Here is a 44,759-nt window from a genome sequence, read left to right as displayed (position 1 = left end):
CCGACAACTATCTCATAAATTATTAATATTTTTGTCTAATAAAACCTGTAACGGTTTTTTAGGACTAGTCATGATAAGGTCTGATTACAAACCTAACATATTTTTAACGTCCGGATTTGACAAGAAACGTGCAAATTCGAGGTCGTTAAGGATTTCAGTTTTAGATGCTCCTTTGTCGATAGCTGATTTGAGGCTGCTTGCAACACCCGAAGTGTTGTTTGTGCGAGCCGCAACGATAGCTGACAAATAGTTTGTTGTAGCATCTTTAGCTGTAATGCCGTTCAACGTTTGTTGAGCTTTGTTGTAGTTCTTAGAAAGGATTTGAGCAAGTGCTGCATTGTTCGATTTAGTATCGCCGAATGCTTGTACTGCTTTCGTGTAGTCACCTTTCTTGATGTAAAGAACTCCAAGAGCTTCGTTCAAAGTGTTAGCACCCGATGCGCTACCCAACAATTGTTCAGCTTTAGCGTTGTCGCCGTCGATCATAGCAAGCAATGCCTGGTTCATCTTAGGCTCGGCTGCACGCGAAGAGATAGATGATGCTTTGGCATAAGCTTGCGATGCTTTGCTGTAATCACCTTTGGCGAAGTATACATCACCTAAGTTGTTCCATCCGCGGTAGTCGTTAGCATATTTCTGAGTTACAAGAGAATATACTTTTTCTTTTGAAACACCATTCAGAGTAGCTGCATAAAGCAATTCTTCTACTGATAGTTCGTTGATAGCGCTTGAATTAGTAGCAGCTACCAATTCTTCGTCAGTTTTACCGATGATTTCAACGTTAGCGATTAAGCGTGAACGACGAAGTCTTGGAAGGATTGTTTCAGCCAATTCAGAATATACAGAAGAGATGTTTTTGATTTCTCTTTCTCTTCTTGCAGGATCGTTGTACATAGAAAGAACACGCAATACCAGTTCTTTATCTTGCAGGTTAGATGCTTGTACGAGTTTTTGGAAACCTTCCCAGTCTTGTGCTGTGTATTTAGCATTAACATCAGTATCGACTTTAGATTTCTTCAATTCTTTCTTCAAGTAGTTTGAAGTGTTTTTCTCGCGTTGAGCAGCTAATTTGTCATTCAGGCTGTAACCTCCATCAGGAGAAGCATAAGCTGATACTTCAACATTGAGGTTTTTGCGGTCGTCGTTGTAAACTTCCTGAACAAGTTCTTTCCATGCTTTTACGTCGCCTGAATTCAATTCAGAAGAACGAAGTTCGGCACGTTGAATCAAGAACATGATATCGGCATCGTGTGCTTCTTTGATAATGCGTTGGAATGCATCCGGAGCAAGAGCCGGAGTTACAGTTTTAGCATCTGCCAAAGCAGCTGTAGAAACGATTCCGTCAGCAACTTTCACATCGAAGTCGATAAGGTGGTTTCCTTTGCGCGAAACGGAGAAACGAAGGAAAAGCTCCGATTTCTTCATGGCAGGAACGTAGTCGAAGTTAGAGTTTACAGTGAATGCACCACCTTCGGCCTGATAGATAGTAATAGCATTACCTGATACTTTTTCGCCCTGATAAGAATGTGGGCTGCCGAGTGTTTCAGTTCCCTGATATTTGAGTACAGGGGTAACTACTACTTCAGCTTTTTTGTCAAACCATTTGGCAGGATAGCGTCCGTTTACTGTAACCGGAACTTTAGATCCTACAAGTTCGAGCGGCGAAGGGTTTGCCGTAAACAACGAACTGTCAAGTGGCTCCATCTTTTTGCTACATGATGTTGCCAACAGGCCAACAGCTATAACAAATGTTAAGATAAAATTTAGTTTTCTCATAGCTCTGTTTCTAAATATAAATGTAAAATTATTAATTATTATTTGGTATTATTTTCTTTAAGATTCCCTAACTTTATGGTATAGGCATAACAACACAAATACAAATCTAAGTTATTTTCTTTGCTTGTAAAAAAAAATGACTGCTTTTTTTGCATTTTCTGTTAAAAAATAAGACAAAATGTTTTATAGGGCATCTGTTTATGGATATATTTCATTTTACATTAATTTTTTTGTTTCTTTATCGGGTTAAATTATCTATATTTATTTATGAGTTGACAAGTTTATTAGTTACAAGTTACTTCGCCCTACGGGCAGTTACAAGTTACGAGAAAAAGTAACCCGATAAAAACATCGAAAATAAGTAGAGGTCTGTTACTTTTTTTGTCACTTCGAACGAATGTGAGAAGTCTTTTCCCAATTGTGCGGTGAGATGCTTCACTTCGTTCAGCATGACAGGGACGAATAAGCCTCCCCTTGGGGGAGGTTGGAGGGGCTAAAAGTAACCCGATAAAAACATCGAAAATAAGTAGAGGTCTGTTACTTTTTTTGTCACTTCGAACGGAGGTGAGAAGTCTCTTTCCGATTATGCGATGAGATACTTGAGTCGCCTGCGCTCCTCGATTGTTAATTCGCTTCGTTCAGCATGACAGGGACGAATAAGCCTCCCCTGCGGAGAGGTTGGAGGGACTAAAAGTAACCCGATAAAGAAAATGTCGTTTCTTTGTACCGGTTTTTGAAATGCAATACATTGATAATTATGCGTGTAGATATAAAAAGATACTGAAAAAGGTAACAAAAAGTAATACAAAAAGTAACACATTTGTGTATTTTTAGTGTAGTATATAAATCAACTATCGATTCGCATAAAAACAAGATACAAAAATGAAGATATTGATAATAGAAGACGAGCCTGAATTGATAAAGGTTTTGGAAAGTTTTTTGGTTTCGGAGAATTTTCTTGTAGAGAAAGCTATGGATTATGCTTCGGGGGTAGAGAAAGTGTCTCTGTATGAATATGATTGTATCTTATTGGATATTAACCTGCCGGGAGGAACAGGGCTGAAGATATTAGAGAAAATGAAGGAAAACGGGGTGGTAGGAAATACGATTATAATATCTGCCCGCGATTCTGTCGATGATAAGATTGCAGGTCTGGATTTGGGTGCGGATGATTATCTGACGAAGCCTTTTCATCTGGCGGAACTTCATGCAAGGATTAAAGCACTGTTGAGGAGGAAGATGTTGGGCGGAACAGAGCATTTAGAGATAGGCAATATGTATATCGATTATAGGCAGCGCTCGGTGTCTGTTGGTGGTAATCTGTTGAAATTGAACAGGAAAGAATATGATATCCTTGTGTTCTTTTCTACCAATATGAACCGTTTGATAACAAAAGAAACTCTTGCCGAGCACGTTTGGGGTGATAATATCGACTCGGCCGATAGCTTCGATTTCATCTATGCACAGGTAAAGAATCTTCGTAAGAAGCTGAAAGACAACGGTGCGGATGTGAATCTTGAGAATGTGTATGGTATCGGATATAAAATGACATTATGAGGTTAGTTAATTATCTTACATCGCGATTGCTGATTTTTTTCCTGCTTATATTGACGGTCTGGTCTGTGATTTATTTCAGCTTGCAGATGCGGGAAATATATGAGGACATAGACGAAGGGCTCGAAAATCTTCGTCAGGAGTTTGTTATGAAAGCCAATCTGTCATCTCAATTCACAGAAGACCTGATGAAGCATGCTCCGTTGAACATGATTATCGAGGAGATACCGGCCAGTGAGGCGAAAGAGATAAAGGATACGTATATAACGACGACTGTCTACTTTGCAACCGAGGAGGAAGAAGAGGAGGTACGCATGTTGGTGACAGCCTTCTATTCCGAACCGAACCAGACATATTATAAGCTTAAGATATTCACCTCGAATGTAGAAACGGAGGATTTGAGAAAGAATATGTTCTATCTGCTCATTGCGTTGTGGTGCGCCCTTATCCTGACCTTGTTCCTGTTAAGCTGGATTATATTGAAAAGGACGAATAAGCCTCTGTTCGAGTTGATTGGGCAGCTCCGCAGCTTCCATTTGGATAAGACGCAGATGATAACTTTGTCAAAGACGAATATTTCGGAATTCGAAGAATTGAATAATTCCGTCAAGGTCTTGCTAGAGGAGAATATTAAGGTTTATACCGAACAGAAGAACTTCATAGAGAATGCTTCGCATGAGTTGCAAACCCCTTTGTCAGTCGCTATCAATAAGTTGGAGATGCTGATAGGAGAGGAGGGGCTAAGTAAGGTGCAAGTAGAAGAAGTGGGTGCCGTTTTGTCGGAATTAAACAGGATGCGGCGCCTGAATACAAACCTCTTATTACTTTCCAAGATACGGAATAAGCAGTATGCTGATAATGAGATGGTTGATTTCTCCGAGTTGACGGAAAGGATAGCCTCTTATTTCTCGGATATGATTGAGCATAAGGGTTTAACGCTTTCCATTAAGCAGGAAACAGCTCCTGTTGTCGATATGAATAAAGACCTTGCAGCAATAATGGTAACCAACCTCTTGAAGAATGCGGTAGCTTATAACCTCAAAGACGGTACTATCGAGATAGTGATGACCGACCGCTACATCGCCTTCTCGAATGATGGTACTCCGATTGATAAGGATGTGAATATCTTCGAGCGGTATATCTCGAATTCTGATAATAAGCAATCTTCGGGTTTAGGGCTGTCTATCGTAAAGTCAATCACGGACTTCTATAGTTTCAGGATAACACACACTTATGACACAAGGCATACGATAACTATTTATTTTAGTTAAACATCGGTTTTTTAACTCAAAAAAGCCAAATTTTCCCAAATCTTTTCAGAATTGGGGCTACATCTTTGTTGTATCATTTAACTATAAACTGAAAACAATAAATGATTATGAAAAAGATGATTTTGTTTCTATCTGCCGTTCTGTTGCTTGCCTCCTGCCAGAAGACAATGGCCCAGCCATCTCCTGCCATTTCGACGAAATACTCGGATACGGAGATCGAAAAGATGATACGGCTCTATCATAGCAAGTATGCACAGGATGTGGCTCCTTCGGGCGAACTATCAGCCAGGTTTGTGGCGGACTTCCCTAATGCTAGAGACGTAGAATGGGAGATGGCTCAGAATATCTATGAGGTCGATTTTGAGATCGGCCATGTCGATTACGAAGCCTATTATGATAAGGAAGGTAATCTACTGTCATATTCTTTCGAGATCTACGAGTCGGATTTGCCTGCTGTAGTGAAGAATGCGACCATCGCCAAATATCCCGACTATGTCTTTGAGGATATGACGCGGATTTATAAGGGAACTAAAATCTTATATAAAGTTGAAATCGAAAGGGAGAAGAACGTGGAGCTATTAGTGCTCGACAATGGCACTATAATTAAAGAAAAGAATGATTGATAACTTAATATTATTATTAACCTGATAAAGAGAATAAAAAATGAAAAAAGTATTTTTTGCACTTGGTTTACTATCGTTGGCTTTGGTATTTAGTTCTTGTAGCGACGATGATGATGACAAAAAGATTGCTTACGCCGAATTGCCTAATACTGCCAAAGACTTTGCTGTGGCACACTTCACAGGTGAAAGCGGCGTTTCGGAAGTGAAGAAGGATAACGACAGCTACGATATTTATTATGCTGACTATAAGGTCGAATTCTATATCGATGGCGAGTGGGAAGGCATAGACGGTAACTACAAGCGCCAGAACAATCCTGTTCCCGCATCAGTATTGAATCTCCTTCCGGTGAGGATAATCGAATATGTAACAACTCATTATCCGCAGTATGTGATAGTGGAAGTGGACAAAGAGAGGAAGCATTCTACCTTAGTCGGGTATGAGGTGCAACTGAACGATCCGAAGGGTACTGAGCTCGATTTTGATGCCGACGGGAACATTATCTCAGGTGGAAACAACGGAGACGAAGTCATTCAATACTCGGCTTTGCCGGATGACGCCAAGACGTTCTTGACTCAACACTTCGGAGGTAATACAGGAGTTGTCAGCGTGATGAAGGATAACGATAGTTATGATGTATACTACAATAATTATAAGGTTGAGTTCTATATTTCAGGCGAGTGGGAAGGCGTAGACGGTAACTACAAAGGCCAGAACAATGCTGTTCCTTCTTCTGTGATAGACCTTATACCTGCCGCTATCAAAACGTATGTTACTACTCAATATCCGGGTAATGACATCGTAGAGGTTGATAAGGAGAAAACGAACAATACCTTGGTTGGCTACGAAGTTCAGATAGATGATGTCGCTAAGACTGAACTGGATTTCGATGCTAATGGGAACTTCTTGAGAGTCGATTAAGCTAAAGGGAATCAGACGAGAGTTAATCCCTGTTGTCCGTCAAGGATGGTAGGGGTTTTCTGTATCTGGCTCCAGCAAAGCAAACCTCACGGATATCGCATCCATGAGGTGCCAAAAGATCAACTAAAAAAATATCAATAGAATAAATTTTATGAGATACGAATGCCTTGCCTCTGCTTTTTGCAGAAGCGGGTACACTGTTCTTTTATACTGTATCCCAGTAAGATACCGAGTATGAAATCTTCCTCGGGAGTCAGCTTATTTAAGGGTTTATCTTTACAGATGCTGTTTATGACCTTGAGGCATTCCTCTTTACCGAAGAAGATGTTGATATTGCCATTAGGTTGCTTCTGTACGATATAGCCGATAGCGTTTCTTTCGAGCCTTTTGCGGGCTTCATCTTCCATATGCCCCGGTAAGGTGCAGAGGATCATATCCCGTACGCCTTTCCTGTATTCATATATCAGGTGATGAAATACACTCATAGGGCTTATACAATGAGATTATATAGCGGCTTTGAGGATATTTACCCAATTGGCAATACGTTCCGAGGTCATGCTCGATTCGTTGTCGTTGTCGATAGGTAGTCCAACGAATCTGCCGCCTACAACAGCTTCCGAATCGTCGTATGTATATCCGTCTGTCGGAACCTCTCCGATAAGCTGGCAACCTTTTCCTTCCAACGCATGGTATATCTTGCCCATGGCATCGCAGAAGGTATCGCTGTATGAAGACGAGTCGCCGCATCCGAACAGAGCTACCTTTTTACCGCTGACGTCAGCATTCTTCAACCTGTCGATGTAATCTTCCCAGTCGTCCTGCAAGTCGCCTAATCCGAGCGTTGAAGAACCGAAAAGGAGTACGTCGTAATTGGAGAAGTCGGTTTCCCCTTTCGATACATCATGCAAATCGCTTTTAGCTACACCTAATTTATCTGCAATTTCTTCTGCTACTTCTTGCGTGTTTCCGGTTGTAGAACCATAATATATACCTATATTAGCCATCTCTTTTTATTTAGAACGTTTATAAATAATAATTCTCTATGCAAAGTAAAGGCTAATCTCTACCATAGGCAATACCAAGAAATGGTGAATTTAGCTCCGGTGACTACCAAGATATAGTGAATCGTATTTATTGACAGTCGATAGGTGACTTATATCCCTCTTAAAAAGTAACAAACCTCTACTCATTTTCGGTATTTTTATTGAGTTACTTTTTCTCAGTGTACCTCAATATCTCCTCAGTGAAACTCAGTGTTACCTTTTTCTTCCTCACGCTATTGGGAAGAGACTTCTCCCCTCCATTCGAAGTGACAAAAAAGTAACAAACCTCTACTCATTTTCGGTATTTTTATTGAGTTACTTTTTCTCAATGTACCTCAGTGTCTCCTCAGTGAAACTCAGTGTCACCTTTTCTTTTCCCACATTACAGGCAAGAGATCCCTCGCCTCTGCTCGGGATGACAGAAAAAGTAACAAACCTCTACTCATTTTCGATGTTTTTTGCCGAGTTACTTTTAGCCCCACCAACCTCCCCCAAGGGGAGGCTTATTCGTTCTTGTCATGCTGAACGAAGTGAAGCATCTCACCTCGCACTTGAGAAAAGACTTCTCACCTCCGTTCGAAGTGACAATAAAAAGTAACAGACCTCTACTTATTTTCGATGTTTTTATCGGGTTACTTTTTCTCGTAACTTGTAACTGCCCGTAGGGCGAAGAAATAAAATTCGCCGAAGCGAAGGCGAGGCAAACTTGTAACTAATAAACTTGTCAACTAAAAAATATATAGATAAACTTAGAATGATAGTTTCACAACTTATTCACATAAGTTTTTTATTATTACAGCTTCATCGATAAAGCTACCCGTTTGCGGGCTAAGTCGATGGACAAGACTTTGACTTCGACATGCTGGTGCAATGAGACTACCTCGTTCGGATCGGAAACATATTTGTCCGCTAATTCGGAGATATGTACCAGCCCGTTTTCCTTGATACCGACATCCACAAAGCATCCGAAATTGGTAATATTCGTCACAATACCCGGAAGTATCATACCTTCGCGCAAATCGTTTATGGTACGTATGTTCGGATCGAATTGAAAAACTTTTATAGCCTTTCGCGGATCCCGCCCCGGTTTGTCCAGCTCTTCCATAATATCCGTAAGGGTAGGGAGGCCGACCGAAGAAGTGACATATTTATTCAGATCGAGGCTCTTTTTTAGTTCCTTGTTTTCTATCAATTCTTTGACAGTACATTTCAGATCTTTAGCCATTTGCTCCACGATGTGGTAACTCTCGGGATGTACCGCCGAGTTGTCGAGCGGATTGGCAGCATCGGGTATGCGGAGGAATCCGGCACTCTGTTCGAATGCTTTCTCGCCCATACGCGGCACTTTCATCAGTTCTCTGCGCGATGCGAAAGCACCGTGTTCAGCCCGATAGTCGACGATATTTTGCGCGAGAGTGGCTCCCAATCCCGAAACATACGTCAGGAGGTGTTTGCTTGCCGTATTCACATTCACACCTACCTGATTGACACAACTTTCTACTGTGAGGTCAAGCGACTTCTTTAGTTTGCTCTGATCCACATCGTGCTGGTATTGTCCCACCCCGATGGATTTAGGATCTATCTTTACTAATTCCGCCAATGGATCCATCAACCGGCGGCCTATCGATACAGCTCCGCGTACGGTGACGTCGTAGTCGGGAAATTCCTCGCGGGCTATTTTGGATGCCGAGTAAATAGACGCTCCGTTTTCGCTCACTACGAATACCTTTACCTCTTTCTCGTAGCGGAGGTTCGTAATGAAATTCTCTGTTTCGCGGCTTGCCGTCCCGTTTCCGATGGCAATCGCATCTATATTGTAGGTGGTGACTAATTTCACGACTTTAGAAGCAGCTTTCGTATACTCATTCTGCGGAGGGTGGGGGTAGATGGTTTCGTTATGCAATAGATTTCCCTGCGCATCCAGGCATACTACCTTGCAACCCGTGCGGTATCCCGGGTCTATGCCCAATACCCTTTTTTGTCCCAAAGGTGGCGACAGGAGCAACTGCCGCAGATTTTCCACGAAAACATGTATCGCATCCTCATCGGCTTTCTCTTTCGATAGTGAAGCAAATTCCGTTTCGATAGATGGTTTCAGTAGCCGTTTGTAGGCATCTTTGATGGCATCGGCTACACAACCCGTGGCTTCGTTGTCGCCTTTCAGGAATTGCTTATCCAAACGTTCCAATGCTGCATCCTCATCGGGCGCGATGTTGACACGAAGAAAACCTTCCGATTCGCCCCGCCGTATGGCCAGCAGGCGATGCGACGAGCAGCGGCTCAACTTTTCACTGAAATCGAAATAGTCGCGGTATTTGTCGCCCTCTTCCTCTTTTCCTTTGACCACTTTGGACGTTATCACAGCGTCGCGCTGAAACAGGTTGCGGATTGAGTTACGGGCATATTCGTTCTCGTTTATCCATTCGGCAATGATGTCGCATGCCCCGTTGATAGCTTCTTCGGCATCTTTTACATCCCCTTTGACAAAAACCGATGCTTTGGCCTCTACATCGAAGTTTTGCTGCGACATAATCAATTTGGCCAATCCTTCCAAACCCTTTTTGCGGGCAATCTCGGCACGCGTCTGGCGTTTCGGTTTGTAGGGGAGGTATATATCTTCCAGTTCGGTTGAGTTCCAGCAATTCGCGATGCGCGATTTTAGATCGTCGGTCAATTTGCCTTGCTCCTCAATGGTTTTCACTATCGTCTCTTTCCGCTTGATGAGCTCGTTATATTTGTCATGCTGTTCTTTGATGGCTGCTACCTGCACTTCGTCCAGCGCGCCGGTCATTTCTTTCCGGTAACGGCTGATAAAAGGGATGGTCGCCCCGCCGTCGAGCAGCGATATTGTTTTTTCTACCTGCGATTCTTTGAGGTTCAGGGCGGTAGCTATTAGTTTGTTGGTTGTCATAAGCTATTATTGATAATTATCATACAAAAATAATGATCAACCGTATAGATACACCACAGGTTGATCATTTATTTATGGGGAAATAATCTTTTAGTCTTGTTTGGTCAGATGTACATCCACCTGAGGGAAAGGGAAACTGAGCCCGCTATTTCCGAATTCGTTATAGATTTTTTCGTTCAAATCGAATTGTACAGGGAATACATTCGGCGAATCCGTCCAGAAACGCACAAGGATATTCACCGAGCTATCGGCTAATGCCGTTAAATATACCACCGGAGCCGGATCTTTGTGTACCCGTTCGTCATTGTTCAGCATGTTCAATACAACCTCTCTGGCTTTAGCTACATTGTCTCCATACGAAATACCGTATACACAATCTACACGCCGTATTCCTTCCTGGTTGCAGTTGACAATGACGCCGTTGGATAGGCTGCCGTTCGGCAAGTAAATGATTTTGTTGTCGGAAGTCTTCATCTTGGTCGTGAAGATAAAGATATCCAATACAGTCCCTGTATATCCGCTCTGCGTTTCGATAAAATCACCGACTTTGAAAGGTTTGAATAAAAGGATAACAATTCCTCCGGCAAAATTCTGCAACGTCCCCGACAATGCCATACCTATAGCCAGCGATGCAGCTCCCAGAATGGCGATAATAGAAGTCATCTCCACGCCGACAGTGGCAAGGACTATGATGACAACCAATACCTTCAGTACGATATTGATGAATGATGCGAGGAAACTCGACAGAGAAGCTTCTACCTCTCTCTTTTTCATTATTTTGCGGAATCCGTTGGTCACTTTTTTTACAATCCATAGCCCGATGATAAGGATAAGGACAGCGATAAGCAGTTTTATTCCGAAATTGATAGAAGAATCGATCAGCCCGTCGAAACGGCTGGTTAATTGGTTTAAGTCTAACGTGTTGTCCATAAAGTTGTTTTGAAATAAATTAATATATTGGATTTACTATTTTATTGCCTGCATTTTTAACACAGCCATGTTGTCGGCATAATAAACTTTGATTGTGTCATTGGTATTGTATACGCGGTTTCCGCCGATATACCACGATTTAGCCACAAGATATACTTTGGCTACGTAGGCTGTATCGCCCTCATTCACTTCGTCGTATGATATTACTTTTACGAGCTCTATCTGGCTCTGCATGCCTTCTTCTTCGTTTTGCCATTTGATGTGCCGTTCGAGCGCCTCATTCATATGTTCAAGTTTCTGAGCCTCGAACAAACTGCATGACGAAAAGAGTATGACGGTGATTGTCAATGCGATAAATCTTGTAATTGCTTTCATATCATTTAGAACTATATAGATTTCCGTACCCAAAAATAGATAATTTAGGGGATATAGTCAACCTGTGGCATATTTTTTCTTACATTCGTAAAAGAATTTAAGAACATTGCCTACTATGTCCGACGATAAGAAGCCATTTTCGGTGAAAGCCCGCCTGCAATCATTCAAATATGCATTCAACGGGTTGAAGATACTACTCGGTGCCGAGCATAACGCCCGTATTCATTTAGTGGTGGCGGTTATTGCCTGCCTGATGGGTTGGTTCTTGGATATTTCGGCAATGGAATGGCTGGTTATCCTCATCCTGATAGGCCTTGTCATAGCCATGGAGATTGTCAATTCCTGCATCGAATATATTTGTAATTTCATTTCCCCTGCGATAGACGATAGAATAAAGATAATAAAGGATTTAGCATCCGCAGCCGTCCTGATAGTAGCTATTATAGCCGTTATCTGCGGATTCATTATTTTCCTTCCCAAGTTGCTGTTGCTTATATAATTTTTCTCTCCCTTTGTTAAAAAATGGGTAAAATTTGCCGTAAGATGTGAAATTTTGTTTATTTTCGTCTCTATGTAATCGAACCTAAATTTTATATCTATGAAAAAACTTTTTCTCCTGTTGATTATGACCTGTTGTGTCGCTTCTCTTTATTCTCAATCGAAATATGGGAAAATTACGATGGAAGAGTTGGAGATGGATTCCTATCCTGCCGACAGTACTGCATCTGCCGTGATTCTATCTAAAGTCGGAAAAACCGAATTCCGCATGGACCGTATTATGGGCTTCGTTTATGAGTATACTTTGGAAATGAAGATCAAGATTTTGAAGCACGATGGCTTGGAATACTGTACAAAAGAAATATTCTATAACGAATATAGCCGGAAGGAACAAGAGTCTATCAAAGCGCTGTCGGGTACTACGTATAATCTGGTGAACGGGAAAATAGAAAAGACGAAACTCTCTAAAGAATTTATTTTCGACGAGGAGCATGACGAAACGACTAAAATAAAGAAGTTTACAATGCCTGCCGCGAAAGTGGGATCGGTGATCGAATACAAGTACACGTTTGTCTCGCCTTTCGACTACAATCTGCCTACATTTGAGTTTCAGAGCGAGATACCAATCAAATATGTTTATTATGAGGTGCTTATCCCCGAATATTATACCTATAATATCTCTATGCAGGGATATGAGCGTGTCGAAACTTCGGACAAAAATAAAAACATACGTTTCCACCTCGAATTTGAAGACACTGACGGACGCTATGCTTCATTTCAGGACGACTGTATGGCGCGTGAGCTGATATTCAAGAAAACGGATATGCCGGCATTGAGGCACGAACCATACATGTGGTCGCGCAAGGATTATGTATCGAAAGTCGGATTCGAATTAAGAAATTTCCAGTTTAAATACGGTAAGATGACACAATATTCCTCCTCGTGGGAAAAAGTGGACGAGCGTATTCTGGCTCAAAAGAGCTTTGGCGGTAACCTGAACAAAGAGTCTCTGTTTAAGAAAGAGGTGAAAGAAGGCGATTTGACCATAAGCAACGCTACTGCTATCCTTGGCATGATACGCGAACGGGTGAAGTGGAATAAGGAATCGGGAGTATCGACCAAAAATATGAATAATGCACTCAAAACAGGATTGGGTAGCAGTGCTGATATGAACTTCCTGTTGATAAATGCTTTATCGGCAGCCGGATTCGATGCTTTCCCTGTTGTGTTGAGTACGAGGCGGAATGGTCTCATCCCGATGGTTCACCCTACAATCTCGTCGTATAACTATATGATTTCGGGCGTAATGATAGACGGTAAACTCTGCTTTGTAGATGCTTCTGATGTTTTCAGTATCTGGAACGTCTTGCCTGAGAAAGCTATGGTTTTCCAAGGGCGAATCATTAAAAAAGGAGCATCGAAGTGGGTCGATCTTTCGGGTCTTACCAAAGGGACTTCCTATTGGTCTTCTACTCTCAAGTTTGAAGATGGGAAGCTGAAAGCGGATGTAAACAACAGCGAACGGGCTACGGGAGCTTACCGTTTCAGAAGTTTCTATTACAATAATCATTCGGATCAGGATGACTTTGTCGAAACACTTTCGAAGAATTTCGGCTTGGAAATAAAAGACTTTAAAATATCGAACGAGCAAAATCTGGGTGAGGATGTGAAGGTGTCTTTTTCTACCGAAATGGATGTAGAGTTAGGCGATGAGTATCTGTATATCACCCCGATGTTTATAAAACACCGCACGGCCAATCCTTTTACCGACGAAACGCGCCTTTATCCGGTAAATTTCGATTATCTGACGACTTACGTTCAAAATGTGATCCTCTATATACCCGAGGGGTATGTTGTAGAGGAATTGCCTAAATCCGAGAAAATTATTTTCGACGAAGAGCAAAATATTTCCTTGTCGTATAGAACTACGCAGGAAGAGAACAAAATTCAATTGCTGTATCAATATCAACTGAAAACTTTATTTGTCGGACAAGACCAATATCCGGTTTTACGGGAGTTTTTTGCAAAGCTTGTCGCTAAAAATTCGGAGCAAATAGTGTTGAAAAAGGTTGAATAAACGTATAAATCCTTGTTCTTATGAAGAAATATCTGCTGTTGCTTATCATCTGTGTGCCTTCGTTGGTTTTTTCCCAGCGAAAGTACGCAGCTGGGGATATACCCGATAGCCTGAAAGTGAACGCTGTTTCCGTAGTGAGGGATTATTCCTTATCATTTGTGCAGACGAATGCGAATACCGGGACTTACAAGTTAAAGAGGGTATTGACAATTCTGAATAAGCAGGGTGACAGGCGCGCTCATTTCAATATCACATGCGACCGTTTTCGCGAGTTGCTCAAATTCTCGGGGACGTTGAGGGATGCAGAGGGTAACATAATCAAGAAAATAAAACGGGGAGACCTGAAACATTCGAGTTTCGACTCTCAATCGTTAGCTTCCGACGACTTTGCACTCTATTACGAATGCCAATCGCCCAGCTATCCTTTTACGATAGAATATGAATACGAAGCAAAATTTAAAAATGGCATCGTATCATATCCTCCTTTTATTCCGCAGGATCGCTATCGCCAGTCGGTAGAAAATGCCGTCTACGAAATAGAATTGCCTGCCGATCTCAAACTTCGTACGAAAGCCAATTACGACCTCGATTTGCAAAAGAGGGAAGCGGAGAAGGGTATAATTTATTCAACTACATTTAATGGTAAAGCAGCCCTTGCGTATGAAGTAATGTCTCCGCCCGATGAAGATATCCTGCCGTATGCTCTGTTTGCACCTGCCGCTTTCTGTTTCGACTCCTATTGTGGCGATATGTCCGACTGGAAAGGGATGGGTAGCTGGCAGAATCAACTGCTGAAAGGGCGCGATGTATTGCCCGACAATTGGCAGCAGAAAGTAAGAGAGCTAACAGAAGGCTTATCTTCGGACAGGGAGAAAGTAAAAGCTTTGTATGAATACCTCCAGCAGAATACGCGCTATGTCAGCATACAGCTGGGTATTGGCGGCTGGCAGCCGATAGAAGCATCGAAGGTTGCTAAAACAGGCTTCGGCGATTGCAAGGGCTTGACCAACCTGATGATGGCCATGCTGAAAGCCGCGAATATTCCGTCGCATTACGCTTCTATATACTTAGGTAATGAACGTTCTTACTTGTACGAGGATTATCCAAGTTTCGGGCAAATGAACCACGTTGTCCTGTTAGTTCCGTTGAAGAATGACAGCATTTGGCTCGAATGTACGAGTGCAAAAGAACCTTTCGGCTTTGTTCATCGGCAAATAGCCGGTCACGATGCCCTTGTCATGACTCCCGAAGGTGGAAAAGTATGCCGTTTGCCGGTGTACCCGAATGCTGACAGGCTTCAGGCTATCAACATGCAGGTAGAATTGAAAGAAGATTATTCTTTGTCCGGCAATATAGAAATAACAGAACACTTGGATCATGCTGTAAGGCTTGCTGATTTGATAGGAGCAGAAAGGAAAGAACAAACCTCCTACGTAACAGCCTACCTGAAAATGGCGAATATGCAGCTGGGCAATATAGATATCTCGTACCATAAATCCGAGAAGCCGGTAGCTACGCTGAAAACGGCATTCGATGCCTCGGATGTGGTGAATAAGACAGGGAATAGAATTTTCGTGACTGTTTCACCTCTGAACAGAGGGAATTACAAGATTTTCAGCGCATCGGAACGCAACAGGGATATTTATGTGCAGAGTGGATTTGTGGATAAGGATACGATTATATATACTTTACCCGAAGGTATGACGCCCGAGTCGCTGCCGAAAGATATTTCCTTGAAAACCCAGTTCGGTTCTTTCGATACGAAGACTTCGATAGATGGTAATAAGGTGATATATACCCAACATATAGAATTGCTTCCGGGGCAGTATGATAAATCCTCGTATCAGGAAATCAAAGGATTCTTTTCGCAAATCGATACGGCACTGAAAAGGAAAATGGTGATAAAGAAGAATTAGCGAGCCTCTTTCTTCAAGATGATTTCCACAATTTCGGGTTGGGCAAAGAAGCGTATAGGATAACCGCCTGCTCCTACGCCGGTGGTGACGTATAAGCTGATATTGCCCTTTTCTACCCAGCCATAGCGGTATTCCTGTTTGTTGGTGACTAAGTCTTTTCTCGTCCTTCCCGGCATCACGGGAGCCCATAACCCGAAGAAGGTGACTTGTCCGCCATGTGTGTGGCCGGATAGCATCAGATCTACCTTGTCTGTTTCTATCTGGTCTATATAATCGGGCTGATGAGAGAGAAGTATGCAGAAATCGCTCTCGTCGACATCTTGTGTCGTATTTTCGATAAGTTGTTCATCGCTCCACCAATCGCCTACACCGCCGATTTTTATGCTGTCGTTTCCGGCACGAAACCAATAAGATCGGTTGTCGCACAAAAGGATATTCCGTTCTTCCAAGCCTTTCCTTATTTTGGCAGGGACAGTCCAATGGTCGTGATTTCCCAGAACGGCGTATACTTTTCCGTGCGGTTGTTTGGATATTTCGCTGAACAGCGAATCTATAAATACCGATTTGCTGACATAGTCGCCACCCAGCAAAACAATATCGGGATTCAGCCCGTCTATCCTTGCTGCCAACGAACGCACATCCTCGCGCGTAAAATACTGGTCGCAATGTATATCGGAGATAAATACCAGTTTCTTACCGTCGAATGCCTCGGGAATATCTTGGTGGCGGAAGGTGTAGGTGGATATTTTAATATTCTTGGCTTCATAAAAGGCATACCCCACACATCCGCCCATAAGCAAAAGGAGAATAACCACAGCAATGATTATTCTCTTTTTGTATCGTTGTTTACGGTTTTTATTCAGCAACTTGCAGTTCTGCGACATATTCTTCATAATCTTTAGCCGCACGCGCTACGACATCCCGGGCAGTTGCCGCATTATAGATATGCAGCAAGACACAACGAGGCTCCTTATCGGTAGGCAGATCCTTGTAAGTCGTGAAGTAGTGCCGCAGGCGGTCTATAACCATATGCGGAACATCCTTGATATCCCTGTATGTGTCATAGATAGCATCCCCTTCAAGTACGGCGATCAACTTATCATCCGCCTTGTTCTGGTCGAGCAATCGCAGTCCGCCTATCAATCGCGCCTTCACGATAACGTCGCCATGCGTAATATCTTTTTCGGTGAGGACACAGATATCTATCGGGTCGCCATCACCTTCGATGTCTATTCTTTTCAGCTGTTTATTGGTCAGTTCAGCCAGATGGCTACCGCAATAGGTGCGCGGAACGAAGCCATATAGCGCAGGTACAATGTTCGAAAAACGTTGTGGGCGGTCGATACATAAGTAGCCGGTTTCTTTGTCCACTTCGTATTTCACAGTATCAGTCGGTACAATTTCGATGAAGGCATTTACAATTTCGGGAAAGTTGTTTCCTATTGAAATTCCATGCCATGGGTGTGCTTTGGATTTTCTCATCATATTTTCTAAGTCTATATCAAAATATCTATTCGTGCAAATATAGCAAATTGTTATGAAATATACATCAAATCGCTCATGATATTATCGGAGATGAAGATGCCTTCGCGTGTTAATACAAGGTGATTCCCGACTATTACCGCCTTATCCGAGCGGATATGCTTATCAGCATATTGTAAGCAATAATCGAGCATTTTATCACCAAATAGCTCTTTGAGCCTTTCTAAATTTACGCCCCACATGGTACGCAACCCTGTCAGGATAAAATCGTTGTAGCGGGCGTGGGCATCCAGCACCTCTACTTCGCTATCCGGCGATCCCTTTTCTATCCCCGCGACGTATAACGGAAGCGAGGCTATATTCCATGCCCTGTTTTCGCCATCGTACGAATGGGCGGCAGGCCCCAGTCCCAGATATTTTTCGCCTGTCCAGTACGAGCTGTTGTGTTGCGAGATATACCCTTCTCGTGCGAAGTTCGATATCTCGTAATGTACAAATCCTGCTTCTTTCAGTTTATCTATCATCAACGAAAACATGCTCAGGCTGGTATCCTCTTCGGTAGGTGTTATCTTCTTTTCCGCCAACTGCTTATACAGCGGCGTACCTTCTTCGTATATCAGGTGATAAGCCGAGATATGCTGTACACCCAATTCAATGGCTTTATGCAGATTTTCCTCCCAGATAGCTAAGGTTTGATTGGGCAAACCATACATCAAATCGATGCTTATATTCCCGAAACCGTATTCTTTGGCGAGGTGGACGGCGTCAATCGCTTTCTGTGCCGAATGGCGGCGGTTGAGGAATTGCAGTTCTTTGTCGTTGAAGCTCTGTATGCCGATACTCAACCGGTTGAAGGGAAGTTTCCTCAAGTCTTTCAGATATTCCTCGCTGAGGTCGTCGGGATTGGCTTCCATCGTTATTTCGGTGTCGGGTGCTATGCTGAAATATCGGTTTATAGCATCGAAAACCTGTTCGAAATCTTCGCTTGTCAGTTGCGAAGGCGTTCCTCCTCCGAAATAGATTGTTTTCAAGGCTTCGCCGGAGAGGTATTCCCTCCTCAAAGCCATTTCAGCACAAAGAGCGACTATATATTTTTCTTTCAGCGTATTATCCGTTCCCGTAAAGAAATCGCAATAATGACACCTCGTTTTGCAAAAGGGTACATGAATATATAGTCCGGCCATATCAAAAAGGAGGCTGAAGTTAATCTACGTACATCGAATCGATTAAGTCTTTGTACTTTTCGTTGATAAACTTCCGTTTGACCTTGAGTGTATTAGTCAACTCCCCGCCATCCATCGTGAATGGTTCGGAGAGTAGTTTGTAGCGCTTAATCTTTTCGAATGGGGCAAACTTGACCTGCCTCATCTCTATCCGTCCGTCCATCATACGCAATATCTCGATGTTGTTCACAAGCTCTTCGATGTTGCCGTATGCTATTCCATGTTCTTTGGCATAGGTTTCCAAAGCGGGATAGTCGGGAACAATGAGCGCACTGACAAACTTCCGCTGGTCGGCTATGACAACAACCGTATCGATAAATTTATCTTCTCCCACAACCATTTCGATGGCCTGAGGAGCGATATATTTCCCGTTTGCGGTTTTAAACAGGTCTTTGATACGCTCGGTGAGCGATAGGGTAGAGCCTTCGAGCTTTCCGGCGTCGCCTGTACGGAAGAAGCCGTCTTCGGTGAAAACTTTGGCTGTTTCTTCCGGCTTATTGTAATATTCGCGCATAACGGTTTCCCCTTTCACTAATATTTCGTTGTTAGCCGGATCTATTCTCACCTCGAGGTCGGGCATAATAGTTCCTACCGAATTGATAGTGAAATGTTTCGGTGGGTAGAAGCTGACCGTTGCATTTGTTTCCGTCAGCCCGTAACCGATAACGATAGGGATATTCAGCGATTGCAGGAACTCGTTGATATTGTCCGAAAGCGGAGCACCCGCACAAGGAAACATGTTTCCCTTCTGTATGCCGATAACCGTCTTAACGGCGCGGAATATGGTATTGTTATATAGTATATATTTTAGCTTTGTGCCGAAAGGAGCCATCTTCCCTTCGTTGTAATATTCGAGCCTGTATTTGCGGCCGACTTTTATCGCATCGGTGTACAGCCACCGCATGAAGCCTTTCGATTCTTCTATCTTTTCCTGCACTCCGGCATACACTTTCTCCCAGAAACGGGGTACGCTACACATGATAGTCGGTTTCACCTGTTTGATGGATTTCTGTATCTCTTTGGCATCTTTGTTTACGGCTATCGTCATCCCCACATGCAGGGCATAGTAAGACCAAGCCTTTTCGAAAACATGAGCAAGCGGCAGGAAATTCATCGACAGGTCTTTGTCCGATACCATCGTCAGGCGTATATCGTGTATTTCGAATACCTTTCTGTAGGAAGAGTGGGGGAGCACAACCCCTTTCGGTTCGCCCGTCGTACCCGATGTGTAGATGATGCAGGCAATATCCGACTCTTTGCGGTTTTTCATCCGTACCTTCACCAATACTTCGGCATGCGAATTTTCGCCCACGGCAATAAAATCCTGATAAAATATCGACGATTTATCCGTCGGATGTATGATGACATCGGGGTTGTATATAATCAGGTGTTTCAACACATCCGATTGCTGTTGCACCTTGAAGGCATTGTTATATTGAAACTGGTCGCCGACAAAAAGCACATGTATCTGCGCATCGTTGACGATGTATTCGACCTGTTCGGGAGAAGCTGTCGCATAGATGGAAACGGGAATGCAGCGGTTGGCAAAGGAGGCGAAATCGGTCATCAGGTATTCGGGCGTGTTTTGCGAATAAATACCTATGCGGTCGGTCTCCTGCACACCCAACTCAGCCATAGCCCAAGCCGTGCGCATGATGGTGTCGGAAAATTTTCTCCACGAGATGTTTTTCCATTTCTTGTCGGCTTCGTCCCTGTATTTGAGGGCTGTACGCTTGCCGTATCGTTGCGCTTGCCGGTGGGGTAGAATAGCTAAGTGGTAGTAACTCATAATATTGCTTTTGTTTTTTACCGATTTTTATTTTCCAGACTAACGGATATTCCAGTATGAGCATTAAATGTAAATTCGGGATATGCTGCAAAATCTACATCAGGCAAATACAGTTTATAATCCTTCTTGTCTATTATAAAGGCCTTTTCGAGCCCATAATATTTTACCTCTTTATCTAACGGACTGAGAAAATCATTGAGCTGCGAGGTCATGCTCGATTGTAATAGAAAATCGTTTAATTTTTCATAAGGTATGTTCTCTCGTTCAAATAGCTGCTTGTATTCGTCCGATAATCTTTTTGCCAAATCTAAATAGAAAATAGGCGCCCGGAAGTTGATGGATGTGATTTCTGACACATCAAAATCTTCTTGGAGCAGCGGAAGGCATTCTTCTGTCTTTTTCAGCGCGTCGGCAAAAGACATCGGCTTGTTATGAGAAATACTTATATACAAGCTGCCTTCTTTCAGTTGGCGGGCATTAAGCCTGAAATCCAATGTATCTTTTCCTGTAATCCAATAATAGGAATATGATTTGGTATAAGACGACGGTTCGGTCAGGATACTATTTTGTTTGGTTATGACCGTATCCTGAATTTCCATCGTACTATTTTCCACTTTTTCCTGCTCTCCTGCCGTTTGTTTGCAGCCGATTGCAATTAGTGCGAAAATACTTATAATGATTCCTATCTTTTTCATCGAAGAAAATACCTTGAATATTCGTAGAATTACTTCCGCTTGTCGACTCGTTTACTTGTTTACTCGTCAACTTTCTCAAATATAGGCATTTTAAGGGAATTTAGGAAACTTCTTGAAGTCCGGTTTTCTTTTTTCGAGAAAAGCATGCTTTCCTTCCTGTGCTTCATCGGTCAGGTAATACAACAAGGTGGCGTTTCCTGCCAGCTCTTGTATACCGGCCTGTCCGTCCAATTCGGCATTCAATCCCATCTTTATCATGCGCAAGGCCATCGGGCTAAGTTGCATCATCTCGTGTGCCCATTTAACGGTTTCGTCCTCTAACTGGTCGAACGGAACGACGGTATTCACCAGTCCCATATCCAACGCCTCTTGCGCCGAGTACTGGCGGCAAAGGAACCATATTTCACGGGCTTTTTTCTGTCCCACTACGCGGGCAAGGTATGACGAACCAAATCCGGCATCGAAGCTGCCTACGCGAGGGCCTGTTTGCCCGAAAATGGCATTGTCCGAGGCAATGGAGAGGTCGCAAACGACGTGCAATACGTGTCCGCCGCCGATAGCATAGCCGTTCACCATGGCGATAACAGGCTTAGGAAGCGAGCGTATTTGCTTTTGCACGTCCAGCACATTGAGGCGTGGCACACCATCCTCGCCGATATAACCGCCTTTTCCTTTTACATTCTGGTCGCCGCCCGAACAGAAGGCTTTGTCGCCTGCTCCGGTAAGGACTACCGCATAAATGTCATTGTTTTCGCGGCAGATAGTCAGCGCATTACTTATCTCCATCGTTGTCTTGGGACGGAAAGCGTTGCGCACCTGTGGGCGATTGATTGTTATACGTGCGATTCCTTCGAAATAGTCGAAAAGGATATCTTCATATTCTTTGATGGTTTGCCATTCTCTTTTTGTAGCCATGATATTATAATTGTTTATAGTTTATATTCGTTGATAATGGATTGATTGACTGCTATATCGGTCGATACCTCCAGTACGATGGATGCTTGCGTTGTTTCATCCATAAAGGAGGAGAGGTGTTTATCCAGTTCCTCTTTGTTGGAAGCATGCAGATAGTTGAATCTCGCAGCTTCCACCCATTTCCGGGCAGTCGTATCGTGTGCGGCAGCCACGTAATTGGGTAGCGATGCCGACTTATTCAGTCCCGAAATGCCATGAAAAATATTGCCCCCCTGATTATTCAACAGGAGTATCCGCAGGTTTTTGATGTGGGTGATATTCCAAAGGGCATTGACCGCACAAAAGAAACTTAAATCACCCGTGATATAGTAGACCGTCTGCTTGCAAACGGATGCAAATCCGATAGCTGTCGGCAGCGAACCTTCTATACCGTTTGTCCCGCGGTTGCAATAAATCTCAACCGAAGGGTCGAGGTCGAAATATTGTATATTTCTCAACGGCGAACTGTTTGCCAATAGCAATTTAACCCCGTTCGGAAGTTGGTTTATCAGCTTCCCGCAAGCATATATGTCCGAGAAAGGAATGTCGCTAAAATCCGCACGCATACTTTGCGAAAGAGTATTCCAGTGTTCTTTATATGTGTTATTCGCTCCGCTCTTTCCGATAGGAAGTTCCGACAGAAAAGCTTTGGCGTCTGTCTCTATCAAGTCGGTCAGGGATTGATATAAATCCATCACCTTTTCGCCCTTTGCGAGGTGCCAGTGATGTGCCGGTTTATGTTCGCGGATGAATTTTTTGAGCCTTTTGGATACCATATGCCCGCTGAAAGTTATCAGCAATTCGGGTGCCAATTCGGCATCGGGTTCTCGCAAAATGGTATCGAAGTTATGTATAAATTCCGCCTCGTTGCAATTCGCTAAATGCTCCGATAGGATAACACAGCCACATTTTTCGGCTAAGACTTTTAATATTTCTCGTATTTCAGCGTCGGGCAATAATTGTCCTATCACAATCATCTTTTTCGTGGCAGTATTCCATATATCAGCGAAAGGCTGAATATCAACCTCTTTCGTCGGCTTGCTATAATTGATTTTCCTTACTTCGGGCAATTTCCCTACCGAATAGTCGAACAATGGCTCGCTCAACGGAATATTGATATGCACCGGCGCACTGTGGGCTATGCAGGCAATCAGGGCTTCGTTGACCAATCGGTTGCAATGCCATTCTTCGCTGCTGTCTTTCCCTTCGGGCAGGTTGACGGATTGCTGTATATAGTTCCGGTAAACGTCTGCTTGACGGATGGTTTGCCCGTCCATCTGGTCTATCCATTCCGCTGCTCTGTCCGCCGATAATACGATAAGCGGCAATTGCTGATAATAGGCTTCTGCTACGGCAGGAGCGTAGTCCAACGCAGCCGTTCCCGAGGTGCAGCAGATAACGACGGGCTCTTGCTTGCACTGGATAATGCCTAAGGCATAAAAAGCCGCATTCCGTTCGTCGACTATCAAATGGCAATCGAAAAAAGGCTCTTGCGTAAACGCCTGTATCAACGGGGCATTGCGCGAGCCGGGAGATAAAACAACCTGCTTTATCCCGTATGCTTTCAGCAAAGCCACTGTTTGTAATATATTTTTCTTTGCAGGGAACATTAATCGTTTATTAATGAAAGGATTGTTTGCAATTTACTTTCCGTTTCGAGCCATTCGGTTACCCTATCCGACGATTCGATGATACCGCCTCCGGCATAGAGTGCCAGGTAGCGGGGAGATATTTTCGCACAGCGCAGATTGACGTATATATTGCTTTGCCCTTCTATATTCAAAGGGCCGATAAAGCCGGAATAATACTCGCGTTTATAGGATTCGTTATGCTCGATGAAGTCCATCGCTTCGGCTTTCGGAAACCCGCATACCGCAGGGGTGGGGTGCAAAGCTGCCAGTATGTCGCCTATATAGTTTCCATTGTTCTTGAAAGTGAAATCTGTTTTCAGGTGGACTACATTACCGGCATTTATCGTGTCGGTGCTGCTATTGACGAAATCAATCCCCAACGATTGAAGCTGATGCTTCACATAGTTGACAACGACTTGCTGTTCGTCGTGATTTTTCGTGTCCCATTCTATTTCACCTTCTACAAAAGGCATTGTGCCTGCCAGAGCGACCGTGTGCCCTTCGTCTCCATGTTCCGATAGCAGGAGTTCGGGTGTGCATCCGAACCATGTGCCTGTTGCCGGAGTATATGCTAAATAAACGAAGGCATTGGGGTATTTGGCAAGGGCTTTACGGAAGGTAACTCCGATAGAAAAGTTTTCGTTCCTATTGTAATTGACCGAACGGGAAAGGACTAATTTCTGAAATTCGCCTTTACAAATCGAGTCGTGAAATTTCAGGTAGTTTTCTGTATATATTTCAAATGTATTATTGTCCGACGGTATTTCGTCTCCCGAAAGGTTATTGCCCGATACTTCCAGGTTTTTGATAGAATTATCGAGGAAGCTAAAGATATCCGTCTCACCTGCCAATTTTATATCGGGGCGAATGACCGCCAACGGGGTGGATGCCGTAATATTGAAAGGCATCAGCACAAAGCCGGTAGCTTCGGTCAGTTCACCCATATTATCCAGCAGGCTGCAATCCCCGGATTGTTGCAAAATCAAATTGAGGACATCGCTCCCCGGCAGCCGGTAAACGGCAAAATTCGTTTGGGCAGCAATTAGCCGGTCTAATATATGATAATCAAAAGGTTGATTATTTTCCATTCCTACGGTTTTTAAGTTAAGCAAAATTAGTCAAAATAAAGAGAAGTGCATAATCTAAGGTTACTAATTGTCACCTCTATCGTTCAACTTTTATCGATACCGGAATTTATTGAATATACCTCATAATATTACTATGTCCACCAAAACAACCTGTTTGGTCTACGGAATAGCGCGTTTGGTCTCTTATTTGAATATCGGCTTTTTATTAATATTACTTTTGGACTCAGGTACGGTTTTAGAATTCTGTACGGATGATTAAATGAGGAAGGTAATTTTGTTTTCGTTTTTAGTGCTTTTTCTGGGCGGTTGTGATATTGTGGAAAACCTTGACATAACCGATGAAGAAGGAATCGAAAATATTCGGGGGTATATTGCTGATGTTGCCGATGGCAAATTGCTTCACTCGGTTGCTTTATCAGCAAACTATCTGTCTGTGCCTAACCGGGTATCTCACCTTGCTGTCGAACTTTTGGATACTGTGGAAAGAAAGAAGATAGTTGTAAAATACGAATTTTCATTATTTACAGATCCTTCTGTGACGCGAGATACAACAAAGCATTATTATAAAGGCTATCAATGCAAATACGAAAGCCTGTCTGATAAGATAGATTACCTTACTCAACTTGAGAAATGTAAAGCCATGATTCCCGAAAATTATACCTATAAGCAGGTGAAAAGAGTCCAGCTCTTTAATGATGAGTGTGATAGCAAGATTGTTTTTACACTCGGCCTCGAGCCTGTAATATCGAATGATATTATTAAGTCAAACAAATTCGTTACAGCTAAGACGAAAACCGTAACAACCGGCTCGGGCAAAAGGATGAGGAGGAAAAAAGTAACCGAATACACCATCGAATTTGCGATGATAATGCAAGAGCATGATAATGCTGATATTGTATTGGTCAGAAAGCCGGGTAACTATCGCTGGTCGGCCTTATCGGGGGGATAAAAACTGAAAATCGATTTTTGATAATAACAATTACTAAAAAAAATGAAACTATGAGCGAAAATGGTACAGAAGGAAAGGTGAATGAAGTCTCGGAGAAACTTACACCCAAAAATGTTAAGCCACAATCAAAGATGACAATGCTAATTATTGCTATTTTCTTGGGAGGGTTAGGTATCCACCGTTATATGATGGGATACTCCAACTGGTGGTTGATGCCGGTTACTTTAGGCGGTTGTGGTATCTGGAGTATCTTGGATATCATCAATATTGCAACTGACAAAATGACGATGGCAGATGGAACGCCTTTAAAAAAGGATTAATTATATCAAATTTTAGATTAGAAACAAAAAGGGTTATCCTATGCAGGATAACCCTTTTTGTATGTATTCTTATCTCCGATTATTTGAAATCAGCGTCGCTTACATCTTCGTTTACTTTCAGATAGTCGGTTGTCATTTCCACATCCATGCCCATCATGTTAGTTGTGTGCTTGAATGGGAATTTAACACCGTTCACTTCTTTGTAATCGTTGAGGTATGTGCGCGTAGTCATCTGTCGGCCATTCGCCTCTCTTGTTGTTTCTTCGGCTATTTTCAAACCGCTCTTCACATCGTAGAAAGAAGTAGAGTTGCCATCCATAACTTTGTAAGCATCTGCTCCGTTGATGTTTTCGATTCCTGCTAATTGCGCTTTATCAGAGTTGAGTTGAGAAAGCTCAGGGAAAATCGGTTTTTTCATGTTTTCGAGTTCATCGCCTGCCAATTCCTGTTTCTGGCCTTGTACGATGATATATCCAGTCTTGCCGTCGCAAACGCTTTTCATCATTGTCATACCCATTGCACTCATTTCTTGCAATGATTTTCCGTCGGCAGTTTGCTTTCCATTTATAGAGATGGTTTGCCCCTGTATAGTGGCTTTCATCGAAAGAGATACCGTTTTCACATTATTCATGGCAGCAGCCCCGCCCACAGCGTCGATATATTTTTGCAATACCGATTGGGCACTTACATCGCCCGATACGGTTTTTACCTCAGGCTTTGCAGCCGGATTACCGAATTTGTCGAAGTATTTGATTGGAATATTCAATCTTTCGAGTGCCGGGGTTATCTCTGTAGCTTTCCCTACGATAACGATACGTGTATTGTCGAACGACATATGCTTTTTAGCAGCAGCCTGTACTTCCTCAAGGGTAACAGCATTCACTTTCTTGATATAATCCTGATAGAAATTATCCGGTAATTTTTGCGTTTTGATTCTCAAAGCGAAGCTTGCGATTGTCTGAGGCTTCTCGGCATTCATAACAAAGCTGCCGATATATTTAGCCTTTGCAAGATCCAATTCTTGTTGAGTAGGCAATTCAGTACGGATTTTTTTCACTTCGTTCAGGATTTCTACCACAGCACTGTCGGTAACAGCATTGCGGACAGATGCCTGCGCCGTGAAATCGCTCATATATTTGTCTCCCTGTATGCCCGAGTACGAACCGTATGTCCATCCGTGCGCTTCGCGCAGATTGAGGAACAAACGGCCTTCGCCACCGCCACCGAGGATATGATTAGCCAATAGCGCAGCAAAATAATCGGGATCGGTCATTTTGAGCGATATAAGGTTGTTAACGGATATTTCGCTCTGTACGGCATTCGGTACGTCGACAATGTTGATTTCGCTTGCCTTCAGGTTTACAGGCTCGCTATAGCTGCTTTTAGGAGCAGGGGCTTTTTTCCACGAAGAGAAATTCGCTGTAACCAATTTTTTTACATCGGCAAACTTAACATCCCCAACGATTACTAAATAAGCATTTTCGGGAACGAAGTAGTCTTTGTAGCATTTTTTGACGTCGGCTAATGTAACTTTATTGATGCTTTCTTCCTTCAATGGCTCTCCTTTAGGGTGAGCTTGTCCATAGAGGAGTGTGCGGCGTACTTGGCGTGCGATAGCCTGAGCACTTTTCTCCTGAGTTTTCAGCCCATTGATCAATTTAGCCTTTTCGCTATCCAATTCATCCTGCGTAAATAACGGATCTAACGCTCCTTGCGCAGCCAGCGCCAATACATCAGGGAAATAACGGGAAAGCGTTGTAGCGCTGACGCCATATACATTGAAGCTGGCATAAGCACCGTAGAAATCAATTTTCTTGTTGAATTCGTCTTTGCTTATCTTGCTTGTACCATTTCCCATCATGCTGCTCGTCAGGTCGTCTACCCCTTTGATTTCGCCTTCTAATGAAGGTGGGTTGTCGAGTGTCAGCGTGAACGATACACGTGGCAATTTATGGTTCTCTACCACCAAAACGGTTAATCCGTTAGGGAGCGTAAATTGTTGAGGTTTGCCTAAGTTTATTTTAGGATCGGCTCCCGGCTTAGGTTGTACTGTTCTGTCCACCTGCGCCGAAGCAGCAATTGACAGAAACATGGCTATTACTATATATAATATTTTTTTCATATTCTTTCGTTAATTAGTCGTTTATGATATGCCAATTTATTTGCTTGCAGGGACATAGTCGATTATTACCTGCTGATTTTTGCCTAAATATTTTTTAGCGACATCACGTATTTCTTCTCGTGTAATAGAACGATAGATATCGATTTTTTTATTGATAAGGTTTACATCCTTGTAGAGTAGGCTATATGTAACTAAGTTGTGAGCAACCCCTTCGGTATTGGCATTCTCGTTCACAAATCTGTTTTCGAGCTTATTTTGAAGTTTGGTGTATTCTTCTTCCGAAATCAACTCTGTTTGCATGCGATTGATTTCATCATCTATGCTGACAAGCAAATCTTTTGTTGTTTTGCCCTGCATAGGGATAGCCAGAACGATGTACATACCATAATCTTCGAATGAAATAGGAATAGCCGCAACTTCCAAAGCTATTTTCTCTCTGTCTACCATGCGTTGGTACAAACGTGACGATTTACCGTTCGACAGGATTGTCGAAATCATATCCAATACATAGGCATCGCGCTCCTTCATCGATGGCGTGCGGTATGATGCGAGTAGCGCAGGAAGCTGTATGTTAGCATCTTCGAACGTAACTTCTTTAGTCTTGGTTATAGGAGTTTCGGTATATTTCGATTTTACAACAGGCGCCCCTTTAGGGATAGACGCGAAATAATCGTTAATCCATTTTTTAGCTTGTGCCTTGTCGAAGTCTCCGGCCACAACCAATACGGCATTGTTAGGAACATAATATTTCTTAAAGAATTGTTGGAACTCTTCGAGCGTTGCAGCATCCAGATGTTCCATCGAACCGATAGTCGTCCAGCGGTAAGGATGTTTCTCGAACAGGTTTTCAGAAACCACTTTCAGCAATTGTCCGTATGGGCGGTTGTCGTAGCTGAGGCGTTTCTCTTCCTTCACCACTTCGTTTTGAGTGTCTACACCTATCTGGTTGATAACCGGGTGAAGCATACGCTCCGATTCCATCCACAACGCTAATTGCAGGTTGTTGGAAGGGAATGTTTCGTAATAATAGGTACGGTCGGCCGAAGTGTTGGCATTGTTTTGCCCTCCGTTGGCCGATACCATTTTGAACCACTCGCCGCGTCCGATATTTTCAGTCCCTTCGAACAGCAAATGCTCGAAGAAGTGAGCGAACCCTGTTCTGTCGGGATTTTCGTCTTTCGACCCTACATGATACATCACTCCGGTAGTCACCACCGGTGCCGAATTGTCTTGCTGCAATATTACATGCAAACCGTTGTCCAAGTCGTATTCTTCGAATTCGATATGCTGAGCAGATACTGTTGCAGCAGTTGCGAAAAACAGACTTAGTGCAATAATTGTTTTCTTCATACTTGTAATTAGTTATTAATTGATTTGTGAGTTTATATTTACTATATGAGTCGTCAAAAAATAGAAAACATCACACAAAAGTAAAAATATTTACAGAAGATATAGCATTTTTTACAATTTCGTTTCGGCTATACATCCAAAATAATCATCCCAAAGATACAAATATGTCTATGTATTTAGACGTAAAAATGTAAAAAAAACTCTATTAAGATGATTTTTTGAGAAAATTTTGTATATTTGCAGTCCGTAAATATAAACACATTGGTTAACTGACCTAATATGTTTTCTTTCCTTTATTTCATTTTACATAAAAAGTGTGCTTGAATATTTAATATATTCTGTATTCGGGGTGAAAGTAATAATTTCATCTAAAGTTAGTTTTAAAGAAAGAACCTTATTGAGCGTTTGACCATAATAATGTATTCATTCCAACAATTATTATTATAAACATATTATTTATACAATGCGTATATACAACATTTTGGAGCTTAATGAAAAGCTGACACTCGAATTGCGTACTATTGCAAAGGAATTGGGAATAAGACGTCCCGATGCTTATAAGAAAGAAGAATTGATATATAAGATTCTTGACGAGCAAGCAGTCATTGAGGCACGTAACAAAAACCAGCAAGACACAAAAAAAGAAGAGATGAAAGAGAAAAACGCCGCTTCGAAAAAAGCACCGGCTTCTCCTAAACCTTCTGCTGGCAAGAACAAGCAAGCAGCCCCACTCAAAGAAGAGAAAAAAGCTGAAAAAACAGAAAAGGCTGAAAAACCGGCTGCACCTGAAAAAACAGAAAAAAAGGAAGCTAAACCTGCTGCCGAAAAAGCGCCGGTTGCTGCTCCGGAAGAAAAAGTGGCGGCGACACTACCTCCCGTAACAAAGGAAGCTGTTAGAACGAATAACAATGCTAACAGCAACCAGAATAATAAACAAAATACCCAACAAGCTCAACCGCAACGACCATCTCAATTGGTTTTCCGTTCGAAGAAAACAAGAGAGGATTTGCCGGAAGAAGCAGCTACAGCTCCTGAGCCGTTGTTGCCTTTGCTTCAGGTCGATACAGATGTGACGCCTGTGGTGGAAGAGCCGGAACATGTGGAAATGGTTGCTGCTCCTGCCCCTAAGCAGAATAATCACGGGAACAATAACAAGCAAAATAATAACAATCAGAAGCAACAAGAGAAAGTTTTTGATTTTGAAGGAATACTGACTGCTTCGGGAGTACTCGAAATTATGCAGGAAGGATATGGATTCTTACGCTCATCCGATTATAACTATATGTCGTCGCCGGATGATGTATACATTTCGCAATCGCAAATCCGTCTTTTCGGACTTAAAACGGGTGATGTTGTAGAAGGACCTATCCGCCCGCCGAAAGAATCGGAAAAATTCTTTCCGCTGGTTAAAGTCGACAGGATTAATGGCCGTACGCCTGACGAAGTGCGCGACCGTGTGCCGTTCGACCACTTGAAACCGCTTTTCCCGAATGAAAAGTTCAGCTTAACAAAAGGCTACGGTGATAACCTTTCGTGCCGTGTGGTAGACTTGTTCTCGCCGATAGGTAAAGGACAGCGTGGACTGATTGTCGCTCAACCGAAAACGGGTAAGACAACTTTGCTGAAAGATGTAGCCAATGCCATAGCAAGCAATCATCCGGAAGTGTATATGATAGTGCTGCTCATAGACGAACGCCCGGAAGAGGTGACGGATATGGAGCGCAGTGTAAATGCGGAAGTTATTGCATCTACATTCGACGAACCGGCCGATCGCCACGTGAAGATAGCCGAAATCGTTTTGAACAAGGCGAAGCGAATGGTGGAATGTGGACACGATGTGGTTATTCTTCTCGACTCCATCACGCGTCTGGCACGTGCTTACAATACAGTACAACCTGCATCGGGTAAGGTGTTGACGGGAGGGGTGGATGCTAATGCATTGCACAAACCTAAACGCTTCTTCGGGGCGGCACGTAACATCGAAAACGGAGGTTCGTTGACGATTATCGCAACAGCATTGACCGAAACGGGTTCTAAGATGGATGACGTTATCTTCGAAGAATTTAAAGGTACAGGTAATATGGAGCTTCAGCTCGACCGCAAATTGTCGAACAAGCGTATTTTCCCTGCTGTGGATATTATTGCTTCGAGTACACGCCGCGACGATTTGTTGCTCGACCGCGATACGCTCAGCCGTATGTGGATTCTGCGCAACTTCCTGTCGGATATGAACTCGGTGGAGGCTATGCAATTCCTCGAAGACCGTTTGCGTAAGACGAAAAACAACGAAGAATTCCTTATCTCGATGAACGACAGGTAAGAATTTGTAAGATATTTTTGTAAAGAGGGAGAGTGATCTTCCTCTTTTTTTATCTGTAAAAATACTATCAATCCCCCTCAAGTATATTACTATTCCGTATTTAGTTGTATCTTTGTACTCCTTTTTAAATTAGGATTAATATACATTGTTAGAACCGAATAATAAAGAATGAATAAAATACGCAACTTTTGTATCATTGCACACATCGACCATGGTAAAAGTACCCTTGCCGACCGTTTACTGGAATATACCAAAACGGTGGAAGGGAAAGACTTGCAAGCGCAAGTGCTGGACGATATGGACTTGGAGCGCGAACGCGGTATTACCATCAAGAGCCATGCGATACAGATGGAATATACCCTCGACGGGGAAAAATACATCCTGAATCTGATTGATACACCGGGACACGTAGACTTTTCGTACGAAGTTTCCCGTTCCATTGCTGCCTGCGAAGGCGCCTTGTTGATCGTAGACGCAGCACAGGGAATACAGGCACAGACCATATCGAACCTCTATATGGCTATCGATAACGATTTGGAGATAATCCCTATCTTGAATAAGATAGATCTGCCAACAGCTATGCCCGACGAAGTGGAAGATCAGATTATCGAGCTGTTAGGGGTTAAACCGGAAGAGATTATCCGTGCCAGTGGCAAAACAGGGGAGGGTGTATATGATATCCTTAGGGCTATTATAGAACGTATTCCTGCCCCGAAAGGCGATCCCGAAGCTCCGTTGCAGGCCTTGATATTCGATTCGGTGTTCAACTCATTCCGTGGTATTATTGCCTATTTCAAAGTCGTGAACGGCTCCATCCGTAAAGGCGATTTAGTCAAATTCTTCAATACAGGAAAAGAATACGATGCCGATGAGGTAGGCGTACTGAAATTGGCTATGTCTCCGAAAAACGAGATTCAATGCGGCGATGTGGGATATATCATTTCGGGAATAAAAACATCGAAAGAAGTAAAAGTAGGGGATACGATCACGCATGTGAAACGTCCTTGCGAAAAGGCTATCGAAGGTTTCGAAGAAGTTAAGCCGATGGTCTTTGCCGGAGTATATCCGATCGAAAGCGAAGATTTCGAGGATTTGCGCGCTTCTTTGGAGAAATTGCAATTGAATGATGCTTCCCTGACCTTCCAGCCGGAATCGTCTGTGGCATTAGGCTTTGGTTTCCGATGCGGATTCTTGGGGCTGTTGCACATGGAGATTATTCAGGAACGTCTCGAAAGGGAATTCAATATGGATGTCATCACTACCGTTCCGAATGTGTCGTATTTGGTACATGATAAAAAAGGAACTATCAAAGAAGTACATAATCCATCGGGATTACCCGATCAGACGTTGATAGATTATATCGAAGAACCCTATATCCGCGCATCCGTTATCACGAATACGGCCTATATAGGTCCTATTATGACCCTTTGTCTGGGTAAGCGTGGTATATTGTTGAAGCAGGAATATATCTCGGGCGACCGTATCGAGATTACATACGATATGCCGTTGGCGGAGATTGTAATAGACTTCTATGACAAGCTGAAAAGTATCTCCAAAGGCTATGCTTCGTTCGATTACCACATGCACGACTATCGCGAATCGAAGTTGGTTAAGTTAGATATATTGCTGAATGGCGAATCGGTAGATGCCCTTTCCACGTTGACGCACGTAGACAATGCCGTGAATTTCGGCCGCCGTATGTGCGAGAAGTTGAAGGAATTAATCCCTCGCCAGCAATTCGATATAGCCATACAAGCGGCTATCGGTGCGAAGATTATTGCCCGCGAAACCATTAAAGCTGTTCGTAAAGACGTGACGGCTAAGTGTTATGGTGGTGATATCTCACGTAAACGTAAACTCCTCGAAAAACAAAAAGAGGGTAAGAAACGTATGAAACAGGTTGGTAATGTGGAAGTTCCGCAGAAAGCATTCTTGGCGGTCTTGAAATTAGATTAATCATAAAAAGCTTGAACTATGCAAAAGACATTCAACTACTATAAAGGAAAAGGACTATTCTTTATTCTTCTCATTCCTTTTATACTTTTTCTCCTCATATTTGCTGCTGTAGGTAATATATTGGGCTATGTGATGGTTGCTCTTATTTTTTTATTTATGCTTCTTCTTGTTCATCGTTTTTTTATTATCAGCATAACTTTTGATGAGAACAAGGTCGTATATAAGAGCCTTTTCAAAAAAATAGAATACGATTATGGGGATGTTAAAGATATTATTGTAGTTGAGAAAGAACGAAGAGCTGCTCCTGAATTTGAAACATACGAGAACAACTTCAGTCCATCGGGTGGTTTGGGTACATCTTATTTTATTTTAATAGGAGATATCAATTATTATCCATCCAACCCGTACTTTCTTTTAACCAAACCCGTCGATAAGGATTATATAACTTTGCAATACAGGGATAGTTTAAAGCCTTTTTTGGAGCTGCTACAAGTTATGAAGGATAAATAAAGCAATTTGGCAGAGATAAAAAATAAAAGAAATGACTCAATTTAAAGAAATAAATATAAAAGACTTCACACCCGATGCTTTCGGGTTGAAAAATAAGTGGATGCTGATTTCGGCACAGAAAGACGGCAAAGCCAACACCATGACTGCCAGTTGGGGCGGGTTCGGTGTGATGTGGAACAAAGAAGTGGTATTTGTGGTGATTCGTCCGCAACGCTATACGAAGGAATTTGTAGATAATACGGACTTCTTTTCGCTGACATTCTTCGATAAACAATATCTCAAAGATTTGGGTTATCTGGGAAAAGTATCGGGACGCGACGAAGATAAGATTGCGAGAGCCGGTTTCCATACCGTAATGGATAACAGTATACCTTATTTTGAAGAAGCCCATACAGCTATCTTTGCGAAGAAGCTTTTTGTACAACCCTTGTCCGAAGCATCCTTCCTCGATAAAGGTATCATCGACCAATGGTATCCCGAAAAGGATTTTCACTATCTTTATGTGGCGGAAGTCACTAAAATATTGCAAAAATGAAATACGAAAAAGTAGCATTAGATAGCTTTTCGGTAGTCGGTATTGCTGTAAGGACGACAAACAAAGACAACAAGGCCGAACAAGATATTGCCGGGCTATGGCAGGAGTTTTTGGAGAATAATATTGCCGATGCCATTCCTTTCAAGGTATCGGACGATGTTTATTGCATCTATACAGACTACGAGAGCGATTTCATGGGTGCCTATACCACTATCATCGGATGTATGGTTTCGAATACGAACGATACCAACGATGAGTTTGTTTATAAAGATATTGTCGGTGGTGAATATTACAAATTCGTGCCGGAAGAGGATGGAGCTGAGGCTGTCTTGCAGACGTGGATGCATATCTGGCAATCGGATTACGACAGAAAATATACAGCGGATTTCGATGTGTACCAAAGGGATGCAGACAATCCGCCAAATATAAAAGTTACAACATTTTTATCAGTTAAATAATTATATCAGACAAAAGAAATGAGAAAATGGCGTGTCGAAGATTCTATTGAACTCTATAACATATCAGGGTGGGGGATCAATTATTTTTCGGTTAACGAGAAAGGAAATGTAACAGTAACTCCTAAGAAAGAAGGAGCAAGTGTAGACTTGAAGGAACTGATAGACGAATTACAAATTCGGGATATCGATGCTCCTGTCTTGTTGCGTTTTCCGGATATATTGGATAACCGTATCGAAAAAATATCGACTTGCTTCAAAAAAGCAGCTAAAGAGTACGAATATAAAGGGCAGAACTATTTGATATACCCTATCAAGGTGAATCAGATGCGTCCTGTGGTCGAAGAACTTGTCAGTCACGGTAAGAAATTCAATATAGGCTTGGAGGCCGGTTCTAAGCCGGAGCTACATGCTATAATTGCTATTAATACCGATCCCGAATCGTTGATTATCTGCAACGGATACAAAGACGAAAGCTATATCGAATTGGCTTTGTTGGCCCAAAAGATGGGTAAACAGATATTTATCGTTGTAGAAAAGCTGAACGAACTGCCATTAATAACCAAAATTGCTAAACGGCTCAAAATAGTGCCGAATATCGGTATCCGTATTAAACTGGCGAGTTCGGGAAGCGGCAAATGGGAAGAATCGGGAGGCGATGGTAGTAAATTTGGTTTGAATTCCAGTGAGTTACTCGAAGCATTGGAGTATCTGGAAAAGAACAATATGAAAGAATCGCTTCGTTTGATTCACTTCCACATCGGTAGTCAGGTTACCAAAATACGCCGTATCAAGACAGCGTTGCGCGAAGCTGCACAGTTTTATGTGCAATTGCACTCGATGGGCTTTGCTGTCGAATTTGTCGATATTGGCGGAGGTCTCGGTGTCGATTATGATGGTACACGTTCGTCGTATAGCGAAAGCAGCGTCAACTATTCCATACAGGAGTATGTAAACGACTCCGTTGCGACGATGGTAGATGCAGCCGACAAAAACGAAATCCCGCATCCGAATATTATTACCGAATCGGGGCGTTCGCTTACGGCGCACCACTCTATTCTGGTATTCGAAGTGCTGGAAACAGCGACTTTGCCGGAGTGGAACGAAACGGAAGAAATCGGTGACGATGCCCACGAATTAGTAAAAGAGCTATACCAAATATGGGATGACCTCAACCAGTCGCGCATGTTGGAAGCGTGGCACGATGCGCAGCAAATCAGGGAAGAAGCATTAGACTTGTTCAGCTTGGGCTTGTTGGATTTGCTTACCAGAGCGCAGGTGGAGAGATTATACTTTTCCATTGCCCGCGAAATATATCAGATTGCAGGCAAAGCGAAACATGCTCCCGAAGAATTGAAGCAGCTATCGAAACTGTTGCCGGATAAATACTTCTGTAATTTCTCGCTATTCCAGTCTTTGCCCGATTCATGGGCTATCGATCAGGTATTCCCTATTATTCCGATTCACCGTTTAGATGAAAAGCCGGATAAATCGGCGACTTTACAGGATATTACCTGCGATTCGGACGGAAAAATAGATAATTTTATTTCCAATGGAAGCCAGTCTCCTTATCTGCCTGTGCATAACAAAAAGAAAAACGAACGCTATTTCTTAGGTGTTTTTCTTGTCGGTGCTTATCAGGAGATTCTGGGAGATTTGCATAACCTGTTTGGTGATACGAATGCCGTACATGTTTCGGTAGATGATAACGGTTACAAGATAGAGCAAATGATTGATGGCGAAACAGTTGCCGAAGTGCTCGATTATGCCCAATACAATGCCAAAAAACTGGTTCGCACAGTGGAAACATGGGTTACTACCAGTGTGAAACAGGGTACGATAACGGTAGAAGAAGGAAAAGAATTCCTGTCGAATTATCGTTCGGGGCTATATGGGTATACTTATTTGGAATAAAATTGTGTTAATATTTTAAAATGAAAAGCTATATTTGTATCCTATAAACATGCAAACAAGGTAATCGCTTATTGATATACGCTGAATGAGGGAAGCTGCATTTATAAAATCAAACCGGGAGAAATGGCAACGTATCGAAGCCGAGTCTAATAAAACGGAGATTCCGGCGGAGACTATTGCTGACAACTTTGTGGAGTTGACAGACGATTTGTCGTATGCGCGCACCTTCTACCCCCGTTCGCAGACCGTGAGGTATTTGAATAAGCTTGCCGGATATTATTTTATAGGTTTATATCGCTATCGCCAGCGTGCCAAAGGACGTTTTGTCCGTTTCTGGAAAGAAGAACTCCCGATGATTATGTATAAAAGCCGCAAGTATATGCTATACTCGTTTATCGCATTGATTGCCGGTGTGCTGCTCGGGGCTTTCTCCCAATCGCAGGATTCGACTTTCGCCAATCTTATACTTGGCTCCGAATATGTCAATATGACCGAAGATAACATCAATAAAGGAGACCCGATGGGTGTCTATAAGAAGATGGATCAGGAGGTTATGTACTATGTTATATCTACCAATAATATAAAAGTAGCCTTTATAGCCTTTATAATGGGGATACTCTTTTCCGTCGGCACGGTATATGTTATGTTTACCAATGGTGTCATGATAGGGGTGTTTCAGTATTTCTTTTTCAAGAAAGGGCTTCTATGGACCTCTGCCAGCGCCATATGGCTGCATGGTACGCTCGAGATATCGGCTATTGTGATAGCCGGAGGTGCGGGTATATTATTGGGAAACAGCATTATGTTCCCCGGTAGTTATAAACGGACGGTATCTGTCCAACGGGCTGTGAAAAATGCCTTGAAGATAGTGGTCGGGTTGGTTCCTGTGTTTGTGGTAGCTGCCTTTATCGAAAGCTATATTACGCGGATGACCGAAATGCCCGATGCGATTAAAATAGCAATAATAGCCGTCTCGGCATTCTTTATTATATGGTACTTCTTTTACTATCCTCACAAATTAAATAAAAAGATAAATGGAACATCAGGAGAAAATTAACCTTTACAGGGTTCGCGATTTCAGCGAGAATTTCAATGTCTTATTTGACTTCCTTAAACAAAACTTCGGGCCGATAATCAAAGGGATTATCTTTGCTTTTCCTGTGATGCTTGTTGTAACCTACCTTTTGATGGGGTTGAAGGGAGTCGAGAATGTCCGCGACTTTAACGACATGTTTTTGCTGTATGGTAGCGCAAAGGTTATATTAGGAAGCATTTTGAGTATGATAGTTAACCTGTGTGTAACTTATTATACCATTATTTATATGGTTAAATATACCGAAACCAAAGGAATAGTAGTCGACAACAAAGAAGTCTGGAAACGCATGAAAAGCGTTTTCCTTCCTTTGTTCGGGGCAAGTATTCTTTATGGCCTGGGTGTCGGAATCGGTTTTTTACTTTGTGTTATACCGGGGATTATAGTGCTTATTTATCTATTATTCTACCAATTTGTATATGTGGCGGAAGATTCTTCTATTATCGACTCTTTCTCTCGCAGCTGGGAATTGGTAAAAGATAACTGGTTCGTTACATTCGGGTTTATGCTGATAGTTGGAATCCTTATGTGGATACTCTCTTGGATATTTTCTCTTGGAACATTTCTTCCTGCTTTAGGGGTCGCCTTTGATATTCCAGCTCTTGGCAGCGATATTGTAATCTATATATCATCTTTCATTGCACAAGCCGGAAGCTTGTTGTTGATGCCAATAAGTGGTGTCGCTATAGGAGTATTATATTTCAGCCGTCGCAGCGATGTAGACCATATCGAGATAAACACAGATATCGACAGCTTAGGCGAAATAGAACAACCTCAGGGAAATAGCAATAACGACCAATATTACAACTGAAATATACCAATAGACAGGTGACTATCTGTAACACTCATACAACAACGCTCATGAGGGGTATTCTGACGATACTCCTTATCTGCTTGGCTATGAATGTTGCAGCACAGAATACCACTGCTGGTAAAACGGAAAATATTGAAGTTACAGAAACCTCATCCAATGGCGACGTTGCGGCTGATGGTTTCATTCCTGCATTGACCGAGTTTCAAGCGCCCGAATATCGCCTTCCCCCCGAAGAAAAGATAGAGGAATTTCGCGAAGATAACCGCTTCCGTTACGACATAGAACTTTATAAAGCATCCTGGTGGGAGCGTTTCAAAAGTTGGCTTGCAGATATGCTTGGCTCTGTCCTGACTTCAGGCACTACTTGGGGCATTATGGGATATGTCTTCATATTTGTCCTGATATTGGTTATTGTACTGATTATATTGAAGCTGGCAGGAGTAAATGTGGGGACTATGATAGGACGGAAAAAGCTCGATGCACCGTCTATCGATATTTATTCGGAGAATGTGCACGAAATGGATTTCGATACATTGATAAGCAATGCCCTGAAAAACAAGGATTACAGGCTTGTTGTCCGTTTCATGTACCTCAAAAACCTGAAAGCGTTGGCAGATAAAGAATTTATCAAATGGAACGAAACTAAAACCAATAGCAGCTATCAGTACGAAATACAAGACAATGCTTTACGCGATAGATTCCTCGATACCACCTTTATTTTCGACTATGTGTGGTATGGTGAATTCCCGATAGATGAGAATGGCTTTTCGAAGGCATACAGTGAGTTAGACGAATTTAATAAACTGGTAAGCCGATGAAAGATAAAAAAGTCCTGATAGTTGTCATCGTTTCGGTGCTCTTGCTTCTCGTTCTTTCGTGGGCGAAATCGAATGAGAAGAAGCCACCTTCGTGGGAGCCTACCTTATACAATTCCGATACGAATCCTTATGGTACGTATATTACATACGAATTGCTGAAAGATATCACCGACGATGCTGCCGTATATACCACGCGCCAGCCCGTTTATAATAATGTTCAGAAATACCTCGACGGATATATCTATTATTACGATAACGAGGAGGACGAATATAGTTACGATGATGATGGCGAAGAATATACCCCTCCCGTAATCGATATGTCGTTTTACAATACAGTAGACGACTTGATTGATACGACGACGTATATGTTCGTCAACCTCGAATTTGATTTGGAGGATGCGGATACACCGTATTTTCTGGATTTTGTGGGCATAGGAAACAATGCCTTTATTTCGGCAGAGAAAATATCCCATACCTTACTCGATACACTGGGGGTAAACGATCGCCGGAAGTTTTTTACGATGGATTCTACCTATTTATTAGCCGATTACAAGAATAAATCTTTCAGGCTGAGAAACTACGAAGCAAATACCAAATTACAGATGAAAGATTGTCCGCATCCGTACAAGGTGCTGGCAACCAATAATCAGAACGATACGGTCTTTGTACAGATAAAATACGGAAAAGGGAATATCTACCTGCATACCATGCCTATTATGTTCTCGAACATACACATGCTGAAAAAGGATAAATATGACTTTGCTTTCCATTGTTTATCTTATATTCCCCGGAGTAACAACATATTGTGGGACGAATACCAAAAACAAGGTCTTATAGGTGAGCAGAGTATTTTCCGCGTTATGCTCAACAGTGTTTCGCTCCGCATCGCTCTATACCTCATTGTGATAGGATTGCTGTTGTATATGATTTTCGAATCGAAACGCATCCAGCGGGCTATACCTGTTATGAAGCCGCCGGTGAATTCATCGGTCGAATTTGCAGGAACGCTGAGCAACCTTTTCTACCGGAAACAGGACTACGCTTCCATAGCCAGATACAGGATGACCTATTTGCTGGATTTTATACGAAAGAACTATTACCTGTCCGCCTCATCCGAATTTGCTCTGGATGACGAGTTTATCGAAATCCTGTATATGAAGTCGGGGATGAGTAAGGAAAAACTAAGCCAGATGTTCTTTGCATATAAGAATGTAATGCGCTATCCGGCTACGGCTAAGAATTATTATTGGGAATTCACCGATTTGCTGGAAGAATTCTATCGTCATGTAAAAAATTAATAAAACAAAGATACTATGTCAGATTTAGAGTTTCAATCGAGAATCGATTTTACCGAGCTGAACCAGAGTGTGCAGCAGATAAAAGAAGAGATAGGACGGGTGATTGTCGGACAGCATCAGCTTATCGAGCAAATGATAGTTGCCATCCTTGCCAATGGACATATCCTTGTGGAAGGTGTACCGGGAGTAGCTAAGACATTATCGGCAAAACTACTGGCTAAGACCATCGATGCCGGATTCAGCCGTATACAGTTTACGCCCGACCTGATGCCTTCGGATGTATTGGGAACGAGTGTATTTATCCCGTCTGCCGGAAAATTCGAATTTAAGAAAGGGCCGATATTTTCCAATATCGTTCTGATTGACGAGATAAACCGTTCGCCGGCCAAGACACAGGCGGCCTTGTTCGAGGTGATGGAAGAGCGCCAGATAACAAATGACGGAACAACCTACAAACTGGATTATCCGTTTCTTGTGGTAGCTACACAAAACCCTGTGGAGCAAGAAGGTACATACCGCTTGCCCGAAGCGCAGCTCGACCGTTTCCTGTTTAAGATTCTGGTTGATTATCCGAATATTGTAGACGAAATAGCCATCCTCGAACGTCAGGATAAGGGCCTGTTATCGTCTGAAATAGGCATTAATCCAATCCTTTCGGCTGACCGCCTGCGCAATCTTCGCGAGGCAGTAAGCAAAGTATTGGTAGAGAGACATCTATACGAATATATCGCTCAGATAGTTGCCGCTACGCGCCAAAGCCCGTGGATTACGTTGGGCGCTTCGCCGCGTGCATCGTTGGCTATCTTCAACGCATCCAAAGCATTAGCTGCTGTCAGAGGGCGCGACTTCGTTATGCCGGAAGATATCAAAGAAATGGCCGTACCTGTACTGCGCCACAGAATATTACTTACCCCCGAAAAAGAAATGGACGGAACGTCTACCGATACGATTGTATGCCAGATAATAGACAAAACACAGGTGCCAAGATAAGTTTCTTTAAGAGCTTATACCTACAGCGGAGGTTCTTTATCGCACTCAGTATTTGTGTGATAGGGTTCTTTATGTGTTATACGCTCGACAATCTGTTTTTCTTTGTTTTGTTAGCCTTAGGGGCATTTGTTGTATTGGTTATTGCCGATTTGCTCTCGTTGTATGCCAATCGCCGTGGCTTCGAAGCTACACGCTATTGCCCCGATCGTTTGTCGAATGGCGACCAAAATCCGATTTCGATAAGCATTAAAAATTTATATTCTTTCACAGCATCCGTTATGCTGGTCGAGGAAGTCCCTTTCCAGTTTCAGAAAAGGGATCTGATTTTCCGTACCAAAATGGCTCCGGGCGAATCACAGAATCTATATTATGAACTGCGTCCAACCCAACGAGGAGTATATCATTTCGGGCATATCAATGTATTCGTCACAGGAGTATTAGGGCTTGTTTCGCGTCGCTATATTTGCGATGTAGAGAAAGAAGTAGCCGTATATCCTTCCTTCCTTGAGATGCGGAAATTTGAATTGTTGGCAGCATCGCACCGCTTAACCGATTATGGTATTAAGCGTATACGCCGTATAGGGCATGCTACCGAATTTGACCAGATAAAGCAATATGTTTTCGGTGACGATCCGCGTACAATCAATTATAAGGCGACGGCACGGGCTAACCAACTGATGGTGAATACTTATCAGGACGAGCGTTCGCAGCCCGTATATTGTATCATCGACAAAGGGCGCACGATGAAGATGCCTTTCAATGGCTTGACCTTGCTCGATTATGCGATTAACTCTACTCTGATGGTTGCCAGTACGGCTTTGAACAAAGATGATAAAGTAGGGCTTATAACGTTCTCCAATACGATAGACGAGATTGTGCCGGCCGATAAGCATCGCCGTCAGCGCAATGTTATTCTGGAAGCTTTGTATGCGCAGAAAACAGATTTTAAAGAATCGGATTACGAGCGTCTTTATGTGTCTGTACGGAGAAAAATTACGCAACGAAGCCTGATTATTCTGTATACGAATTTCGAAACGGTGAATGGTACGCGTCGTCAGTTGAAATACCTGAGCAGTCTGACGCGCGACCACTTGGTACTTGTGGCATTTTTTGAGAACTCGGAATTTACCGATATCCTCGATTCGCAGCCGGATGATGTCGAATCTTCTTTCCTGAAAGGGATGACCGAAAAGCTGGCTACCGACAAAGAGTTGATTGTGCGGGAACTGAATAGGAGAGGGATACACACCATCTTGTCCAAACCGGAACATCTGACAATCGATTCTATCAATAAATACCTCGAGTTTAAGGCAAGAGGGTTGATATAAAACAAAAGAAATAACTATATGAAAAGATAAAAGGGCAAACCGTCGAGTTTGCCCTTTGCTATTATTTCATATAAGGCTCGCCATTATTCCAGAGTACTTCTTTTTGAGAGATAAGCCATGTTCTTCCATAGTCATTGTTTCCCTGATAAAAGAGATAGGTGCGTCCCGTTTTGGCATCTTTGAAAATATGCGGATGCCCCGATTCGCAGTAGTTCCAGCTACCTTTATCGCCGTTTGCGAGGAAAGGCTTATTCGATAAACGTTCCCACACGATGCCGTCGCGACTTTTGGCTACGCCTACCTGTTGCGGATTATTGTTATAAGCTCCGGCATAAAACATCACAAGCTCGTCGCCGACTTGTACGACGGATGCTCCTTCGACACATTTTCCTTCCCAAGGATATTTGGGAGCAAGGATGGCTTCGTCGCAGGCTTGCGTCCAATCTTCTCTGTTAAACATCGTATTTGCAGGCGCTGTTGCTACTCCCTGTATCTGAATTTCATAATCCGGTGTACGGCTGGCAAAGTAGAGATAGTATTTATCTTTAAAGAGCACTACTTCGGCGTCTATGGCTCTCCCGCAATTCCAATCGCCTGTCGGTGAAAATATCGGATTGGTGGTATTCCGTTCGAAGTGGATACCGTCGGTCGAATAGGCGTGACAAATGGCATCTTTCGGACCATTTCCGTATGTCTGGTAAAAAAGGTGAACCGTGTCGTTCCTGACCAATGCCCCGGGAGCACACAATCCTTTCGCTTCGTAGGCTGCCTGTGGTTTTATGTCTCCGATGACTGTCCAGTTGATGAGATCTTTGCTTGTTGCAATTCCGATGTTCCAGCCGCTTTCGGGGTTTCCCTCTTGCGGAGGGATGGAATAATACATGTAGTATGCATCTCTGAAATTAACAACATGCGGATCTTTAGAGTAGGGGCGTCCTAAGCGCGTAGTATCACCGAACATCATTTGTTGTTGCGCCGATGCGTGTGCGCCCACAAGAAGAAAAAGAACAATGAGGCTTAATGTGTAATTGACTAGTCGCATAATTGAGATTTATAGGGTTATAGTTTGGAATCAAAGATATAAAATAATGGCCGGAAGTTTATCCTCTCCCGACCATTTTCTTATTTTATGGATATGTCTGGTCCTGAAATAGCGTTACAAAAAAAAGTAATGTTATGGAAGAAATTAAGAATGAGTACGTAAGGCGTACGCAAAGGGATTATAGTGTATC

38 protein-coding genes are annotated in these 44,759 nt (G+C 42.7%); 21 read left to right on the top strand and 17 right to left on the bottom strand.

The features are described from left to right. Positions 1 to 84: 84 nt before the first annotated feature. Positions 85 to 1,776 (bottom strand): tetratricopeptide repeat protein, encoded by a 1,692-nt coding sequence (locus tag D0T66_RS15585; protein WP_163358227.1) that lies wholly within the window; start codon positions 1,774 to 1,776, stop codon positions 85 to 87. Between the two features lie 882 nt (positions 1,777 to 2,658). Between D0T66_RS15585 and D0T66_RS15580 the strand changes: the two genes are divergently transcribed. From D0T66_RS15580 to D0T66_RS15565, 4 genes are all read left to right on the top strand, one after another. Next, on the top strand, positions 2,659 to 3,333 hold the full coding sequence (locus D0T66_RS15580; protein WP_163358226.1) for a response regulator transcription factor: 675 nt from the start codon (positions 2,659 to 2,661) through the stop codon (positions 3,331 to 3,333). Further along, positions 3,330 to 4,601: a HAMP domain-containing sensor histidine kinase gene (locus D0T66_RS15575; RefSeq protein ID WP_163358225.1), complete on the top strand. Its 1,272-nt coding sequence runs from the start codon at positions 3,330 to 3,332 to the stop codon at positions 4,599 to 4,601. The genes D0T66_RS15580 and D0T66_RS15575 overlap by 4 nt, the downstream gene beginning before the upstream one ends. Before the next feature lie 107 nt (positions 4,602 to 4,708). Beyond that, positions 4,709 to 5,224 (top strand): membrane lipoprotein lipid attachment site-containing protein, encoded by a 516-nt coding sequence (locus D0T66_RS15570; protein WP_163358224.1) that lies wholly within the window; start codon positions 4,709 to 4,711, stop codon positions 5,222 to 5,224. Positions 5,225 to 5,264: 40 nt separating this feature from the next. Further along, on the top strand, positions 5,265 to 6,143 hold the full coding sequence (locus D0T66_RS15565; RefSeq protein WP_163358223.1) for a PepSY-like domain-containing protein: 879 nt from the start codon (positions 5,265 to 5,267) through the stop codon (positions 6,141 to 6,143). A gap of 149 nt (positions 6,144 to 6,292) precedes the next feature. Here the strand turns inward: D0T66_RS15565 and D0T66_RS15560 are convergent, their stop codons facing one another. The 5 genes from D0T66_RS15560 to D0T66_RS15540 all read right to left on the bottom strand — a co-directional run bounded on the left by D0T66_RS15560 (position 6,293) and on the right by D0T66_RS15540 (position 11,402). Continuing rightward, complete coding sequence (locus tag D0T66_RS15560) at positions 6,293 to 6,628, bottom strand: DUF2023 family protein (protein ID WP_163358222.1); 336 nt, start codon at positions 6,626 to 6,628, stop codon at positions 6,293 to 6,295. Between the two features lie 18 nt (positions 6,629 to 6,646). Beyond that, the gene (gene fldA, locus D0T66_RS15555) at positions 6,647 to 7,147 is read right to left on the bottom strand and encodes a flavodoxin FldA (protein WP_163358221.1); all 501 of its coding nucleotides are present in this window, start codon (positions 7,145 to 7,147) and stop codon (positions 6,647 to 6,649) included. Between the two features lie 832 nt (positions 7,148 to 7,979). Then, complete coding sequence (locus D0T66_RS15550) at positions 7,980 to 10,097, bottom strand: Tex family protein (RefSeq protein ID WP_163358220.1); 2,118 nt, start codon at positions 10,095 to 10,097, stop codon at positions 7,980 to 7,982. 90 nt (positions 10,098 to 10,187) lie between these two features. Then, the gene (locus D0T66_RS15545) at positions 10,188 to 11,027 is read right to left on the bottom strand and encodes a mechanosensitive ion channel family protein (protein WP_163358219.1); all 840 of its coding nucleotides are present in this window, start codon (positions 11,025 to 11,027) and stop codon (positions 10,188 to 10,190) included. A 36-nt stretch (positions 11,028 to 11,063) separates the two neighbouring features. Next, a complete protein-coding gene (locus tag D0T66_RS15540; RefSeq protein ID WP_163358218.1) occupies positions 11,064 to 11,402 on the bottom strand; it encodes a hypothetical protein in 339 nt (112 codons plus the stop codon). A gap of 115 nt (positions 11,403 to 11,517) precedes the next feature. Between D0T66_RS15540 and D0T66_RS15535 the strand changes: the two genes are divergently transcribed. The 3 genes from D0T66_RS15535 (at position 11,518) to D0T66_RS15525 (ending at position 15,893) form a co-directional block, all read left to right on the top strand. Then, the gene (locus tag D0T66_RS15535) at positions 11,518 to 11,901 is read left to right on the top strand and encodes a diacylglycerol kinase family protein (protein WP_163358217.1); all 384 of its coding nucleotides are present in this window, start codon (positions 11,518 to 11,520) and stop codon (positions 11,899 to 11,901) included. 99 nt (positions 11,902 to 12,000) lie between these two features. After that, the gene (locus D0T66_RS15530; protein WP_163358216.1) at positions 12,001 to 13,977 is read left to right on the top strand and encodes a DUF3857 domain-containing protein; all 1,977 of its coding nucleotides are present in this window, start codon (positions 12,001 to 12,003) and stop codon (positions 13,975 to 13,977) included. A 20-nt stretch (positions 13,978 to 13,997) separates the two neighbouring features. Next, the gene (locus tag D0T66_RS15525; RefSeq protein WP_163358215.1) at positions 13,998 to 15,893 is read left to right on the top strand and encodes a DUF3857 domain-containing protein; all 1,896 of its coding nucleotides are present in this window, start codon (positions 13,998 to 14,000) and stop codon (positions 15,891 to 15,893) included. On the opposite strand, the gene D0T66_RS15520 is transcribed toward D0T66_RS15525, so the two are convergent. The 8 genes from D0T66_RS15520 to D0T66_RS15485 all read right to left on the bottom strand — a co-directional run bounded on the left by D0T66_RS15520 (position 15,890) and on the right by D0T66_RS15485 (position 24,755). Next, positions 15,890 to 16,786: a metallophosphoesterase gene (locus D0T66_RS15520; RefSeq protein ID WP_255489846.1), complete on the bottom strand. Its 897-nt coding sequence runs from the start codon at positions 16,784 to 16,786 to the stop codon at positions 15,890 to 15,892. The genes D0T66_RS15525 and D0T66_RS15520 overlap by 4 nt on opposite strands. Then, positions 16,749 to 17,375 carry an inorganic pyrophosphatase gene (locus tag D0T66_RS15515; protein WP_163358228.1) on the bottom strand — a complete coding sequence of 209 codons (627 nt, stop codon included), beginning with the start codon at positions 17,373 to 17,375 and terminating at the stop codon, positions 16,749 to 16,751. The genes D0T66_RS15520 and D0T66_RS15515 overlap by 38 nt, the downstream gene beginning before the upstream one ends. 53 nt (positions 17,376 to 17,428) lie before the next feature. Continuing rightward, positions 17,429 to 18,559 carry a radical SAM family heme chaperone HemW gene (gene hemW, locus D0T66_RS15510; protein ID WP_163358214.1) on the bottom strand — a complete coding sequence of 377 codons (1,131 nt, stop codon included), beginning with the start codon at positions 18,557 to 18,559 and terminating at the stop codon, positions 17,429 to 17,431. Between the two features lie 19 nt (positions 18,560 to 18,578). Further along, the gene (locus D0T66_RS15505; RefSeq protein ID WP_163358213.1) at positions 18,579 to 20,387 is read right to left on the bottom strand and encodes a long-chain fatty acid--CoA ligase; all 1,809 of its coding nucleotides are present in this window, start codon (positions 20,385 to 20,387) and stop codon (positions 18,579 to 18,581) included. 17 nt (positions 20,388 to 20,404) lie between these two features. Next, positions 20,405 to 21,082 carry a hypothetical protein gene (locus tag D0T66_RS15500; RefSeq protein WP_163358212.1) on the bottom strand — a complete coding sequence of 226 codons (678 nt, stop codon included), beginning with the start codon at positions 21,080 to 21,082 and terminating at the stop codon, positions 20,405 to 20,407. A gap of 90 nt (positions 21,083 to 21,172) precedes the next feature. Next, positions 21,173 to 21,997 (bottom strand): 1,4-dihydroxy-2-naphthoyl-CoA synthase, encoded by an 825-nt coding sequence (gene menB / locus D0T66_RS15495; protein ID WP_163358211.1) that lies wholly within the window; start codon positions 21,995 to 21,997, stop codon positions 21,173 to 21,175. A gap of 14 nt (positions 21,998 to 22,011) precedes the next feature. Then, complete coding sequence (gene menD, locus D0T66_RS15490) at positions 22,012 to 23,613, bottom strand: 2-succinyl-5-enolpyruvyl-6-hydroxy-3-cyclohexene-1-carboxylic-acid synthase (protein ID WP_163358210.1); 1,602 nt, start codon at positions 23,611 to 23,613, stop codon at positions 22,012 to 22,014. Positions 23,614 to 23,645: 32 nt separating this feature from the next. Then, positions 23,646 to 24,755, bottom strand: a complete 1,110-nt coding sequence (locus D0T66_RS15485) for an isochorismate synthase (protein WP_163358209.1) — start codon at positions 24,753 to 24,755, stop codon at positions 23,646 to 23,648. A 259-nt stretch (positions 24,756 to 25,014) separates the two neighbouring features. Here D0T66_RS15485 and D0T66_RS15480 point away from each other — a divergent pair, with 259 nt between their 5' ends. Then, positions 25,015 to 25,704: a hypothetical protein gene (locus tag D0T66_RS15480; protein ID WP_163358208.1), complete on the top strand. Its 690-nt coding sequence runs from the start codon at positions 25,015 to 25,017 to the stop codon at positions 25,702 to 25,704. 131 nt (positions 25,705 to 25,835) lie between these two features. Next, entirely contained in the window at positions 25,836 to 26,024 is a 189-nt protein-coding gene (locus D0T66_RS15475; protein WP_163358207.1) for a TM2 domain-containing protein, read from the top strand. Between the two features lie 79 nt (positions 26,025 to 26,103). Here the strand turns inward: D0T66_RS15475 and D0T66_RS15470 are convergent, their stop codons facing one another. Together D0T66_RS15470 and D0T66_RS15465 are read right to left on the bottom strand one after the other, a co-directional pair. Then, the gene (locus D0T66_RS15470; protein WP_163358206.1) at positions 26,104 to 28,146 is read right to left on the bottom strand and encodes a pitrilysin family protein; all 2,043 of its coding nucleotides are present in this window, start codon (positions 28,144 to 28,146) and stop codon (positions 26,104 to 26,106) included. 36 nt (positions 28,147 to 28,182) lie between these two features. Continuing rightward, a complete protein-coding gene (locus tag D0T66_RS15465) occupies positions 28,183 to 29,496 on the bottom strand; it encodes a pitrilysin family protein (protein WP_163358205.1) in 1,314 nt (437 codons plus the stop codon). Between the two features lie 463 nt (positions 29,497 to 29,959). On the opposite strand from D0T66_RS15465, the gene rho reads away from it, so the two are divergent. The 12 genes from rho (at position 29,960) to D0T66_RS15405 (ending at position 43,527) form a co-directional block, all read left to right on the top strand. After that, positions 29,960 to 31,816: a transcription termination factor Rho gene (gene rho / locus D0T66_RS15460; RefSeq protein ID WP_163358204.1), complete on the top strand. Its 1,857-nt coding sequence runs from the start codon at positions 29,960 to 29,962 to the stop codon at positions 31,814 to 31,816. A gap of 168 nt (positions 31,817 to 31,984) precedes the next feature. Continuing rightward, entirely contained in the window at positions 31,985 to 33,772 is a 1,788-nt protein-coding gene (gene lepA / locus D0T66_RS15455; protein ID WP_163358203.1) for a translation elongation factor 4, read from the top strand. A gap of 18 nt (positions 33,773 to 33,790) precedes the next feature. Continuing rightward, positions 33,791 to 34,282 carry a hypothetical protein gene (locus D0T66_RS15450; RefSeq protein ID WP_163358202.1) on the top strand — a complete coding sequence of 164 codons (492 nt, stop codon included), beginning with the start codon at positions 33,791 to 33,793 and terminating at the stop codon, positions 34,280 to 34,282. Between the two features lie 31 nt (positions 34,283 to 34,313). Then, positions 34,314 to 34,817 carry a flavin reductase gene (locus D0T66_RS15445; protein ID WP_163358201.1) on the top strand — a complete coding sequence of 168 codons (504 nt, stop codon included), beginning with the start codon at positions 34,314 to 34,316 and terminating at the stop codon, positions 34,815 to 34,817. After that, positions 34,814 to 35,275 (top strand): GyrI-like domain-containing protein, encoded by a 462-nt coding sequence (locus tag D0T66_RS15440; protein WP_163358200.1) that lies wholly within the window; start codon positions 34,814 to 34,816, stop codon positions 35,273 to 35,275. Before D0T66_RS15445 ends, D0T66_RS15440 begins: the two co-directional genes overlap by 4 nt. An 18-nt stretch (positions 35,276 to 35,293) precedes the next feature. Beyond that, on the top strand, positions 35,294 to 37,186 hold the full coding sequence (gene speA, locus D0T66_RS15435) for a biosynthetic arginine decarboxylase (protein WP_163358199.1): 1,893 nt from the start codon (positions 35,294 to 35,296) through the stop codon (positions 37,184 to 37,186). Between the two features lie 85 nt (positions 37,187 to 37,271). Next, a complete protein-coding gene (locus D0T66_RS15430; RefSeq protein WP_163358198.1) occupies positions 37,272 to 38,243 on the top strand; it encodes a stage II sporulation protein M in 972 nt (323 codons plus the stop codon). After that, positions 38,221 to 39,090, top strand: a complete 870-nt coding sequence (locus D0T66_RS15425; RefSeq protein WP_163358197.1) for a hypothetical protein — start codon at positions 38,221 to 38,223, stop codon at positions 39,088 to 39,090. Before D0T66_RS15430 ends, D0T66_RS15425 begins: the two co-directional genes overlap by 23 nt. Before the next feature lie 50 nt (positions 39,091 to 39,140). Continuing rightward, entirely contained in the window at positions 39,141 to 39,911 is a 771-nt protein-coding gene (locus tag D0T66_RS15420) for a hypothetical protein (RefSeq protein ID WP_163358196.1), read from the top strand. Beyond that, positions 39,908 to 41,209, top strand: a complete 1,302-nt coding sequence (locus D0T66_RS15415) for a DUF4350 domain-containing protein (protein WP_163358195.1) — start codon at positions 39,908 to 39,910, stop codon at positions 41,207 to 41,209. Before D0T66_RS15420 ends, D0T66_RS15415 begins: the two co-directional genes overlap by 4 nt. Positions 41,210 to 41,224: 15 nt before the next feature. Beyond that, a complete protein-coding gene (locus tag D0T66_RS15410) occupies positions 41,225 to 42,199 on the top strand; it encodes a MoxR family ATPase (protein WP_163358194.1) in 975 nt (324 codons plus the stop codon). Then, positions 42,163 to 43,527, top strand: a complete 1,365-nt coding sequence (locus D0T66_RS15405) for a DUF58 domain-containing protein (protein ID WP_163358193.1) — start codon at positions 42,163 to 42,165, stop codon at positions 43,525 to 43,527. Before D0T66_RS15410 ends, D0T66_RS15405 begins: the two co-directional genes overlap by 37 nt. A gap of 61 nt (positions 43,528 to 43,588) precedes the next feature. Here the strand turns inward: D0T66_RS15405 and D0T66_RS15400 are convergent, their stop codons facing one another. Beyond that, positions 43,589 to 44,569, bottom strand: a complete 981-nt coding sequence (locus tag D0T66_RS15400) for a family 43 glycosylhydrolase (protein ID WP_163358192.1) — start codon at positions 44,567 to 44,569, stop codon at positions 43,589 to 43,591. Positions 44,570 to 44,759: the final 190 nt, after the last annotated feature.

This window comes from Dysgonomonas sp. 25, assembly GCF_010501075.1.
Taxonomy (GTDB): domain Bacteria; phylum Bacteroidota; class Bacteroidia; order Bacteroidales; family Dysgonomonadaceae; genus Dysgonomonas.
This window is presented reverse-complemented; position numbering and strand designations above follow the sequence as displayed.

Bases quoted from the DNA above. Each gene is read 5' to 3' on its own strand.
- D0T66_RS15545 (WP_163358219.1), bottom strand. From the start codon at position 11,027: ATGGACAACACGTTAGACTTAAACCAATTAACCAGCCGTTTCGACGGG.
- D0T66_RS15535 (WP_163358217.1), top strand. From the start codon at position 11,518: ATGTCCGACGATAAGAAGCCATTTTCGGTGAAAGCCCGCCTGCAATCA.
- lepA (WP_163358203.1), top strand. From the start codon at position 31,985: ATGAATAAAATACGCAACTTTTGTATCATTGCACACATCGACCATGGT.
- D0T66_RS15410 (WP_163358194.1), top strand. From the start codon at position 41,225: ATGTCAGATTTAGAGTTTCAATCGAGAATCGATTTTACCGAGCTGAAC.
- D0T66_RS15430 (WP_163358198.1), top strand. From the start codon at position 37,272: ATGAGGGAAGCTGCATTTATAAAATCAAACCGGGAGAAATGGCAACGT.
- D0T66_RS15580 (WP_163358226.1), top strand. From the start codon at position 2,659: ATGAAGATATTGATAATAGAAGACGAGCCTGAATTGATAAAGGTTTTG.
- D0T66_RS15530 (WP_163358216.1), top strand. From the start codon at position 12,001: ATGAAAAAACTTTTTCTCCTGTTGATTATGACCTGTTGTGTCGCTTCT.
- menB (WP_163358211.1), bottom strand. From the start codon at position 21,997: ATGGCTACAAAAAGAGAATGGCAAACCATCAAAGAATATGAAGATATC.
- D0T66_RS15405 (WP_163358193.1), top strand. From the start codon at position 42,163: ATGCCAGATAATAGACAAAACACAGGTGCCAAGATAAGTTTCTTTAAG.
- D0T66_RS15560 (WP_163358222.1), bottom strand. From the start codon at position 6,628: ATGAGTGTATTTCATCACCTGATATATGAATACAGGAAAGGCGTACGG.
- speA (WP_163358199.1), top strand. From the start codon at position 35,294: ATGAGAAAATGGCGTGTCGAAGATTCTATTGAACTCTATAACATATCA.
- D0T66_RS15505 (WP_163358213.1), bottom strand. From the start codon at position 20,387: ATGAGTTACTACCACTTAGCTATTCTACCCCACCGGCAAGCGCAACGA.
- D0T66_RS15565 (WP_163358223.1), top strand. From the start codon at position 5,265: ATGAAAAAAGTATTTTTTGCACTTGGTTTACTATCGTTGGCTTTGGTA.
- D0T66_RS15475 (WP_163358207.1), top strand. From the start codon at position 25,836: ATGACAATGCTAATTATTGCTATTTTCTTGGGAGGGTTAGGTATCCAC.
- D0T66_RS15515 (WP_163358228.1), bottom strand. From the start codon at position 17,375: ATGAGAAAATCCAAAGCACACCCATGGCATGGAATTTCAATAGGAAAC.
- D0T66_RS15540 (WP_163358218.1), bottom strand. From the start codon at position 11,402: ATGAAAGCAATTACAAGATTTATCGCATTGACAATCACCGTCATACTC.
- D0T66_RS15440 (WP_163358200.1), top strand. From the start codon at position 34,814: ATGAAATACGAAAAAGTAGCATTAGATAGCTTTTCGGTAGTCGGTATT.
- D0T66_RS15520 (WP_255489846.1), bottom strand. From the start codon at position 16,786: ATGAAGAATATGTCGCAGAACTGCAAGTTGCTGAATAAAAACCGTAAA.
- D0T66_RS15425 (WP_163358197.1), top strand. From the start codon at position 38,221: ATGGAACATCAGGAGAAAATTAACCTTTACAGGGTTCGCGATTTCAGC.
- fldA (WP_163358221.1), bottom strand. From the start codon at position 7,147: ATGGCTAATATAGGTATATATTATGGTTCTACAACCGGAAACACGCAA.
- D0T66_RS15500 (WP_163358212.1), bottom strand. From the start codon at position 21,082: ATGAAAAAGATAGGAATCATTATAAGTATTTTCGCACTAATTGCAATC.
- D0T66_RS15415 (WP_163358195.1), top strand. From the start codon at position 39,908: ATGAAAGATAAAAAAGTCCTGATAGTTGTCATCGTTTCGGTGCTCTTG.
- D0T66_RS15485 (WP_163358209.1), bottom strand. From the start codon at position 24,755: ATGGAAAATAATCAACCTTTTGATTATCATATATTAGACCGGCTAATT.
- D0T66_RS15470 (WP_163358206.1), bottom strand. From the start codon at position 28,146: ATGAAAAAAATATTATATATAGTAATAGCCATGTTTCTGTCAATTGCT.
- D0T66_RS15450 (WP_163358202.1), top strand. From the start codon at position 33,791: ATGCAAAAGACATTCAACTACTATAAAGGAAAAGGACTATTCTTTATT.
- rho (WP_163358204.1), top strand. From the start codon at position 29,960: ATGCGTATATACAACATTTTGGAGCTTAATGAAAAGCTGACACTCGAA.
- hemW (WP_163358214.1), bottom strand. From the start codon at position 18,559: ATGGCCGGACTATATATTCATGTACCCTTTTGCAAAACGAGGTGTCAT.
- D0T66_RS15420 (WP_163358196.1), top strand. From the start codon at position 39,141: ATGAGGGGTATTCTGACGATACTCCTTATCTGCTTGGCTATGAATGTT.
- D0T66_RS15575 (WP_163358225.1), top strand. From the start codon at position 3,330: ATGAGGTTAGTTAATTATCTTACATCGCGATTGCTGATTTTTTTCCTG.
- D0T66_RS15465 (WP_163358205.1), bottom strand. From the start codon at position 29,496: ATGAAGAAAACAATTATTGCACTAAGTCTGTTTTTCGCAACTGCTGCA.
- D0T66_RS15480 (WP_163358208.1), top strand. From the start codon at position 25,015: ATGAGGAAGGTAATTTTGTTTTCGTTTTTAGTGCTTTTTCTGGGCGGT.
- D0T66_RS15525 (WP_163358215.1), top strand. From the start codon at position 13,998: ATGAAGAAATATCTGCTGTTGCTTATCATCTGTGTGCCTTCGTTGGTT.
- D0T66_RS15570 (WP_163358224.1), top strand. From the start codon at position 4,709: ATGAAAAAGATGATTTTGTTTCTATCTGCCGTTCTGTTGCTTGCCTCC.
- D0T66_RS15400 (WP_163358192.1), bottom strand. From the start codon at position 44,569: ATGCGACTAGTCAATTACACATTAAGCCTCATTGTTCTTTTTCTTCTT.
- D0T66_RS15445 (WP_163358201.1), top strand. From the start codon at position 34,314: ATGACTCAATTTAAAGAAATAAATATAAAAGACTTCACACCCGATGCT.
- D0T66_RS15585 (WP_163358227.1), bottom strand. From the start codon at position 1,776: ATGAGAAAACTAAATTTTATCTTAACATTTGTTATAGCTGTTGGCCTG.
- D0T66_RS15550 (WP_163358220.1), bottom strand. From the start codon at position 10,097: ATGACAACCAACAAACTAATAGCTACCGCCCTGAACCTCAAAGAATCG.